The organism is Priestia sp. JV24 (assembly GCF_025910025.1).
Lineage (GTDB): Bacteria > Bacillota > Bacilli > Bacillales > Bacillaceae_H > Priestia > Priestia megaterium.
Window position 1 is genome coordinate 56458 of record NZ_JAPCIN010000024.1, and the last position, 57671, is coordinate 114128.

The 57671-nt window shown below is 39.0% G+C and carries 61 protein-coding genes, 1 other RNA gene, 1 pseudogene and 1 riboswitch (1 of these 64 running past the window's edge); of the genes and pseudogenes, 15 read left to right on the plus strand and 48 right to left on the minus strand.

Annotated elements, in window-relative coordinates:
- The 21 genes from OK414_RS25930 to OK414_RS26030 form a co-directional block, all read right to left on the minus strand.
- Nucleotides 1-304: the 5' portion of a sodium-dependent transporter gene (locus OK414_RS25930; protein ID WP_034648496.1), read on the minus strand. Its footprint begins 1211 nt before the window's first position; only the first 304 of its 1515 coding nucleotides appear in the window; the start codon lies at nucleotides 302-304; its stop codon lies beyond the left edge, outside the window.
- Between the two features lie 248 nt (nucleotides 305-552).
- Nucleotides 553-1305, minus strand: a complete 753-nt coding sequence (gene yunB / locus OK414_RS25935; protein WP_263045907.1) for a sporulation protein YunB — start codon at nucleotides 1303-1305, stop codon at nucleotides 553-555.
- Between the two features lie 89 nt (nucleotides 1306-1394).
- Nucleotides 1395-1697: a YunC family protein gene (locus tag OK414_RS25940; protein ID WP_013059641.1), complete on the minus strand. Its 303-nt coding sequence runs from the start codon at nucleotides 1695-1697 to the stop codon at nucleotides 1395-1397.
- Nucleotides 1698-1828: 131 nt separating this feature from the next.
- Complete coding sequence (locus tag OK414_RS25945) at nucleotides 1829-2683, minus strand: DUF72 domain-containing protein (RefSeq protein WP_013059642.1); 855 nt, start codon at nucleotides 2681-2683, stop codon at nucleotides 1829-1831.
- A 102-nt stretch (nucleotides 2684-2785) separates the two neighbouring features.
- Complete coding sequence (gene sufB / locus OK414_RS25950; protein ID WP_016765826.1) at nucleotides 2786-4183, minus strand: Fe-S cluster assembly protein SufB; 1398 nt, start codon at nucleotides 4181-4183, stop codon at nucleotides 2786-2788.
- Nucleotides 4184-4228: 45 nt separating this feature from the next.
- A complete protein-coding gene (gene sufU, locus OK414_RS25955) occupies nucleotides 4229-4663 on the minus strand; it encodes a Fe-S cluster assembly sulfur transfer protein SufU (protein WP_013085338.1) in 435 nt (144 codons plus the stop codon).
- Complete coding sequence (locus OK414_RS25960) at nucleotides 4653-5873, minus strand: cysteine desulfurase (RefSeq protein ID WP_034648491.1); 1221 nt, start codon at nucleotides 5871-5873, stop codon at nucleotides 4653-4655. Before OK414_RS25960 ends, sufU begins: the two co-directional genes overlap by 11 nt.
- On the minus strand, nucleotides 5873-7180 hold the full coding sequence (sufD, locus tag OK414_RS25965) for a Fe-S cluster assembly protein SufD (protein WP_034648489.1): 1308 nt from the start codon (nucleotides 7178-7180) through the stop codon (nucleotides 5873-5875). The genes OK414_RS25960 and sufD overlap by 1 nt, the downstream gene beginning before the upstream one ends.
- Nucleotides 7181-7197: 17 nt before the next feature.
- Nucleotides 7198-7983, minus strand: a complete 786-nt coding sequence (sufC, locus tag OK414_RS25970; protein WP_013059647.1) for a Fe-S cluster assembly ATPase SufC — start codon at nucleotides 7981-7983, stop codon at nucleotides 7198-7200.
- A gap of 241 nt (nucleotides 7984-8224) precedes the next feature.
- The gene (locus tag OK414_RS25975) at nucleotides 8225-8590 is read right to left on the minus strand and encodes a carboxymuconolactone decarboxylase family protein (RefSeq protein ID WP_013059648.1); all 366 of its coding nucleotides are present in this window, start codon (nucleotides 8588-8590) and stop codon (nucleotides 8225-8227) included.
- A 122-nt stretch (nucleotides 8591-8712) separates the two neighbouring features.
- Nucleotides 8713-9549 (minus strand): MetQ/NlpA family ABC transporter substrate-binding protein, encoded by an 837-nt coding sequence (locus OK414_RS25980; RefSeq protein ID WP_013059649.1) that lies wholly within the window; start codon nucleotides 9547-9549, stop codon nucleotides 8713-8715.
- 17 nt (nucleotides 9550-9566) lie between these two features.
- Nucleotides 9567-10235, minus strand: a complete 669-nt coding sequence (locus OK414_RS25985; protein WP_016765829.1) for a methionine ABC transporter permease — start codon at nucleotides 10233-10235, stop codon at nucleotides 9567-9569.
- The gene (locus OK414_RS25990; RefSeq protein WP_034648485.1) at nucleotides 10228-11253 is read right to left on the minus strand and encodes a methionine ABC transporter ATP-binding protein; all 1026 of its coding nucleotides are present in this window, start codon (nucleotides 11251-11253) and stop codon (nucleotides 10228-10230) included. The genes OK414_RS25985 and OK414_RS25990 overlap by 8 nt, the downstream gene beginning before the upstream one ends.
- 131 nt (nucleotides 11254-11384) lie before the next feature.
- Nucleotides 11385-11492, minus strand: a riboswitch (SAM riboswitch).
- A 180-nt stretch (nucleotides 11493-11672) separates the two neighbouring features.
- Nucleotides 11673-11972, minus strand: coding sequence for a thioredoxin family protein (locus OK414_RS25995; RefSeq protein WP_013059652.1), 300 nt, complete (start codon nucleotides 11970-11972; stop codon nucleotides 11673-11675).
- A gap of 14 nt (nucleotides 11973-11986) precedes the next feature.
- Nucleotides 11987-12337 carry a toprim domain-containing protein gene (locus OK414_RS26000; protein ID WP_034648482.1) on the minus strand — a complete coding sequence of 117 codons (351 nt, stop codon included), beginning with the start codon at nucleotides 12335-12337 and terminating at the stop codon, nucleotides 11987-11989.
- A gap of 181 nt (nucleotides 12338-12518) precedes the next feature.
- Complete coding sequence (locus OK414_RS26005) at nucleotides 12519-12764, minus strand: YusG family protein (RefSeq protein ID WP_013059654.1); 246 nt, start codon at nucleotides 12762-12764, stop codon at nucleotides 12519-12521.
- Nucleotides 12765-12843: 79 nt separating this feature from the next.
- The gene (gene gcvH, locus OK414_RS26010; protein ID WP_034648479.1) at nucleotides 12844-13227 is read right to left on the minus strand and encodes a glycine cleavage system protein GcvH; all 384 of its coding nucleotides are present in this window, start codon (nucleotides 13225-13227) and stop codon (nucleotides 12844-12846) included.
- A 135-nt stretch (nucleotides 13228-13362) separates the two neighbouring features.
- Nucleotides 13363-13719, minus strand: a complete 357-nt coding sequence (locus OK414_RS26015; RefSeq protein ID WP_013059656.1) for an arsenate reductase family protein — start codon at nucleotides 13717-13719, stop codon at nucleotides 13363-13365.
- Nucleotides 13720-13834: 115 nt separating this feature from the next.
- A complete protein-coding gene (locus OK414_RS26020) occupies nucleotides 13835-15619 on the minus strand; it encodes an acyl-CoA dehydrogenase family protein (protein ID WP_034648476.1) in 1785 nt (594 codons plus the stop codon).
- 23 nt (nucleotides 15620-15642) lie between these two features.
- Nucleotides 15643-16821 (minus strand): acetyl-CoA C-acetyltransferase, encoded by a 1179-nt coding sequence (locus OK414_RS26025; protein WP_013085348.1) that lies wholly within the window; start codon nucleotides 16819-16821, stop codon nucleotides 15643-15645.
- Nucleotides 16822-16833: 12 nt separating this feature from the next.
- On the minus strand, nucleotides 16834-19215 hold the full coding sequence (locus OK414_RS26030; protein WP_171777804.1) for a 3-hydroxyacyl-CoA dehydrogenase/enoyl-CoA hydratase family protein: 2382 nt from the start codon (nucleotides 19213-19215) through the stop codon (nucleotides 16834-16836).
- A 184-nt stretch (nucleotides 19216-19399) separates the two neighbouring features.
- Between OK414_RS26030 and OK414_RS26035 the strand changes: the two genes are divergently transcribed.
- Entirely contained in the window at nucleotides 19400-19549 is a 150-nt protein-coding gene (locus tag OK414_RS26035; RefSeq protein ID WP_013059660.1) for a YuzL family protein, read from the plus strand.
- A 79-nt stretch (nucleotides 19550-19628) separates the two neighbouring features.
- Here OK414_RS26035 and OK414_RS26040 read toward each other — a convergent pair whose 3' ends face one another.
- The 6 genes from OK414_RS26040 to OK414_RS26065 all read right to left on the minus strand — a co-directional run bounded on the left by OK414_RS26040 (nucleotide 19629) and on the right by OK414_RS26065 (nucleotide 24635).
- On the minus strand, nucleotides 19629-20546 hold the full coding sequence (locus tag OK414_RS26040; RefSeq protein ID WP_016765834.1) for a proline dehydrogenase family protein: 918 nt from the start codon (nucleotides 20544-20546) through the stop codon (nucleotides 19629-19631).
- A 177-nt stretch (nucleotides 20547-20723) separates the two neighbouring features.
- Entirely contained in the window at nucleotides 20724-20981 is a 258-nt protein-coding gene (locus OK414_RS26045) for a YusU family protein (protein WP_013059662.1), read from the minus strand.
- Nucleotides 20974-21741: an IucA/IucC family C-terminal-domain containing protein gene (locus OK414_RS26050; protein WP_047931113.1), complete on the minus strand. Its 768-nt coding sequence runs from the start codon at nucleotides 21739-21741 to the stop codon at nucleotides 20974-20976. Before OK414_RS26050 ends, OK414_RS26045 begins: the two co-directional genes overlap by 8 nt.
- Nucleotides 21731-22558: an ABC transporter ATP-binding protein gene (locus OK414_RS26055; protein WP_013059664.1), complete on the minus strand. Its 828-nt coding sequence runs from the start codon at nucleotides 22556-22558 to the stop codon at nucleotides 21731-21733. Before OK414_RS26055 ends, OK414_RS26050 begins: the two co-directional genes overlap by 11 nt.
- Before the next feature lie 26 nt (nucleotides 22559-22584).
- Nucleotides 22585-23634: a FecCD family ABC transporter permease gene (locus tag OK414_RS26060; protein WP_029319259.1), complete on the minus strand. Its 1050-nt coding sequence runs from the start codon at nucleotides 23632-23634 to the stop codon at nucleotides 22585-22587.
- On the minus strand, nucleotides 23631-24635 hold the full coding sequence (locus OK414_RS26065) for a FecCD family ABC transporter permease (protein ID WP_013085355.1): 1005 nt from the start codon (nucleotides 24633-24635) through the stop codon (nucleotides 23631-23633). Before OK414_RS26065 ends, OK414_RS26060 begins: the two co-directional genes overlap by 4 nt.
- Nucleotides 24636-24814: 179 nt before the next feature.
- On the opposite strand from OK414_RS26065, the gene OK414_RS26070 reads away from it, so the two are divergent.
- The gene (locus tag OK414_RS26070; RefSeq protein ID WP_034648466.1) at nucleotides 24815-25801 is read left to right on the plus strand and encodes an ABC transporter substrate-binding protein; all 987 of its coding nucleotides are present in this window, start codon (nucleotides 24815-24817) and stop codon (nucleotides 25799-25801) included.
- A 111-nt stretch (nucleotides 25802-25912) separates the two neighbouring features.
- Entirely contained in the window at nucleotides 25913-26086 is a 174-nt protein-coding gene (locus OK414_RS26075; RefSeq protein ID WP_013085357.1) for a YozQ family protein, read from the plus strand.
- A gap of 32 nt (nucleotides 26087-26118) precedes the next feature.
- Here OK414_RS26075 and OK414_RS26080 read toward each other — a convergent pair whose 3' ends face one another.
- Both OK414_RS26080 and OK414_RS26085 read right to left on the minus strand, forming a co-directional pair.
- A complete protein-coding gene (locus OK414_RS26080; protein WP_014457868.1) occupies nucleotides 26119-26256 on the minus strand; it encodes a hypothetical protein in 138 nt (45 codons plus the stop codon).
- A gap of 36 nt (nucleotides 26257-26292) precedes the next feature.
- Complete coding sequence (locus OK414_RS26085) at nucleotides 26293-29403, minus strand: efflux RND transporter permease subunit (RefSeq protein WP_263045908.1); 3111 nt, start codon at nucleotides 29401-29403, stop codon at nucleotides 26293-26295.
- A 269-nt stretch (nucleotides 29404-29672) separates the two neighbouring features.
- Here OK414_RS26085 and OK414_RS26090 point away from each other — a divergent pair, with 269 nt between their 5' ends.
- Nucleotides 29673-30545 (plus strand): TetR/AcrR family transcriptional regulator, encoded by an 873-nt coding sequence (locus tag OK414_RS26090; protein ID WP_095380223.1) that lies wholly within the window; start codon nucleotides 29673-29675, stop codon nucleotides 30543-30545.
- Between the two features lie 24 nt (nucleotides 30546-30569).
- Here OK414_RS26090 and OK414_RS26095 read toward each other — a convergent pair whose 3' ends face one another.
- On the minus strand, nucleotides 30570-31154 hold the full coding sequence (locus OK414_RS26095; protein ID WP_013085360.1) for a DUF502 domain-containing protein: 585 nt from the start codon (nucleotides 31152-31154) through the stop codon (nucleotides 30570-30572).
- 268 nt (nucleotides 31155-31422) lie between these two features.
- On the opposite strand from OK414_RS26095, the pseudogene OK414_RS26100 reads away from it, so the two are divergent.
- Together OK414_RS26100 and OK414_RS26105 are read left to right on the plus strand one after the other, a co-directional pair.
- Nucleotides 31423-31536, plus strand: a pseudogene (locus tag OK414_RS26100) (short-chain dehydrogenase); the annotation flags it as partial.
- Nucleotides 31537-31662: 126 nt separating this feature from the next.
- Nucleotides 31663-32865 (plus strand): MFS transporter, encoded by a 1203-nt coding sequence (locus tag OK414_RS26105; RefSeq protein ID WP_025752638.1) that lies wholly within the window; start codon nucleotides 31663-31665, stop codon nucleotides 32863-32865.
- A 37-nt stretch (nucleotides 32866-32902) separates the two neighbouring features.
- On the opposite strand, the gene OK414_RS26110 is transcribed toward OK414_RS26105, so the two are convergent.
- From OK414_RS26110 to OK414_RS26135, 6 genes are all read right to left on the minus strand, one after another.
- Entirely contained in the window at nucleotides 32903-33334 is a 432-nt protein-coding gene (locus OK414_RS26110; protein ID WP_016765843.1) for a carboxymuconolactone decarboxylase family protein, read from the minus strand.
- A 136-nt stretch (nucleotides 33335-33470) separates the two neighbouring features.
- Nucleotides 33471-34364: a LysR family transcriptional regulator gene (locus tag OK414_RS26115; RefSeq protein ID WP_216875693.1), complete on the minus strand. Its 894-nt coding sequence runs from the start codon at nucleotides 34362-34364 to the stop codon at nucleotides 33471-33473.
- A 407-nt stretch (nucleotides 34365-34771) separates the two neighbouring features.
- Complete coding sequence (locus OK414_RS26120) at nucleotides 34772-35398, minus strand: FMN-dependent NADH-azoreductase (RefSeq protein WP_034648450.1); 627 nt, start codon at nucleotides 35396-35398, stop codon at nucleotides 34772-34774.
- Between the two features lie 170 nt (nucleotides 35399-35568).
- On the minus strand, nucleotides 35569-36918 hold the full coding sequence (locus tag OK414_RS26125) for an ATP-binding protein (protein ID WP_034648448.1): 1350 nt from the start codon (nucleotides 36916-36918) through the stop codon (nucleotides 35569-35571).
- Nucleotides 36896-37621 (minus strand): response regulator transcription factor, encoded by a 726-nt coding sequence (locus tag OK414_RS26130; RefSeq protein ID WP_013059676.1) that lies wholly within the window; start codon nucleotides 37619-37621, stop codon nucleotides 36896-36898. Before OK414_RS26130 ends, OK414_RS26125 begins: the two co-directional genes overlap by 23 nt.
- Nucleotides 37622-37779: 158 nt before the next feature.
- A complete protein-coding gene (locus OK414_RS26135) occupies nucleotides 37780-38907 on the minus strand; it encodes an MGDG synthase family glycosyltransferase (protein ID WP_034648446.1) in 1128 nt (375 codons plus the stop codon).
- A 162-nt stretch (nucleotides 38908-39069) separates the two neighbouring features.
- Here OK414_RS26135 and OK414_RS26140 point away from each other — a divergent pair, with 162 nt between their 5' ends.
- From OK414_RS26140 to OK414_RS26155, 4 genes are all read left to right on the plus strand, one after another.
- Nucleotides 39070-39696, plus strand: a complete 627-nt coding sequence (locus OK414_RS26140; protein ID WP_013085369.1) for an undecaprenyl-diphosphatase — start codon at nucleotides 39070-39072, stop codon at nucleotides 39694-39696.
- Between the two features lie 125 nt (nucleotides 39697-39821).
- Nucleotides 39822-40055 carry a hypothetical protein gene (locus OK414_RS26145; protein ID WP_047931118.1) on the plus strand — a complete coding sequence of 78 codons (234 nt, stop codon included), beginning with the start codon at nucleotides 39822-39824 and terminating at the stop codon, nucleotides 40053-40055.
- A 67-nt stretch (nucleotides 40056-40122) separates the two neighbouring features.
- Nucleotides 40123-40560 (plus strand): MarR family winged helix-turn-helix transcriptional regulator, encoded by a 438-nt coding sequence (locus OK414_RS26150; RefSeq protein ID WP_013085370.1) that lies wholly within the window; start codon nucleotides 40123-40125, stop codon nucleotides 40558-40560.
- 27 nt (nucleotides 40561-40587) lie between these two features.
- Nucleotides 40588-41229 (plus strand): nitroreductase family protein, encoded by a 642-nt coding sequence (locus OK414_RS26155; RefSeq protein WP_216875697.1) that lies wholly within the window; start codon nucleotides 40588-40590, stop codon nucleotides 41227-41229.
- Between the two features lie 33 nt (nucleotides 41230-41262).
- Here the strand turns inward: OK414_RS26155 and moaD are convergent, their stop codons facing one another.
- Genes moaD through OK414_RS26180 form a run of 5 tightly spaced genes read right to left on the minus strand, consistent with a single transcriptional unit; the run spans nucleotide 41263 to nucleotide 44774 of the window.
- Nucleotides 41263-41496 carry a molybdopterin converting factor subunit 1 gene (gene moaD, locus OK414_RS26160; protein ID WP_013085372.1) on the minus strand — a complete coding sequence of 78 codons (234 nt, stop codon included), beginning with the start codon at nucleotides 41494-41496 and terminating at the stop codon, nucleotides 41263-41265.
- A 2-nt stretch (nucleotides 41497-41498) separates the two neighbouring features.
- A complete protein-coding gene (locus tag OK414_RS26165) occupies nucleotides 41499-41963 on the minus strand; it encodes a molybdenum cofactor biosynthesis protein MoaE (RefSeq protein WP_013059682.1) in 465 nt (154 codons plus the stop codon).
- Nucleotides 41960-42487: a molybdopterin-guanine dinucleotide biosynthesis protein B gene (mobB, locus tag OK414_RS26170; RefSeq protein ID WP_216875699.1), complete on the minus strand. Its 528-nt coding sequence runs from the start codon at nucleotides 42485-42487 to the stop codon at nucleotides 41960-41962. Before mobB ends, OK414_RS26165 begins: the two co-directional genes overlap by 4 nt.
- Nucleotides 42475-43740 carry a gephyrin-like molybdotransferase Glp gene (gene glp / locus OK414_RS26175; RefSeq protein ID WP_047931121.1) on the minus strand — a complete coding sequence of 422 codons (1266 nt, stop codon included), beginning with the start codon at nucleotides 43738-43740 and terminating at the stop codon, nucleotides 42475-42477. The genes mobB and glp overlap by 13 nt, the downstream gene beginning before the upstream one ends.
- A 17-nt stretch (nucleotides 43741-43757) precedes the next feature.
- Nucleotides 43758-44774: a molybdopterin-synthase adenylyltransferase MoeB gene (locus tag OK414_RS26180; protein ID WP_013059685.1), complete on the minus strand. Its 1017-nt coding sequence runs from the start codon at nucleotides 44772-44774 to the stop codon at nucleotides 43758-43760.
- Nucleotides 44775-44935: 161 nt separating this feature from the next.
- Between OK414_RS26180 and OK414_RS26185 the strand changes: the two genes are divergently transcribed.
- Nucleotides 44936-45505 (plus strand): molybdenum cofactor guanylyltransferase, encoded by a 570-nt coding sequence (locus OK414_RS26185; protein ID WP_263045909.1) that lies wholly within the window; start codon nucleotides 44936-44938, stop codon nucleotides 45503-45505.
- A gap of 12 nt (nucleotides 45506-45517) precedes the next feature.
- Here the strand turns inward: OK414_RS26185 and moaA are convergent, their stop codons facing one another.
- The 3 genes from moaA to OK414_RS26200 form a co-directional block, all read right to left on the minus strand.
- A complete protein-coding gene (gene moaA, locus OK414_RS26190) occupies nucleotides 45518-46534 on the minus strand; it encodes a GTP 3',8-cyclase MoaA (protein ID WP_095380218.1) in 1017 nt (338 codons plus the stop codon).
- A gap of 46 nt (nucleotides 46535-46580) precedes the next feature.
- Complete coding sequence (gene fdhD / locus OK414_RS26195) at nucleotides 46581-47327, minus strand: formate dehydrogenase accessory sulfurtransferase FdhD (RefSeq protein WP_370506938.1); 747 nt, start codon at nucleotides 47325-47327, stop codon at nucleotides 46581-46583.
- A gap of 66 nt (nucleotides 47328-47393) precedes the next feature.
- A complete protein-coding gene (locus OK414_RS26200; protein ID WP_013085380.1) occupies nucleotides 47394-47738 on the minus strand; it encodes a DUF2294 domain-containing protein in 345 nt (114 codons plus the stop codon).
- Between the two features lie 364 nt (nucleotides 47739-48102).
- Between OK414_RS26200 and fdhF the strand changes: the two genes are divergently transcribed.
- The 4 genes from fdhF (at nucleotide 48103) to modB (ending at nucleotide 53120) form a co-directional block, all read left to right on the plus strand.
- The gene (gene fdhF / locus OK414_RS26205) at nucleotides 48103-51042 is read left to right on the plus strand and encodes a formate dehydrogenase subunit alpha (RefSeq protein ID WP_263045910.1); all 2940 of its coding nucleotides are present in this window, start codon (nucleotides 48103-48105) and stop codon (nucleotides 51040-51042) included.
- Nucleotides 51043-51053: 11 nt separating this feature from the next.
- Complete coding sequence (locus tag OK414_RS26210) at nucleotides 51054-51533, plus strand: DUF1641 domain-containing protein (RefSeq protein WP_034648426.1); 480 nt, start codon at nucleotides 51054-51056, stop codon at nucleotides 51531-51533.
- A gap of 125 nt (nucleotides 51534-51658) precedes the next feature.
- Entirely contained in the window at nucleotides 51659-52456 is a 798-nt protein-coding gene (gene modA, locus OK414_RS26215; protein WP_095380215.1) for a molybdate ABC transporter substrate-binding protein, read from the plus strand.
- A gap of 7 nt (nucleotides 52457-52463) precedes the next feature.
- Nucleotides 52464-53120 (plus strand): molybdate ABC transporter permease subunit, encoded by a 657-nt coding sequence (gene modB / locus OK414_RS26220; RefSeq protein WP_013059693.1) that lies wholly within the window; start codon nucleotides 52464-52466, stop codon nucleotides 53118-53120.
- 155 nt (nucleotides 53121-53275) lie between these two features.
- Here the strand turns inward: modB and ssrA are convergent.
- From ssrA to OK414_RS26240, 4 genes are all read right to left on the minus strand, one after another.
- Nucleotides 53276-53637, minus strand: a transfer-messenger RNA (tmRNA) gene (gene ssrA, locus OK414_RS26225).
- Nucleotides 53638-53774: 137 nt separating this feature from the next.
- Complete coding sequence (gene smpB / locus OK414_RS26230; RefSeq protein WP_034648422.1) at nucleotides 53775-54242, minus strand: SsrA-binding protein SmpB; 468 nt, start codon at nucleotides 54240-54242, stop codon at nucleotides 53775-53777.
- 151 nt (nucleotides 54243-54393) lie between these two features.
- Nucleotides 54394-56736, minus strand: coding sequence for a ribonuclease R (rnr, locus tag OK414_RS26235; protein WP_034648419.1), 2343 nt, complete (start codon nucleotides 56734-56736; stop codon nucleotides 54394-54396).
- Between the two features lie 38 nt (nucleotides 56737-56774).
- Nucleotides 56775-57515 (minus strand): alpha/beta hydrolase, encoded by a 741-nt coding sequence (locus OK414_RS26240; RefSeq protein WP_013059696.1) that lies wholly within the window; start codon nucleotides 57513-57515, stop codon nucleotides 56775-56777.
- Between the last annotated feature and the right edge of the window lie 156 nt (nucleotides 57516-57671).

Sequence of the window (57671 nt, forward strand, 5' to 3'; positions counted from 1 at the left end):
AATAGTAAATTGAAATAAAAAAGGAAATAGCTACTTGCCACCAGCCTAGCCACTCAGCCTTTGGACTTAGTCTCGCTAAGGATAAAGGAGAAGAACCTTTATATTTATGACCTATAGCAAACTCCATGATTAAAATAGGAATTCCCGCCGTCAACAAAGCAAATAAATAGGGAAGAAAAAATGCTCCTCCTCCGTTTTCATACGCAGTAGCTGGAAACCTCCATATATTCCCTAGTCCAATTGCTGAACCTGCTGCTGCTAAAATAAACCCTGCTCTTGATCCCCACTGCGGCCTATTTTCCACTGTAATTCCCCCTTCTGTTCTCTCCCTACTCTCTTTTTATCGTAGATCAGCGAGAATTTTTATAATTTTTAGATTATTATTTCTATAACTTCCTATCTCAAATTATAGAAGGGAGAAGATAGTATGTCAAAATATTTTTTATAGAAAATTCAGACAAATTATCCAAGGAATAAAAGCAAGTATGAAAGTCTTTTTGAACTTCCGCACCTGCTTTTTTAGTAATACTTTATCACGTTAATATAATATTGTTAATTTTTCTTCGGAAGTTCAATCGCCGGAGAAGACGAGTTTCCACCGTTAAAATAGTCAGGAACGTTTCCAGGAATAACGGTGCCTCCGACCGGGATTGTAGCCGTAACGGTTGTTTTTTTAGTTGCAAATGGGATAATAATTTGCATGTTTACTTTTACTTTGATAGATACTTCAAGAAACGCATTATTTATTCCATACTCCTCGATTTTTCGCACTACGTCTGTTTGAACGTCACCAATAGCATGAAATTTAACCGGAATCAGCGGACCTAGATTTCCAAGCAGCGCATTATTAGTCGCTTGCCCAAGCGGAACTTGGTATACAATTCCTTGATTCCGCAACTTTTCATCTTTTTCAATACGAATATCTGTTGGAAGTTCAAGTGCATCTAAATTCCCTTTCTCTGCTTCTTTTAAGTTAGCCTGGACAAATGACGTAGTTTGAGCTCTAACCCGATTTACAAGCGCTGTGTCAATTTTAGCTACTTGACCGTTAGGTGTAGATTCCACTTTAATAACATCTACGTCCAATTGATCAAGTACCTGTTTATTCACCGCTTTATTAATAACTAAAGTTGCAATCTCTTTTGTTTGTGCTTCAGCATATTTCATTAACGTCGGTTCAATCCCTCTATTAATTAGCCATAATCCTACCCCTGTAGAAAGCATAAAAAAAAGAAAGGTGAGCAACAGAACGTAACGAAAAGGAAGCGGGCCTTTTCTTGTTAATTTCCGACGAAGTTTAACCAAAAAAAATCCCTCCTTACAAGCTATATGTATGCATGTATAAGGAGGTTCACGCTTCTTTTAAAAAGTTTTATCTTAAATTCTCGACTATATTAAAGCATTTTCAATAAAGCATCTTTGCCAATTGTTCCTTTAAAAATCCCTCTTTTTTCAGCTTCAAGCGTTACAGATTCAAGAGGCGCTTCAAGAAGCTGCTCAATTGTACGTACACCTACAGCTCTTCCAGCTATTATTTGACGATCAGCTAATTTATCATTTAATAGACCTACGTCTAGTGCTCCGCACATAATGTAACCTTTATCTGATGAGATTGTTAACAAAGTTGTTTTTGGCAGTAATACGGTAACTGCATTAAACGTATGACCTTCAATTACGATAGGCGCTAAGGTAATCATAGTAACTCACTCCTTTCTTAATCAATTTATGATTTTGAAAGAAAAAAGTGAGGTTTTACATATACTTTTCTACCTATTTGACGTTTATATTCCTTCTTCCTTATTTATATAAACTTTTATAGGACTCAGTGCTAAAATTCATTAAAAAAATCTAATTGTTTAGGAGCTAAATTCTCATATTCAATATTTAATAAACTCATAAGCTGTTTGGCATTATGTACAGCATCTCCGCCCGAGTTATTATTAAATAACAGGTAAATGTCCTTCGTTTGTTTTTGCAGCTTTTCAAGCCGTTCTTTCCACTCTAGGAGCTCTTTTTCATTGTAACGATACAAAAACCTTACTGCTCGCCAATTGCCTTCTGCGGGCTTATTCCAACCGTGTACGTTTCGTCCGTGAAAACGGATAAGTGTTTTCTGTTTATCTGTAGCATGAATCACAATAGGAATAGAGCCTTCTCCTGCCTGCGGTTCATCACAAATACCGTGAATCCACTTCTCTTGTTCCATAAACGTCAGCGTTTTATCGTAGAAAAATGGCTTAAACCAAGATTGATTTCGAAACTCAAGCGCTACTGGCAAATCGCCAAACTTCTCGCGGCTATATCTCAAATAGGCTACATTTTCTTTTGTACAGTCAAACCAGGGCGGCATTTGAAATAAAATCATACCAAGTTTATTCGATGTTACGTAAGGCTTCACTGATTCTAAAAACGCATGAAACATTTCTTCTTTGCTATCAAACGGATTTCCTTCTCTCATATGCCCTGTCATACCTTGATAGGCTTTTACTACAAAACGAAAAGATTCCGGTGTATCGTTCACCCATTTTTCTACATTTGATGTTGGTTGAATTGCATAAAAAGATGAATCGACTTCAACAATTGGAAAATGGCCTGCATATACGGCAAGCTTGTCTCTTGATGAAACCCCCGCTTCATATAATGAATCATGATCTCCCCAGCCTGTAACTCCAATATAAATCATGCCACTCCTCCTCTATGTTCTTAGCTTCGCTTTTCTTTATTTTAATACAAACGATACAAAAAAACTCGTTTGCATAAAGAGCAAACGAGTTTTGATCTATTATTAACCGATTGAACCTTCCATTTCAAATTTGATTAGACGGTTCATTTCTACTGCATATTCCATTGGAAGCTCTTTTGTAAATGGCTCAATAAAGCCCATTACAATCATTTCTGTTGCTTCTTCTTCAGAAATACCGCGGCTCATTAGATAGAATAATTGTTCTTCAGATACTTTCGATACCTTCGCTTCATGCTCAAGTGAGATGTTGTCATTTAAAATCTCATTGTACGGAATTGTATCAGAAGTTGATTGATTATCCATAATCAGCGTATCACACTCAATGTTCGCACGTGCACCTTCTGCTTTACGGCCGAAGTGTACGATACCGCGGTATGTTACTTTACCGCCTTGTTTTGAAATTGATTTTGATACGATCGTTGAAGATGTGTTCGGTGCTAAGTGAATCATTTTTGCACCAGCATCTTGGTGCTGTCCTTTACCAGCAAGGGCAATAGATAATGTCATACCACGTGCACCTTCACCTTTTAAGATAACAGCTGGATATTTCATTGTTAACTTAGAACCGATGTTTCCATCAATCCATTCCATTGTTGCGTTTGCTTCACAAACCGCGCGTTTTGTTACAAGGTTGTATACGTTGTTCGCCCAGTTTTGAATTGTTGTATAGCGGCAATACGCATCTTTTTTGATGATGATCTCTACAACGGCACTGTGAAGAGAGTTTGTTGTATAAACAGGTGCTGTACAGCCCTCTACATAGTGAACGTGTGAGCCTTCATCAGCAATAATTAACGTACGCTCAAACTGTCCCATATTTTCAGAGTTAATACGGAAATAAGCTTGTAATGGTGTGTCTACTTTTATGCCTTTCGGTACGTAAATGAATGATCCACCAGACCAAACCGCTGAGTTAAGAGCAGAGAATTTGTTATCCGTTGGCGGGATAACTTTTCCAAAATGCTCACGGAAAATATCTTCGTTTTCTTTTAGCGCCGTATCCGTATCTTTAAATACGATACCTTGCGCTTCAAGATCTTCTTTCATATTGTGATAAACAACTTCAGATTCGTACTGAGCTGATACACCCGCAAGATACTTTTGCTCTGCTTCAGGAATACCAAGTTTATCAAACGTTTGTTTAATTTCTTCAGGAACTTCATCCCAAGAGCGTTCAGACTTCTCAGATGGTTTTACGTAGTACGTAATTTCATCAAAGTCTAAGCTTGCCATGTCTCCGCCCCACTGTGGCATTGGCATGTTGTAGAAGTGCTCTAGAGATTTCAAACGGAAGTCAAGCATCCATTGTGGTTCCTCTTTCATACGAGAAATTTCTTCTACGATTTCTTTTGTTAAACCGCGTTTAGAGCGGAAAATTGATACGTCTTTATCGGAAAATCCATATTTATAATCGCCGATTTCTGGCATTTTTTTAGCCATCTTTTATTACCCCCTACTTGATAGGATTGGGAATGAATGAAGGTCTTATTTTTGTTCGTTAAGACCTTTTTCCATCGCTTTCCACGCTAGTGTTGCACATTTAATACGCGCAGGAAATTTTGCTACACCTTGAAGTGCTTCAATATCTCCTAAATCTATACTATCATCATACTCTTTACCTTGCATCATGTCAGAGAAGATATGGGCCATTTTAAACGCTTTGTCTACTTCTTGACCTTTAATTGCTTGTGTCATCATTGAAGCTGATGACATTGAAATTGAACATCCTTCACCTTCGAACTTTGCATCCACCACTTTGCCGTCCTCTACTTTTAAGGAAAGTTCAATGCGGTCTCCGCACGTCGGGTTATTCATATGAATGTTCACAGTATCTTCATTCAACGTTCCACGATTACGCGGGTTTTTATAATGGTCCATAATTACTTGACGATAGAGAGTATCTAAATTATTAAAAGCCATTTGTAAAATACTCCTTCGTTTTTATTAATGATGACACCAATTTATCTACTTCTTCTTCCGTGTTATACAGATAGAAGCTTGCACGTGCAGTAGAAGATACGTTTAAATATTTCATCAGCGGCTGCGCACAGTGATGACCTGCACGAATCGCAATTCCATCAGCGTCTACTACTGTCGCAACGTCGTGCGGATGCACATCTTCAATATTAAACGTCACAACACCTGCTCGCTCTTTCGGTCCGTAAATCGTAATTCCATCTACTTGCGATAAGCGATCCAGTGCATATTGCGCTAACTTGTGCTCATGTGCTTGAATATTATCTAAACCAACTTCTTCTAAGAAATCAATCGCTGCACCTAAACCAATGGCACCTGCAATGATTGGCGTACCTCCTTCAAATTTCCAAGGAAGCTCTTTCCACGTTGATTCGTATAGGTTTACGAAGTCAATCATTTCGCCGCCAAACTCGATTGGTTCCATTTTTTCAAGAATCTCTTTCTTTCCATAAAGAGCGCCGATTCCAGTCGGTCCGCCCATTTTATGTCCAGAGAAAGCAAAGAAATCACAGTCTAAATCTTGTACATCCACCTTCATGTGAGGTGTACTTTGTGCACCATCCACAACCATTACTGCACCGTTAGCATGTGCAATTTCTGCAATCTCTTTTACTGGGTTAATCGTGCCCAATACGTTAGATACTTGCATAATCGATACAATTTTGGTGTTGGATGTAATCGTGCTTTTTACCTCTTCTAGTGAAAGTGCATGATCTTCTGTTAATGAAATATATTTTAACGTTGCACCTGTTTCCTTGGCAACTTGCTGCCAAGGAATGATGTTGCTGTGATGTTCCATATAAGTAATCACAATTTCATCACCAGGTTTAAGATTCGCACGGCCATAGCTTGCAGCTACTGTATTAAGAGCTGTCGTTGTACCGCGCGTAAAGATAATCTCTTCCGTTGATTTTGCATTAATAAACTTACGAACCTTTTCACGAGCGCCTTCGTATCCGTCTGTTGCTCTTGTACCAAGCGTGTGAACACCTCGGTGTACGTTTGAGTTATATTCTTTGTAATACTTCTCAATCGCTTCAATTACAGCAAGCGGCTTTTGTGAAGTTGCTGCACTGTCTAAATAAACGAGTGGGCTGCCATTTACCTCTTGGTCTAAAATAGGAAATTCTTTACGAATATCAGAGATATTCATTATCGAACTTTCCTTTCAATTAAATCCGTTAATTGTTTTTTAACCGTTTCGATTGGCAACTCGTTTACAACTGGTGCTAAGAACCCGTGAATAACTAGACGTTCTGCTTCTGTTTGTGGAATACCGCGGCTCATTAAGTAGTAAAGCTGAATTGGATCTACGCGTCCAACAGATGCAGCGTGTCCTGCTGTTACATCGTCTTCATCAATTAGAAGAATTGGGTTTGCGTCTCCACGCGCTTTTTCACTTAACATTAACACACGAGATTCCTGCTCAGCGTTTGATTTAGATGCACCGTGTTCAATTTTACCGATACCGTTAAAGATTGAAGACGCGCTTTCTTTCATAACGCCGTGTTTTAAAATGTAGCCTTCAGAATGTTTTCCAAAATGTACGATACTTGTTGTTAAGTTTTGAGACTGCTCTCCACGTCCAACTGTTACCGTTTTTGTATCTCCATATGAACCGTCGCCCATTAGATACGTTGTATTTTCTGAAACTGTATTTCCTTCACTCATTAAGCCTAAAGCCCACTCAATGCGACCATCTTTGCCCGCTACGCCGCGGCGGTTCACATAAGTAGTTGTGCCTTTAGCTAAGTAGTCAACAGCTCCAAACGTTACTTTTGCATTGCTGTTAGCGAATACTTCCGTCACGATATTGACAACACCGTTTGACTCTTCAGCAGTCGCAATGTAGTTTTCTACATATGTTACTGAGCTGTTGTCTTCAGCTACAACAATCACATGGTTGAATAAAGCTGCTTCTTCATCTTCACGGACAAATACAGCTTGAAGCGGCTCTTGTATTTCTACATTTTTAGGAACATATACAAATACACCGCCGTTTAATAACGCTGCGTTTAATGCAGTTAAACGGTGCTCATCTACTTTAACTCCGTCTTTCATGAAGTACTTCTCAACAAGGTCGCTATGCTCTTTAGCGGCTGTTTGAATATCTGTGAAGATAACACCCTGAGACTTTAGCTCTTCTGTTAACGTTGAGTATGCAGCTGTTTGGTCACGCTGAACATATAGATTTTTAACAGCTTCTGTATCAATCAATGCTTTAACCACTTCTGGAAGCTCGTCTACAGATGAGATTGTGCTTGCCTGTGAAGTGTGCTTGTCAAAAGCAGTAAAATTCCATTTCGAAATGTTTGTTTTATCTGGCTTTGGAAGTGCAAGATCTTCTGCTTTCGCAAGAGCTTGTAAGCGAAGATCTAACAGCCAACTTGGTTCATTAGCTTCTTTTGAAAAGCTGCTGATGTACTCTTGATCAAATGGTAATTTCGTATCAATAGTCATAGAGATCCTCCTAACTCTTAAGCTTCTTGCTCTACAGTTTCGTCTTCAATACCTAATTCTTGTTTGATCCAGTCATAACCTTCTGCCTCTAGACGCTGTGCTAATTCTGGTCCGCCTGATTTTACAACGCGACCTTGCATCATAACGTGAACTTTATCTGGTGTAATGTAGTTTAATAAACGTTGGTAGTGAGTAATCATTAAGCAACCGAACTCGCTGCCGCGCAGTTCATTAATACCTTTTGATACAACTTTTAACGCATCGATATCTAAACCAGAGTCGATTTCATCTAAAATTGCAATTCCTGGTTGAAGCATCATTAATTGAAGAATTTCGTTACGCTTCTTCTCACCGCCAGAGAAACCTTCATTTAGGTAACGCTGTGCCATGTCTTGATCCATTTCTAAGAAATCCATGTTTTTATCTAATTGACGGATAAATTTCATTAGTGAAATTTCTTCGCCTTCTTCACGACGAGCATTAATTGCTGAACGTAGGAAGTCTGCATTTGTTACACCGCTGATTTCACTTGGATATTGCATCGCTAGGAATAGACCTGCACGAGCGCGCTCATCTACTTCCATCTCAAGTACATCTTCGCCGTCTAGCGTGATGCTTCCTTGTGTAACCTCGTATTTAGGATGTCCCATGATTGCTGAAGATAATGTTGATTTACCAGTACCGTTTGGTCCCATGATTGCATGGATTTCGCCGCCCTTAACTTCTAAATTAACACCTTTTAAAATTTCTTTACCTTCAATTGCAACATGAAGATCTTTAATTGTTAAAGTTGACCCTGCCATATTAAAACCTCCAGTTATAGACGTATATAGTAAAAAACGATATACCTATATCTTTTTAATTATTCTCATTTTATTCTCATTACAATCTTATAACAAATGAAAACTTATAGCAACCTTTTGACCCAAAAGGTTTTAAACCATTATGTACATTTTTCAAGACTAAATCCACTCATAAAAAAGTTGCCTTAAAAGACTCCATAGAGCCTTCTAAGACAAGCTTTTTTACCCTCTTTATTTACTCTTAGTGCGTGTGGCTAGTCAGTTCTGAAATACACTCTTGGACAAGCGTAACGGACTGACTCATCGCTGCGCCTCCGCCAAATGCTGCTGACACTCCGCATGCCTCTAGAATTTCTTGTTCAGTTGCACCTTGATCAATGCAGCCTTTTGTATGATAAATCATACAGTACTCGTCTTGAGCTACTACGCTGATTCCTAACGCGATTAACTGCTTTTCTTTTTTAGAAAGAGAACCTTCTCCAAAACATGCTTCAGTAAACGCATTAAACGTTTTTGTTACTTCCGGCAATTTTTCGCTAAATTTCCCAACACCCATTTTATAATCATGAAGTGCTTGCTCAGTTGAATGACGTGCTTCTTGCTGCATAACGTCAGCTCCCATCATCAGTAAAGTTTTCACGGTTAGTATGCGTGAGAAAAATAAGAGTTATTCGTTTTCCCGCATACAAAAAAAGCACTTGCCCAGAGTGGGCAAGCGCTTTTCTTCTATTATTTATTTACCGGCAGTACTCCGCCTTTGTATTTTTCTTTAATGTAGTCTTGAATTTCTTTAGAGTGAAGAACTTTTACTAAAGCTTTCACCGTATCTTTATTTTCGTCGCCTTTGTGAACCGTAATAATGTTTGCATAAGGGTTATTTTCCTTGCTTTCAACTGCGATTGGATCTTTTACTGGATCTAAACCAGCATCGATAGCATAGTTAGCATTGATAACAACAGCGTCACCTTCATTGTTTTTGTACATTTGAGGTAACAATCCGCCTTCAACATCGGCTTTAAATTTTAAATTTTTAGGGTTTTCTACAATATCTTTAATTTGTGCATCTATTTTCTTTACGCCTGGCTTTAATTTGATCACGCCAGCTTTTTCAAAAATCGATAATATACGTCCTTGCTCTGCTACCGCATCACGCATAATAACTGTACCGTTTTTCGGAAGATCTTTTAAGCTTTTGTATTTTTTAGAGTAGATACCAATTGGTTCAATATGAATGGCACCGGCACTTACGAAATCATACCCTTTTTCACCCTTGTGATCTTTTAATACTGAATTCATATAAGGAACATGCTGGAAGTAGTTTGCATCAATTTCATTGTTTGCAAGAGCTGTGTTCGGTAAGATGTAATCTTGGAATTTTTTAATTTCTAAGTCAATTCCTTGTTTTTCTAAAATCGGTTTTGCTTGTTCTAAAATTTCAGCATGAGGCGTATTAGATGCACCCACGACAATTTTCTTTTCATCTTTTGATCCATTGTTAGATCCACACGCAGCTAATCCTACTACTAGTGCAGATGTTAATGCTAAAGCCGAAAGCCATTTTTTCATAATAAATAATCCTCCCTTTATCTTTTATCAATTTTTGCAGTAATCGCATCTCCAATAAGTTGGATAATAAATACAATAATCAAAATTAAGATTGTAGCGGCTAGCGTTACGTCATTATGACTGCGCTGGAACCCTTCTAAATATGCAAGGTTTCCAAGACCTCCGGCTCCAATCACACCCGCCATTGCCGTATAGCCGACTAATGCAATCGTTGTTACCGTCAAACCGGAAATTAAAGCTGGCAGCGATTCAGGTAAAAGCACTTTAAAAATAATGGTGCTTGTTGTTGCTCCCATTGATTTAGCAGCTTCAATCACGCCTTTATCAATTTCGCGCAAACCAATTTCTACAAGACGCGCATAAAATGGTGCTGCTCCAACAATTAAAGCAGGTAACGCTGCATTAGCACCTAAAATACTTCCTACCAATGCTTTGGTAAATGGAATCAGTAAAACAATTAAAATAATGAATGGAATGGAACGAAAGATATTTACAACCGCTGACACAATGGCATATAAAGGTTTGTTTTGCCAAAGCTGTCCTTTGGACGTTAAAAATAAAAGCAAGCCCAATAAAATACCTAGAACAAATGTGGCTACAACTGAAATAGCCGTCATATATAGTGTTTCATTTGTCGCTTGAATAAAATCATCTAAAATAACGTTTGGAAATAGTTTCTCAAGCATTTGTCATTACCTCCACTTCTACCTGCTGCTCATGAATGTATGCAATGACTTTTTCAACTTCTGTTAATTCTCCGTCTAAATGAACGAACAACGTTCCGTATGAACCTGTTTGCGTATGAGAAATCTTTCCTTGTAAAATATTAATCGTTACATCAAACTGTTTTAAAATCGTTGTAATGAGCGGTTGCTCTGCTTTTCCGCCAACAAACGTCAGCTGAATAATTTGCCCGCTTGGATACAGCTCTTTTACTTGTTCAATCGTTTCAAACGTTTCCTCTGGTTCAGAAATCTGTTGAACAAATCGTTTTGTAATCGGCTGCTTAGGTTTTCTGAATACTTCTAGCACTTGTCCTTCTTCTACTACTGCCCCATTTTCCATAACGGCTACTCGATGACAAATTTTACGAATGACGTGCATTTCATGAGTAATTAATACAATGGTTAACCCTAGCTTCTCATTAATATCTACTAACAGATCTAAAATAGAATCTGTCGTTTGAGGATCAAGCGCTGATGTTGCTTCATCACAAAGCAATACTTTTGGATTATTCGCTAGCGCTCGAGCAATACCAACACGCTGCTTTTGTCCACCGCTAAGCTGCGATGGATAAGCATTTTCACGACCTTCAAGTCCAACTAGCTTAATGAGTTCGTCTACTCGTTTCATTCTTTTTTCTTTTGAAATCCCTGCTATTTCTAACGGAAAAGCAATATTTTCTCTCACCGTACGCGACCATAAGATATTAAAGTGTTGAAATATCATACTAATTTCTTGTCTCGCTTTTCTGAGTTTTCCGCCTTTAATTTTTCCAATATCATTACCTGCTACCTCGACCGTTCCTGTCGTTGGTGTTTCTAATCCGTTTAGCAAGCGAATCAAAGAACTTTTCCCCGCTCCGCTATAACCAATAATTCCGTAAATTTCACCTTGGTTAACGGTTAGATTCACATTATCAACAGCTGTTACTTGACCGCTTTTAGCCTGATAAATTTTTGTAACGTCTGTTAATGTAATCATATTTCTTCACCTTCTTTAATAAAAACTTAATTATGTTAGGTTGTCCTATAGGATAAAAAAGCCGTAAAACAATTTTCCCCATTAAAAAAGCCTCTCTGCGCATGACAGAAAGGCTCGATATTTAATCCTTTCTCTCATCTTTCAAAGCGCATAGCTTTGCAGGAATTGGCACCATTTCAGTTAGTCTGACGGTTGCCGGGTTTCACAGGGCTCAGTCCCTCCACCTCTCTTGATAAGAGTTCGCAACAATTATTTTGTTTTTGGGAAATATTCATTCATTTATGAACATTCATGAGTGTGATTTTAGCATGTGTCAGATAGGCTGTCAACAGATTTTGTTCTTGGGATAATATCCCAAGATTTCAACAATCCCAATGGTTTGCTCTCTTTCAATTTCTTCATTTTAAACAAACGTTTGATTATCGAAGCTCTTCAAGTACGTGCTCGATGGAATGAAACGCATAGAGTTTTTTTACCATTTCGCCATTTTTCACTTCAATCAAACAAGGTACACTTTCAATTGAAAATACTTCTGCTTTTGAGGGCATATAATTTAAATTGCTCATTCCGATGGTCACACCGGGCAGCATCGCTTCTGCTACGGTTAACATTTTTTTTGCCAGCTGACATGTCCCGCAAAAAGGTGTATGGAAAAAGATAAACGCTCTTTGTCCTTCTTTTAACTGATCGTCAAGCTGTTTTTCGCTCCATTCTTGCATGTTGCTCATTCCTTTTATGTTAAAAATTCTGCATTAACATCGATATTGGCACTCAGTAATACTGTTGCTATGTGATTTCTAGGGGCGGCAGCAACCTCTCGGTACATTTTATCAATATATAGATGCTCTGCTTCCGGAAGCTCTCGTTTAAATTGTTTTCTTAGCTTATTCCCTGAATCATCAGAGTCAACGAGTATGTATACCTCTTTGTTAAACGTAAAGTCAATAATTTCATCCAGCTTTGATAAACTAATCGTACCGTTTGTACAAATAATTTCAATTGGTTCTCGAATGATATCTTGGATACGTTTTTTATCTGATTTTCCTTCAACAATAATTACTTTTTCAATTTCAATTAGCCCCATTTTCATCACCCATAATCGTCAGTTGTATAGTAACATCATTTCTTTATGCTATACAATATTCGTTAATGTATCACAGTTCACCTGTTTTTTAAAAGAAATTTGCAAGAAAGAACTGTTTTAAAAGGCAGCTTAAGCCATATTGTTTCCATAAAACAAGAAAAACAGCGGCAGTTGCCACTGTTTAGCACCATCCTGCTTCTTCATCGCAGTCTGTATATTTTTGCGTTTCACCTTGTTTTTGTACGTCCGTATATTGGTAGAACTTATTATTTTCTTGCGAATATCCTTCTTCAAAGCGGTATTCATTGCCGCTTGTTCCGTAACTAACTTCACCAATTGGCTGCTTATCAACATATAATTTCATACCGCCGTCATGAAATTTAGCTGTAACGCGATCTGTAACGTCCATTTTTTGTTTTTCAAACATAAAAAGACACTCCTTTAGCTTGTTTACTAATAGAGTGTCCAGTCAAAAATTTTTCATAAAGACAATTTATGGAGGAATATTATCCTTCGTTTGTCATTTCTTCGTATTGCTCTGCTGTCATTAGCTTGTCTACTTGAGAAGAATCAGATGGTTTGATTGTAATCATCCATGCTTCTTCGTATGGAGAATCATTAACAAGTTCAGGGCTATCGCTTAAGTTGTCGTTTACTGCTACAACTTCACCGCTAATTGGTGCATAGAGCTCAGAAACTGTTTTTACTGATTCAACGCTGCCAAACGGCTCGTCAGCTTCTACTGTTGCTCCTACTTCTGGCAGTTCAACGAATACGATGTCTCCAAGCTCAGCTTGAGCGAAATGTGTAATACCTACGCGGACAACGTCTCCTTCTGTTTTTACCCATTCATGCTCTTCAGAATAACGCAAATCTTTTGGTGTACTCATCTTAATCCCTCCAAAATATGTATCGTAATTTGTTTATATAAAAAGCGCCTTCAACGTGAAGAACACTTTCTACAACCTAAAATAACTTCCTATTAACAGTGTAACGTAAAAGGTAAAAATTTTCTATTTGAAAACTCACTTCCACACGTCTTCAAACTGCTCTTCTTTGAAACCAAGCGTTACTTTTTGTCCATCTGTTAGCAGCGGACGCTTAATTAACATGCCATCTGACGCAAGAATAGACAGAAGTTCATCTTCACTCGCACTGCTTACTTTATCTTTAAGCCCTAATTCGCGATATTTTTTACCGCTTGTATTAAAGAATTTTTTTAATTCTAAGCCGCTGTTCTGATAATAAGACTGCAGCTGCTCTTTTGTTGGCGGGTTTTCTACAATATGAATTTCTTCATACGCTACTCCGTTATCATCCAGCCACTTCTTTGCTTTTCGGCACGTCCCACACTTTGGATATGAATAAAAAAATAATGACATTTCGTCAACCACCCTTTATTTTAAGCTTTTTTCGTATTTTAACACATCCTTTATCATTTACCTAGATAGAGGCTTCTTAAACAAAAAGGAGCTCGCAAAACGAGCTCCTTTTTCCTTAAACCGTGAACTTCTCTACTTCTAGAAGCGTTTTCGCAATCTCACGCTTTACGCTAATCACATTGATTGGTGTATAGCGCGTTAACTTGCGAAGAGACGAAAGCATGACTCTAAGCGTATCACCTTGTTCAACGCCAATTAACGTTTCTTTTGCATCTGCTTCGATCCGATTAAATGCTTCTTGGCAAAATACTTGGGTATACTTTAATTTTAAGCTATTCTGACCTGCTCCTGTTTTGGAAATGGCTTTTTCAGTACGCAAAACAGTAGATTCCATTGCATATACGTTACTGATCATATCGGAAATATTAACGAGAATTTCTTGTTCTTTCTCTAATTCTTTGCCATACTTTTGTGCAGCTAATCCCAAAAGCAAGAGCGCAATTTTCTTCCCGTTTTGCACAAGCATTTTTTCTTGATCTAACGGCTCATTTCCTACTTCCTGCGGCATAAGCATCATCAATTCTTCTTGAAGCGTTTGTGCTTTTTGAAGCAGCGGAAGCTCTCCTTTTAGCGCTTTGCGTAAATATGTGCCTGGTACTAAAAGACGGTTAATCTCATTTGTTCCTTCAAAAATACGGTTAATGCGGGAATCGCGATACAAGCGCTCGATTTCATACTCACTCATAAAACCATAGCCTCCGTGAAGCTGCACCCCTTCATCTACGATGTAGTCAAGAGATTCCGTGGCAAACACTTTGTTTAATGAGCATTCAATAGCATATTCAGCAATGGAAGCGGCAATTTGTTTTCCGTCTTTTTGCTGTTCTTCTGAAAGCTGGCCCATATGGTCTTCGAAAAGTCCTACCGTACGATATACGGAGCTTTCAGTTGCATACAATTTAGAAGCCATTGTGGCTAACTTTTCTTGTGTTAATGAGAATTTAGCAATTGGCGTTTTAAACTGCTGACGCTGGTTAACATATTGAGACGTAATTTCTAATGCACGTTTTCCTGCTCCAACTGCTCCAACTCCAAGCTTATAGCGCCCAATATTTAAAATGTTAAACGCAATCACATGTCCTTTTCCAATTTCACCCAACACGTTTTCTTTTGGAACAAGCGCATCTTCAAGAATTAATGTTCTTGTTGATGAACTTTTGATTCCCATTTTCTTCTCTTCCGGTCCAACCGAAACGCCTGGGAATTCGCGCTCCACGATAAAAGCAGAAAATTTATCGCCGTCGATTTTCGCATACACCACGAACACATCAGCAAATCCGGCATTCGTAATCCACTGCTTTTCTCCATTTAACACATAGTGTGTACCTTCTGCGTTAAGGCGAGCTGTTGTTCGAGCACCCAGGGCATCGGAACCAGAACCAGGTTCTGTTAACGCATATGCTGCTATTTTTTCCCCAACTGCTAAAGCAGGTAAATATGCTTGCTTTTGCTCTTCTGTTCCAAATAAGACGATTGGCAATGACCCAATTCCTACGTGAGCACCATGAGTGATGGAAAATCCGCCTGCTCGAGACATTTTTTCAGCAATTAAAGCCGAGGTAATCTTATCTAAACCGAGGCCACCGTATTCTTCCGGTACATCTGCACCAAGTAAACCTAATTCACCAGCTTGTTTTAATAACTTTACAGAGCGTTCAAACTCATGCTTTTCTAAATATTCCACTTGTGGAAGGACTTCATTTTCTACAAATTCATCTGTCGTCTTGGCAATCATCTTTTGTTCAGATGTATAATCCTCCGGCGTGTAGACGCGGCTTGCATCGCCCTCTTCAATTAAAAAGCTTCCACCTTTAATCATTTGTTTTGTTTTATTTGACATGTTTATATCCCCCTTTGAAATGATTATGCTAACAACTCAAATACACCAGCAGCTCCCATTCCTCCGCCAATACACATGGTGACAATTCCAAACTGCTCATTCCGACGCTGCATTTCGTGCATTAAGCTAAGAGTAAGCTTAGCTCCAGTACAGCCTAATGGATGACCTAAGGCAATAGCGCCTCCGTTTACATTTACTTTATCTTCATTAATATTTAATTCACGAATAACGCCGAGTGCTTGAGAAGCAAATGCTTCATTCAATTCAAACAACCCGATATCAGAAAGTTCCAGCCCTGCTAGTTTAAGAGCTTTAGGGATGGCAGCTACCGGGCCAATCCCCATTACTTCAGGCGGAACTCCTCCAACTGCAAATGAGCGAAACTTAAGCAAAGGCTTTAACCCTTCTGCTTCAGCTTGTTCTTTATCCATTAGAAAAACGGATGCAGCTCCGTCACTTGTCTGCGAAGAGTTTCCAGCTGTTACCGATCCTTTAACCGAAAAAGCTGGACGAAGTTTCCCTAATACATCCGCAGTTGTGCCAGGACGAACTCCTTCATCTTGAGAGAACATCAGCTTTTGTTCACGGAGCTTATTGTTTTCATCCACTTTTCGAAGCGTCACTTCCACCGGAACAATTTCGTCGTTAAACTTCCCTTCTTGAAGTGCTTTTGCTGCTTTTTGATGGCTGCGTACAGCAAACGCATCCTGGTCTTCACGTGAAATTCCATATTTCATCGCCACTTGTTCTGCTGTATGTCCCATGCCCATATAATACTCCGGCGCATTTTCAACCAGCTGAACATTCGGACGCGCTACATTTCCAAACATCGGAACAAAACTCATTGATTCTGCTCCTCCAGCTAACACTGCTTTGGCTTGCCCTAGCATAATTCGCTCTGCACCGTAGGCAATACTTTGCAAACCTGATGAACAATAACGATTAATCGTTATTGCTGGCACCGTATAAGGCAAACCTGCAAGAGCGCCAATATTTCGAGCCATATTCAAACCTTGTTCTGCTTCAGGCATCGCACAACCAATAATTAAATCATCAATTGGTCCTTCGTATCCGCCTGCTCGGCGAAGAGTTTCTTTAACCGCAATGGCACCCAAATCATCAGGTCTAACACTTGCCAATGAACCTTTTTTTGCTTTTCCGACCGGTGTCCTAGCACCTGCTACAATAACTGCTTCTCTCATTTTTTCTCCCCCTTAATTGCGCAGTGGTTTTCCTTTAACTAACATGTGCTGCATACGTTCTTGAGACTTCGCTTCTCCAACAAGGCTTAAAAATGCTTCTCTCTCTAAGTCCAGCAAATACTCTTCATCAACTTCCGAACCAAACGCTACACGTCCTCCGGCTAACACAAATGCTAACTTACTAGCAATTTTATAATCATGTTCTGATATATATCCTGAATACTTCATGGATTGAGCTCCTAGCAGCAACGTTGCATACCCTGTTTCTCCAACGACAGGGATCTTAGTTCTTACAGGCGGTTTATAGCCCGTGTCATGTAAAGCAAGGACTGAGTTCTTCGCGTCATTCAGCAGGTGATCTCCGTTTACGCTGATGCCATCATGGCGATTTAAGAAATTTAGCTGTTTAGCTTCTGCAGCAGAAGTGGATACTTTTGCAGTAGCAATTGTTTCAAATGTTTTATTCGCAATCTGCTGAAGATCGAGCGTTACACCGTTAGGTAAACCACTTAACTGTTTGATATAAAGCTCCTTGTTACCTCCTCCACCAGGAATGAGTCCGACTCCTACTTCTACAAGGCCCATGTAAGTTTCAGCAGAAGCTTGAATTTTAGCTGACGGCAAGCAAATTTCTGCTCCGCCTCCAAGAGCCATTGCAAACGGAGCTGCAACAACCGGCTTCTCATTGTATTTCACCTTCATCATTGCCTGTTGAAATTGTTTAATAACGAATTCAATTTCAAAATAATTGTCATCTTGTGCTTCCATTAAAATCATAGCTAAGTTAGCGCCAACACAGAAATTTTTTCCTTGATTTCCTATGACCAGCCCTTTATAGTTCTTATTCACTTCTTCAAGAGACTGATTTAATAAGCTGATAATATCTAGCCCAATTGCATTGTTAGGAGAAGTGAACTGCAGGCACGCCACATCATCTCCTAAATCAATTAAACTCGCTCCGCTGTTTTCTAAAATGACATTATTTTGAGAGCGTAAAGACGACAGGTGAATCACCTTTTTATTTTCTTTTACCGCTTTATACTCCTCATCTTCGTAATAAAGCGTTTGACCTTCCATTTCTTTATAAAAGCTTGTAAATCCGTTTTCCTGCATTTGTTTTACCCACTGCGGAATTGCTAAGCCCTCCTGCTCCATCTTCTCCATTGATTTTTCTAAACCAATTGCATCCCACGTCTCAAACGGACCCAGTTTCCAGCCAAACCCCCACTTCATAGCCTGATCAATGGCCACGATATCGTCGGCAATTTCATCTTTTAACTGAGCTGCATACACAAGAACGGGACTGATGATGTTCCAAAGAAGCTGGCCGGCACGATCACCGGAGTATATAAGCGCTTTCATTTTGTTTTGCAGCCCTTTTGCCTGCTTGCTTAATTCCGTAGAAGCTGTTTTTAACTTCTTTCTCTCGACGTATTGAAGTGTACTAGGATCAAGTTCTAGAATTTCCTTTCCTTTCTTTAAAAAGAAGCCTTGCCCTGACTTGCTTCCTAACCAGCCATTTTCCTGCATTTGTTTCATAAATAAAGGCACATCGAATACTTCTTTTTCTTTGCCTTCCACTTTGTCAAACACATTGTTGGCCACATGAATAAATGTGTCTAGTCCCACTACGTCTAACGTTCGAAACGTTGCACTTTTTGGTCTTCCAATTAAGGGACCCGTCACAGAGTCAACTTCTCCCACGCTGTAATTGCCTTTTAACATTTCTTGAACAGTCACAAGTAAACCGTACGTACCGATACGGTTGGCGATAAAGTTAGGCGTATCTTTTGCAATAACTACTCCTTTACCTAATACATCTTCACCAAACGTTTTCATATATTCAACAATTTCTGATTTTGTGTCATGAGTTGGAATGATTTCTAATAACTTTAAATAACGTGGTGGATTAAAAAAGTGCGTTCCTAAAAAATGCGCTTTAAAATCTTCTGAGCGTCCTTTAGCCATTTCGTGGATCGATATTCCTGAAGTATTTGAACTTACGATACTGCCTTTTTTTCGTACACTGTCAATTCTTTCAAACAGCTGCTGTTTAATATCAAGACGTTCCACTACTACTTCAATAATCCAATCACACTCGCTTAACTGCTGTAAATGATCTTCAAGATTTCCTGGCGTAATTAACGATAGTGATGACTTCGACGTTAAAGGTGCCGGTTTTTGCTTCGTTAATTTAGCTAGAGCAGTTGTACTCAACCGATTTCTCACTTGCCTATCTTCAAGCGTTAGCTGTTTTTTTTCCTCGTCTGCTGTTAATGAAGTTGGAACCACGTCTAGCAAAAGCGTTGGAATTCCTACATTTGCTAAATGAGCTGCAATTCCAGAGCCCATAACTCCTGAACCTAAAACCGCGGCTTTTTTTATGTTCATAATTATCCCCACATCCCCTTTAATATATTGAATGAATGATCATTCATTTTATGCGTAAAAAAAGAGAGTCACTGTTAATCTCTGTTTTTACTATAAAACATTTTTTAAATTTTCGCAATATATTCACAATATTATCTCTAACTATTTTTGAGGTGTTTGGTTATCTTAATACACAGGAGGTGATTTTGTGAGCAAATTAAAGAAGGATCCATCGTCAGCAGGCGTAAGCGCAGCAAGCGTTAAAGGAAATGCTGGACCGGTCAATGAACCGCACGGACGCGGCAAAAAGACATCTCAAAACCAACAGTACACAAAGCATAACACTCAAGGACATTAACCTCAAAATCGAACATGAGTAATCGAATCATGTTCGATTTTTGATTATTTCTTACTTTGTCATCACGACCATTTCATTATTATTTTTTTACAATTCCTTTTAAGACAAATGCGACATTTGCAGGTCTTTCTGCAAGGCGCCTCATAAAGTACCCATACCAGTCCGTTCCATAAGGAACGTACACTCTCATTTTATATTGTTCTGCTACGAGCTGAACTTGCCTTTCTGACCGAATGCCGTATAGCATCTGAAATTCAAACTGATTCATTGAAATTCCATGCTTTTTAACAAACTCTTTTGCATACTGAATGATTCGTTCATCGTGAGTAGCAACTGCTGTGTAGTGACCGTTTAATAAGTGGAGCCCAATTATGTTTTTGAAGTTTTCGTCTACGTCTTCTTTATCAGGAAACGCCACGTCTGCTGCTTCTTTGTACGCCCCTTTCACTAACCTTAATTTAGGAGCATAAGCATCTAATTCACGGATGTCACTTTCTGTTCGATATAAGTATGCTTGAAGCACCGTCCCTACGTGTTCATACTCATTTTTTAATTGTTTAAATAGCTTAATCGTCTTGCTGCATCGCTTATAATCCTCCATATCAATCGTCACAAATACGCTATATTTTTCCGCTTCTTCAAGAATACGCCGCATATGATGAAGTGCCAAATCCTCTGAAATATCCAGTCCCATAGACGTTAATTTCAAAGAAATTTCTGAATCTAACCTTTCTTTGTGTATAAGGTGAATGGCCTTTATGCATTGAGCTGCGGCATGATCAACTTCAGCTTCACTTTCCACAAACTCGCCAAGATAATCAATCGTTACTTTTAATCCCTGTTCATTTAGCTTTTTTATCACACTAACAGCTTCATCGATGGTTTCCCCTGCAACAAAACGTGCTGCTCCAAAACGTAAGCCATAGCGTTTAGCCAGCTTTGTTAACTTTTTGCTTTTTGATAACAATAAAAAAAAGTTTCTTATCGTTTGTTCCAAAGCAACCCCCCGCCTTCACTTGTCATACGCCTCACAAAATTTATTTAATTATCATTAATTTTACCATTTTCCAAACTAGATAGATAGGCACCCTTTATTAACCTATGCATACAAAATCAAAAAGCGACCGAGAGCTTTTGGATAAAAAAACATCCATCAGCTTCGTGATGAATGTTTTTATTCTGGTTTTCGCTGTGACGCTCGATGCGCTTCATTCAGCTCTTTGATTTCCTTTACAATCTCCACCATTTCCGCTTTTGCTTCCGGATATAATTGATTCCAATGCTTTGTTAAAGGAGGCATGGATTTTGAGATATGGTTGTAAAGTGCCCACATTTTTACTTTTTCCTGCAGCTGTTCGTCACTTTGACCAACCATTAGTTCCGTATACTTTTCAATTAAACCGTCAAATTGCTCTTGAAAGGTTTTACTCATGCACAATCACTCCTTTCTTTGGTTTACAAATAACTGGACAAGTTTGACAATAAGTCTTTTTAGCTCCTGTTTGGTAAGATAAACAGCACGTTTGCCGAACCCTTATCTCCTGCATTTGCTTCTCTACTTGAAGAGGTGAACTGTACCTAGCAAACGGATTATGATGGTATGAACCAAAGTGATGACCCTCAGCTTCTTCCAACACATATCGTAAATTCTTTTGTACTTGTACATTTTCTATTTCTTCATTTGCTAAAAGCAAATCATAAAGCCAGTGGATATAAACAGCTACGTTTTCCCACAGCGTCAGCTTTGAAATTTTTGTCACTTTACGCAGTGATGACCATATCCGCTCAATGTGATGAGCAAACAATTCATCAAGAAGTTCATCAAGAAGAATTTTCCGATTGTCCTCTGTTACTTCTTTCGTCTCAATTTCTGAGATGAACACTTTTGGGAGCCAGATCGTTTCAGCGTCTTCTGTATGCAACGAAACATTTTTAGTCGATGCGTTTATCTTTTTTTGAAACACAATAAATGAATACAAAGCCGCCACCACAACAAAGCTATACCGCTTCGCTAACATAGAGGCAGCTGCTCTCAAGTTATCAGCCTCCATCGTCTGTTGAATCCATAGCAGCTGAATCCTCAGCGTGCTTTCGTCCATGCAGCTGGAGGGAGACAACCTATACAGCGAGTTATCTTTAAACGTACAGCGGAATTTTTCTGCTAACTCGCTTTGCTCTTTCTTATTGAGCATGCTGCGTTTCAACGCGCAGCTTATTCACAATACATCGTCCGCGCCCATGAGGAATACAAAGAGGCGTTCCAAATAACGGATCCACCGTCACTTCACAGTTCATATTAAAGACTCGCTGTACTAAATCGCAGTTAATGACTTCTTCTGGTCTTCCCTGTGCATAGATTTTTTTATCTTGAAGCGCCACAATATGATGAGCATAGCGGCAGGCTAAGTTTAAATCATGCAGCACCATTACGATGGTACGATTTTCTTTTTCATTCAGTTCAAACAACAAGTCCAAGATCTCAATTTGATGCGTCATATCTAAATACGTTGTCGGTTCATCAAGTAAAATAATATCCGTATCTTGTGCTAATGTCATAGCAATCCATGCGCGCTGACGCTGTCCTCCAGAAAGCGAATCAACTTGACGATCAGCCAAGTCTGCTAACCCTGTTGCTTCGAGTGCATTTTGTACTTTTTCTTCATCTTCTTGAGACCACTGACGAAACCAATTTTGATACGGATAGCGCCCTTGTTTAACAAGCTGAAGCACTGTCAGCCCTTCAGGTGCAACAGGACCTTGCGGAAGAATTGCTAGCTGCTTTGCAATTTCCTTGGTAGGAAGAGAGGAAATTTTAGAGCCTTCTAGCAAAATAGAGCCGGCATGTGGCTTTAATAATCTTGCTAGTGAACGCAGCAGCGTAGATTTTCCGCATCCATTACTGCCGATAAAAACCGTAATCTCACCCTTTGGGATGGTAACGTCAAGCTCATCTATAATCATCGCTTCTCCATATGATAATGTTAGCGATTTTGTTTCTAACGAATGCATGCGAATCGCTCCTTCTACAAAGAATGCTATACGTTTCTTTGTTTGTATAGTAAATAAATGAAGTACGGTGCGCCAATTGCAGCTGTAAATACACCTGCTGGCACTTCGATTGGCAAGAAAAATGTTCGGCCAATTAAATCTGCTGCTGTGATTAAAATCGCTCCGATTAGTGCCGATAGCGGTATTAAAGCTCCGAATGAAGAACCTACCAGCTTTCGGGCAATATGTGGAGCAAGCAATCCTACAAAGCTAATTCCGCCGGCAAATGCAACGGCGCTTCCTGTTAAAGCTGTACTCATCAGTAATAGTGCCAATCGATTTTTTTGAACGCGACTTCCAACGTTAGTCGCAATTTCTTCACCTAATTCTTGAACATTTAAATTTCGAATCATTAAAATCGTGATTATAACCAGCCCTATTGTAACAGGAACTAGTACGGAAACACTGGCCCAGTTTGAGCCATACACCGTTCCTGTAATCCAAATATTTGCCTGGCTGGCGCGATAGATAGGACCCATAATCATAAACAGCGTGGTCATAGCTTTCGTTAACGCTGTTAATCCAATTCCTATTAATACTAGTGTAATAGGAGAGACGCCATTTTTCCAGGCAAACACATAAAGTAAAAGCGCCACTGCCAATGCACCTAAAAATGCGCTAACAGGCATCCAATTAATACTTACGGTTAACGAGTTGCTTTTATCACTAAATAGTGTCAAAAATAACACTACACCGACTGACGCTCCCCCTGTTAATCCAATCAAGTCTGGTGAAGCAAGCGGATTTCGCACAAGCCCCTGCAAGATAGCACCTGCAATGGCTAAACAAATACCGGCACAAATGGCAACGATAATGCGCGGAAGTCTAAAGGAGGTAACAACTAACCGTTCAAACTCCAGTCCATGACCCGCTAAAATGTTAATCACACGAAAGGGATTGATAAATAAGTCGCCCGTACCTGCACTTAATAAAAAAAGAGCAATAAGTGCAGCTGAAAAACCAGTGATAATCAAAGCTGCTTTTATGTTAACTAAAAATGAAATCCGCTTTAAGCGAAGAGATAAGTATGTTTTCATGACGCCTTGGCCCCTTTCCTTGCCATATAGATAAAGAAAGGTGTACCAATAACAGCAGTCATGACTCCAACAGGGATTTCTTGAGGCATAATGACATACCTGGCCGCAACATCAGCTAATAAAATTAAAATCCCGCCGGCAACCGCACTATAGGGAAATACCCAGCGATAATCTTGTCCTACAATTGCTCTTACAACATGAGGAACAATGATTCCAACAAAGCTAATCGGACCGGCTACTGCAACGGCTCCACCAGCTAAAATGGCAATAATGATCCCGCTTATAATTTTCACAAGAGCCGTTCTTTGACCTAATCCTTTAGCTACATCTTCACCAATCGTTAAAATATTAATTTTTGAAGCAATAAAAAACGTGACAATAATTGCTAGCACTACATAAGGCAGTATGCCATACAGCATTTCCACCTTGCGCCCTTGAACAGACCCAGCCAGCCAAAAGAGAACTTGATCAAGTGAAGATTCATCGACAGCCAGCAGCCCTTGTGTTAAAGAAGAGAAAAAGGCTGCAATAGCCGCTCCTGCGAGCGTCAATTTAATAGGCGTTAATCCTTCTTTTCCGATGGACCCAAGAAAATAGACAACCACTACGGTTAATGCCGCTCCTACAAATGCAATCCATGTAAAAGCTTGAAGTGAATTGACCGAAAAAATCATCACTGCAACAACAATAAAAAAGCTGGCCCCAGCGTTCACACCAATAATATCTGGTGAAGCAAGTGGGTTTTTCGTTAACGCCTGCATCATTGCTCCTGCAATTCCTAAACAAATACCTACCACAGCACCAATTATAGCGCGCGGCAATCGAATATTTTGAATAACTATGTGCTCATTCGAACCGTTAAACGCTTGAAAAGCTTCAAATGCTGTCTTGATACTTGTATCTGTGTATCCGAGTACGATACTTAATCCAATACAGATTAAAAGCAGCATGATTCCAATGATGAGCCCCATTACTTTCATTTGAACACTGCGTAGCATCATTTTCATTGCTCTCCTCTAAGATGATTCCTATATATATCTAACCTTTAGTTTAGGAAACATTGAAAAAAGTGTCAATGATTTTGAGAATCATTTTCAATTTTTAATTGACACCGCTTAAAAGTTAGAATATTATCTTAATTGTTAATGAAAATCATTATCACTTAAGAGGAGGAAGAGATGTGAATACATATTCTAAAGGCAAGTTGTCATATTTGTTATCCATTCTTACCATTATGACACTGCTTGTGCTGGCAGCCTGCGGTAATTCAAACAGCGCTGACGATAATAAAAAAGAAAAAACTGAGGGTTCTGGCGAAACTTATACAGTAAAACACGCAATGGATAAAACAGAGATTAAAGGAACACCTAAACGAGTAGTCGTTTTAACAAACGAAGGTACTGAAGCTCTTCTTGCAATGGGTGTAAAGCCTGTGGGTGCTGTTCAATCATGGTTAGGAAATCCGTGGTATGACCATATTAAAGGTCAGATGAAAGGCGTTAAAAGTGTAGGTACAGAAAGCGAGCCAAGCTTAGAAGCAATCGCAGCTTTAAAACCTGACTTGATTATCGGAAATAAGATGCGCCAAGAAAAAGTATACGATCAGCTGAGTCAAATTGCTCCGACTGTATTTTCTGAAGAGCTGCGCGGAGACTGGAAATCAAACTTTAAGCTATATGCAAAAGCTGTGAATAAAGAGGAAAAAGGTAAAGAAGTATTAGCTGACTATGACAATCGCGTAGCAGATTTAAAGAAACGTCTTGGTGATCAGTTAAAACAAAAAATCTCAGTTGTACGCTTTACAGCTGGAGACGTTCGTATCTATCATAAAGATTCGTTCTCAGGCGTTATTTTAGATCAGCTTGGCTTTGCTCGCCCTGAATCTCAAGACAAAAATGATTTTGCTGAAATGAATGCAACAAAAGAACGCATTCCGGCAATGGACGGCGATCAGCTATTCTACTTCTCTTATGAAACGGGAGACGGCGAAGCAACAAAGCTTGAAAAAGAATGGATAAACGATCCGCTTTTCAAAAAGTTAAAAGTAGCTCAAGAAGACCATGTTCATAAAGTAGATGATGCTACTTGGAATACAGCAGGCGGTGTGTTAGCAGCTAATATCGTACTTGATGATATTGAAAAAATCTTCTTAGATAAAAAACAATAATACTATGAAAGAAAGAGCTTCGACGAATCGAAGCTCTTTTTGCATGTATAATGTATTTCCTTTCATCGCACACTAACCGTGGTCTCACTTTATTAAATAGGAGTGGTGAAAATGAATTCAAAAAAACAGCCTAAAAAGCAGCCTGATACAAATGAAATGGCTGACCGTCAGTTCGAAACAGAAGATTATAACCGACAAGATGCACTCTCACAAGGCCTAGCAGAAACACATGAGCAAGTAAGCGACGCCTATCAAGAAGGATCATTTGAAGATACAGATCGTTAATAAAAAAGAGCTGACTCTAAGTCAGCTCTTTTTTATTTTGAATGCTGCCATGCCGTTTTAGGCAATGACATGGACATCCACTGCTGGCGCTTTGATTTATCAATCGTTACTTTCTTTGCTTTAATTCCTTGTTGAATCAGCTGTTTCATTAGTTTATCAATTGACTTCATCGCTATTCACCTCAAAAGCGGAAATTTGTTTTGCTTCTACTTTTTTACTTTTTTGCGCTTAAACTTCATAAAAAACTCATAGACAATTGGAACGATAATGAGCGTAAGCAGCGTAGAACTTGTTAGTCCTCCGATTACCGTAACCCCTAGCCCTTTTGAAATAAGGCCTCCACCTTCAAATCCAAACGCTAATGGAAGCAGTGCACCAATCGTTGCAATAGCTGTCATTAAGATCGGGCGAAGACGTGTCATTCCAGCCTCTAGTAACGCTTCACGCGTCGACAGACCCTCTTGCTCTTTATGAATCACGCGGTCAATCAGCACAATTGCATTTGTTACCACAATTCCAATCAGCATAAGAGCTCCAATCATCGAAGAAATGCTGATTGTTTCTCCAGAGATTAACAGCGCCACTAGTGCACCAATAAGTGTAAATGGAAGTGAGAATAAGATAGCAAACGGTGCTAGCCCTCCCCCAAATGTCAGTACTAGTACGAAGTACACGATACCGATGGCTGCGAGCATAGCAATTCCTAATTGACTAAATGAGTCATTAATTTGCTCTGATGCTCCGCCAAAGTTAATATCCATATCACTTGGCAAATCAATTTTCTTCACTTCTTTTTGGACGTTAGAAGAAACGCCGCCTACATCGTCACTCTTAATATCGGCACTTACCTCTGCATAAATTTTATTATCACGGCGAGTTACCGTATTCGATGTTTTACCTTTTTTAATATCGACAACTTCATTTAATGTAACTTCCTGTCCAGTTTGAGAGGTCACTTTTGTGCTTGAAAGTTCGGCAAAAGTAGAGAAATCCTCTTTTTCTTTTGGAAGGTATACGTTAATTTCGTTTCCATCTTTTTGGATAGTCGTTAATACTTCACGCTGTCCAAGGTTCGAAATTTGCATGCTGATTTGACTAGCAGACAAGCCGAGTTCAGCGGCTTTCTTTTGGTTCGGTACTAGCGTATATTCATCAAACGTATCTGAAAGCGTAGAATCGACATTTTTCAGTTCTTTATGCTTTTCTAGAACATGCTGAACTTTATCAGCATAAGGTTTGATTTCATCTAAGCTATCTCCGTAAATAAGGACGTTTAATGAATTATTGCTGCCGCTAGACGCTGTATTCATTGAGCCCCATTCACCTTGATTCGCTTGTTTATTAAGAGCTTTTAATACTTTATCCTGCTCTTTATCAAAGTTTTGTGTATCCTCGTCATATTGCACAAATGTTAAAACGTTATTTTTGCTTCCCGGATTAAACGAGTTGCCTTCACCGAACGAATACTGAACCGTTTTGACACCATCTCGCTTCATCAAGTACGCTTCTGCACGATTTGCTGCTTTTTCTACGTCGCTTTGAGACTGTCCTGCTTTCGGTGTATACGTAAGCGTCAGCGTTTTTTCTTGATCGGATGACAAGAAGCTCACGCCAATAGAAGGAACTAAGAATAAACTTCCTACTAACAGTAGGACGGCTAATCCAAAGGAAATAAGCTTATGGTTTAGCGTCCAGTTCAAAATTCGCTTATATCCATGCGCTAGTTTGCTTGGCTTTTCTTCTTTTACTTTTACATTTGTTTTAAATAACGAATGAGCAAGCATTGGCACGAGTGTTACCGCTACTAGCAGTGATGCTAACAGTGCAAAAACAACCGTTAACGCAAACGGTAAGAATAGCTCTCCTACCGGTCCTTCTACGAGACCTAACGGTAAGAATACGGCCACGGTTACGACTGTAGAAGAGAAAATTGGAACAAACATTTCTTTCGTCGCCGCAACAATTAAATCTTTTCCTTTAAGCTTTTCTTCCTGATAAGCCATGCGGCGGTAAATATTTTCAATAACGACAATGGAATCATCTACAACCCTTCCGATGGCTACAGTCATCGCTCCAAGCGTCATAATATTTAAAGAGATATCCATTGATTTGAGCGCCAAAATGGCGATTAATAGCGAAAGCGGAATTGAAATAACGGCAATAATCGTTGAACGAATATCACGTAAAAATAAAAGAATAATAATAACCGCAAAGACCGCACCGATAATAGCTTTATTTAGCATCGTATGAACAGAATCTTCAATCGGTTTACCTTGATCAAAAATATTGTCAACGTGAAGGTCTTTATTTTTCTTTTCTAGGCTATTCATTTTTTCTTTAATATCATTTACAACATTTACTGTGTTCGCATCCTTCGCTTTGACAACTTGTACAGCAATTGAAGGTTTTCCGTTCGTGCGAGAAATGGATTCTGCTTTCCCCATCACTTTAACATCCGCAATTTCTTTTAATTTCACAGTTGGAATCGAAGCTGCGGACGGCACCTGCTGTACGGCTCCTTGTGTCTGCTGCTGGCTCATTTCTTGTTGCTGACCTTGAGCAGCTCCTTGACTAGGCACAGCTGGGATCTCTAAGTTTTCCAAATCTTTTTCTGTTGTCATCTTTCCGTCTACCACAACAGATTTTTGAGATCCATCCATCGTATACGTACCAGCCGGCACTTTTGCATCGGATGCTTGGATCAGCTTTTTCACCGTATCTTCATCGAGTCCCAGCTGCTTGAGCTTGTCTTGTTTGAATACAAGTTCTGCTTCTTCAACTTGTTCTCCTGACACGCTGACCGAAGAAATTCCCTGCACTTTTTCAACTTGGGGAACAACGGTATTTTTTACATACTTCGTTAAGCCTTCTAATGATTTTTTATCATCTGAAACACTTAATGAAATAATCGGAAAATCACTGATGCTTTGCCTTGAAACATTTGGTTCCTCTACATCATCTGGCAGATCTACGTTTGAAAGAGCTCGCCTAACTTCGTCTTCTGCCTTCTCCATATTTTTACTAAAGCTATATTCAACTTGAATAGTAGCCATATTTTCATAAGAAGACGAGCTAACTGTGTCAACACCGCTCAGTCCCTGAAGCTTTTGTTCAATCGGCTTACTCACCTTATCTGCCACTTGTTCCGGAGTGGCTCCCGGATAAGTTGCACTGACTGTTACAACAGGCGTTGAAATATCAGGAATGGTCTCTAGTTTCATATTAAACCCTGAATACAGCCCTGCAATAATGACAAAGAGCGTTAACAGCCATACTGCAAATTTATTTTTCAATGAAAATTTAATAAACTTCCCCAATGCATATCCTCCTTCAAATATATGTATACTAATAAAATTGACTGATCGGTCACAACAACTTAAAATATAAATGACTAACTGGTCAGTGTCAACCCTAAGCAGGCTCTCTCCTAACATGTTCATAATAAAGACATATTTACGATAAATCGTTTTTTAAAGGAACTGACTCCCGGTTTTAACTTTGATATATACCTTTATCTTTTTTAGTGTATGATACTATTATCTAACGAAATGAATGGCTAAATTGTTCAATAAAGGAGGTAGAATACATGAAAGAAAAAGAAAAGAGAATAATTGAAGCTTCGATTAAGCTTTTTGCCAAAAAAGGATTTAATGCTACCTCTGTGCAAGAAATTGTAGATGAATGCAACATTTCAAAAGGTGCATTTTACCTGCACTTCAAATCTAAGGATGCACTTTTATTATCAATTCTAAACTTTTACTATGAAAAGCTCTTTAGCTCTGTTTATGCTCTCGACGAGGAAGTAAACGATGCCCGCAGCCGCTATATGAATCAGCTTATCTATTTCTATGAATTTATTACGGAGCATAGAGATTTTATTATCATGCAAATTCGTGAAAAATCTATTCCATTTAACAAAGAAGTGGAGACCTTTGTTCATAAAATGCAGCGAGAAACGTTTTACTTTCATCGCAAAAGCCTCGTTAGCGTATACGGAGAAGACGTAACTCCTTATATCTCGGATTTAACGAAAATGATTGAAGGTATTCATCATTCCTTTTTAGAAATTATTATCTTCAATCAATACGAGCTTACCTTTAAAGAAGTAGCACATTACATAATGGACCGAGTTGATGTATTAGTAGAAGATTTATTGGCTAGAAAACCTCGTCCCCTTATTCCCGCTTCTTTTGGTGAAGATATATACGGAAAGGAACGAACGACTTTTCTAAGTAAAAATGAGCAGGTAAAACAAGTTCTTGAGGAAATTAAACATCTGCTAGACACCAGCGATCATATTTCTGATGAGCACGCAGACAGCTTTCACATTTTACAAACGGAGCTAAAAAAAGATAAGCCTACCGCTGCTATTGTAAAAGGCATGGTTGGAAATTTAACGGAACTTAAACCGTTGGAAGAACCGCTTAATCTTTTAACAGCCTTACTCCAACAAAAATAACAGAAGGCTTCAACAAGCCTTCTGTTATTTTTCTGTTTTTGAACTAGATACTCCCCCAGATAACACGAACTTCATGGCTTCTTCCGGCTTAATATCTAACCATTCAATTTCTTCTTTTGGAATCAAAAAAGTAAAACCAGCTACTTGAAAAGTTTGTGGAACATAGACGGCTACGTGGTCTTTTAACGAGTGAATCACCTCTTCTACTTCTTCAGAGGTCACAAACCCTATAACTTTCATTGACGTGCCGGGCATCGTCACTAAAGCGACTTTTGAAAAGGACTTTTTCTCTCCAAGAAAAGATTGAAACGTATCTTTAATAACGGTATATAGCGTTTTAACAAGCGGTATTCTTTCTAACAACCGGTCAATTAAGTTAATGATTTTCCCTGCAAAAAAACGAGTGGATAACCATCCTAAGAACGTAATTAAAAGAAGAGTCGCTAAGATCCCAACCCCCGGTATATAATCCTGCTTCATATAGGGCTTCAATACGTTTCCTAAAATGCTGTCTAAAAAATTAAACACTCTTACCAAAATATAAATAACAAGGATAATAGGGACAATCGTTAAGAGTCCATTAATAAAGCTTTTTATGATTGCTTTCATGTAAACACCTCATTTTTTCTGACATACTGCTGTTCATTATACAATGGATTTGCCTTATCTGCGTCTCTTTATTTTTATTCACATATGTATAACCTGGCAACGTTTTATCAAAATAATAGAGGAGGACATGAACATACATACCTATTACACTTATTTTTGCGGAGGGATACAATTGGAACGTCTAAAATCAAAAGTTTCTGTTATTACAGGGTCAAGCTCTGGCATAGGAAAAGCAACCGCTGAACGCTCCGCGAAAGAAGGTGCGGTATTATTTTTAGCATCTGATGACAGCTCATATGTAGCAGGTCATTGCATTGCGATAGACGGCGGTCATAGGACTTATACATGGTCTAAAAAAATGCTTTACAGTAAAATGTGGTAATAAAACCAGCTCTATACCACTAGGTATAGAGCTTTTCCGTTTGAATTTTTTCTTTAAAATAGACGTGACATTATGTCAAGACAGGTGTAAACTTAAAGCAAAATTCTTTGCTTCTAGGAGGAAGACATGAAAACAAAACAATTATCAGAACGTCAGCTGCTTGGCATCGCAGGGCTCGGGTGGCTCTTCGATGCAATGGATGTTGGCATTTTGTCTTTTATCATTGCAGCTCTTCACGCTGAATGGGGACTTTCCCCTACTGAAATGAGTTGGATAGGCAGCGTTAACTCGATCGGAATGGCGGTTGGAGCTTTGGTGTTTGGGTTACTGGCTGATCGAATTGGGCGAAAAACCGTTTTTATTGTAACTCTTGTTCTTTTTTCAGTGGCAAGCGGCCTTTCAGCTCTTACTACTACCCTTGCTGCTTTTTTAGTATTTCGATTTTTAATTGGAATGGGTTTAGGAGGAGAGCTTCCGGTTGCTTCTACACTTGTTTCTGAGACGGTGGCGCCGGAAAAACGCGGTAAAGTGGTCGTATTATTAGAAAGTTTTTGGGCCTTCGGCTGGCTGCTGGCAGCGCTTATTTCTTATTTTGTAATCCCAGCTTACGGGTGGCAGCTAGCGCTTATCCTAACGGCTATTCCAGCGTTTTATGCCATTTATTTGCGCATTAAACTGCCCGATTCTCCTCAGTTTGTAGAGGCGACAAAGGAAAAGAAACCGTCGATTGCGGACAATGTAAGAAGCGTGTGGTCTAAGCCTTATCGTCAATCTACCATTATGCTCTGGGTTCTGTGGTTTTGCGTTGTATTTTCATATTACGGCATGTTTTTATGGCTACCTAGCGTCATGGTCATTAAAGGATTTAGCTTGATCAAAAGCTTTGAATACGTATTGATTATGACATTAGCTCAACTGCCTGGCTATTATACGGCTGCTTGGTTTATTGAACGCATGGGCCGAAAATTCGTATTGGTCACATATTTGTTAGGTACGGCTGCTAGCGCATATATCTTTGGAAATGCCGAGTCACTTTGGCTGCTGCTAACAGCAGGTATGCTGTTGTCTTTCTTCAACTTAGGTGCTTGGGGTGCTTTATACGCGTATACACCTGAGCAATATCCGACATCTATCCGAGGCACAGGAGCTGGAATGGCTGCTTCTTTTGGACGAATTGGAGGAATTTTAGGGCCTCTGTTAGTTGGATATATGTCAACGCAAGGTACGTCTTTAACCGTTACGTTCTCAATCTTTTGTGGAGCTATTTTAATCGGTGTTGGTTCGGTTGTTTTTCTAGGAAAAGAAACCAAACAAAAGCAGCTCGCATAAACAAAGACGCTCTTTTAGAGCGTCTTTGTTGTGCTTATTATTTATTTTCTACCAGCTCTTTTTCATCTGCCTCTACTTCCACGTCACGCTGAGCGAATACTTTCTTGGCTACGCTTAAAGCATTTAACACGCGAGGGAAGCCTGTGTATGGGATTAACTGAATAATGCTCTCCACAATCTCCTTCGGCTCTAGTCCAGCTGTTAAACCTGTATTTAAATGCAGCTCAAGCTGAGGCTCTGTACCCTGAGTGACCAATGATGAAATGGTAACTAATGCTCGTTGCTTATTGGTTAGACCCGGTCGTGAATAAATGTCTCCATAGGCAAATTCAATAATATATTTCCCAACGTCAGGAGCTAGGTCTTTTAAGTCTTCTGTAATTTTTAAATGAGTTGAAATATCATCGTTACTCGTTAATGTATATTCCATTAATTTATCTAAACCTTTTTGATAACTATCTTGTGCCATGTAAAATCAACCTCCGTATTTTTTACTGACACCGCGCGGAATCAATGTTTGTTTTCTTGTATGTTTTCTACACTATCTACTTTAACGCACATTCTCTCTTTCGTAAAATACATATCTTCAATACAACATATGCATTTTATCTATATAAAGCAGAATGCTGTTCATTCATATAGTGAAGAAATTGCTTAGAGGCATATGAAATATATTTATCTTTTTTTAAAATCAATCCTAAATCCCATGAAATTGAAGGGTTAGTAATAGGAACTGCTTTTACAATAGAGGAATCTACTTTTGCCGCAATGGACTGTGGAAAGATAGATACTCCTAAGTTTTCGGCAATCATTTCACCAATAAAATCCCATTGAGAGCTCTCGTAAGCTACGTTAGGTTCAAATCCTGCTTGTTGACATGCATGAATAAGCCGGTCGTGAAGCGTAAAATCTTCATTAAATAAAATAAATTTCTCTTGGGCCAATTCATTAATTTCCACATGAGTTTTAGAGGCTAAAGGATGGGAATTGTGAACATATAAAAGCATTTTTTCAGAGATAAAAGGATTACTATCAAAAAGATGTTCATTTACCGGAAGCACCGCTACACCTAAGTCTAACTCTCCTTTTTCTACTGCTTTTTGAACACGATTGGCTCCGTATTCAATAAGTTTAATCGTAATATCTGGATAGAGCTGCTGAAACCCTTTGATAATCTTTGGAAAGAACAGAACTCCAATCAATGGAGGAATTCCAATTTTAATCATCCCTTTCTTCAGATTCATCACATCATATAAATAAGTCGATAGCTCATCAATGGATGTCATGACTTTTTGTCCTTGCGTATACACCACTTCCCCGGCGTCCGTTAAATCAATCTGTCTTGCGGACCGATCAATTAATTCTACTTCCAATTCTTCTTCTAAGTTTTTCACCATTTTGCTCAAGGTCGGCTGTGAAATATGGAGACTTTGAGATGCTTTAGTAAAGCTCCTTAATTTAGCAACTTCTAAAAAATAATTAAGCTGACGAATATCCATCTCTGCTCCTCCTATAGATAAAGCGAATATCTTTTATATTATTTATTCATTTTACCTATTAAGTTTTAAGATATACAGCAAAAATATAAAGAAGAGATGGAGACATAATAAATCAATTCAATCTAAAGAAGGACAAATGGGATAAAGGCGCTAGTATGACCGCTTGTGACACCACTGTTGCTTTCCGTGGGCGGTCGCCGAGCCTCCTCTTCACTTGCGCTCCTACGGGGTCTCACCTGTTCCGATTTTCCCGCAGGAGTCTACGCCTTGCCCTCCAATCAACACCTAGAAGCTACTACATGCATGAAACCTACGCTTACTATAACAACAAAAAATCCGAACGATTCATCGTTCGGATATACCTTCACCTAAAATACTGTTGTCCCGTCCTCTTTTACGAATATGATTTAAAATGTTTTGGCTGATTGTGCTGCTTGTTCTAGGCCACTTTCAATAATTTCTTGCCCACGATCTGGAAACTGATTATGTCCCTCAATAATAACAGAGTTCACATCTGTGATTCCAAAGAATTGAAGTACGCTGCCTACATATTTAACGGCCATTTCGACCTCAGCTGCTGGACCTTCTGAATACACTCCGCCTCGTGCATTTAATAACATCACTTTTTTATCGCCTAGTAATCCCACCGGACCTTCTGGCGTATACTTAAACGTTTTGCCTGCTTGATTTAAATAATCAAAGTACGTATGAAGCACGGCCGGCACAGTAAAATTCCAAAGCGGAAAGGCAATAACAATTTTATCTGCTCTCACAAATTGTTCTAAGTAATAATTAGCAGTTTCTGCTGCTTTGTTTTCCGCTGCCGTCACTTCTAGCCCTCTTGCTAATTTAAACCGACCGTTTATCATGTCGGCACCTAAATAAGGAAGTTCTTCTTGAAACAAATTTAGCTCTATTATTTCTTCATCTTGATGCGATTGTTGATAGCTTTCTAAAAATGCATCATATAATTTCACGCTAACCGCTTCACTTGCCGATCTGTCATTTGCTTTTATAAAAAGAGTATAACTCATACTAAAACCTCCACTGATTGTTGATACTCTTATTTTATTCGCTTTTTTCATGCGTTTCGAACGACTTTATAATGAAATACCTTCATACTTTAGTCTGAGAAAAATAAAAAGATCCGAACGATTTATCGTTCAGATCTTCCTTCCACTAAACCACTTTTCCCCCAATCTCCTCATTTTTCAACGGGAAGGTGAATCACAACTTCAGTTCCTTTTTCTTCTTCACTTTTAATAAAAATCTCGCCTTTATGCTGACGGACAATAGTTTGTGCAATCGACAGTCCAAGCCCCGTTCCTCCCGTAGCTCTGCTTCTGGCTTTATCGACTCGATAGAAACGTTCAAAAATATGTGCAAGATCTTCTTTTGGAATGCCAATTCCATAGTCTTTTACTTTGATAATGACATCTTCCTGCTTTTTTTCAACGGTCACTTCAATTTTATCCGTACTGTATTTAATTGCATTATCAAGCAAAATAATCAATACTTGCTTCATTTTTAGTTCATCCACTTCAATCATAATGGGCGTTTGATCATAATGAAGAACTAATTCTCTTTTATATACCTGCTGCAGCTGCTTAACGATTTGTTCAAAAATAAGAACAAGATCTGTTTGCTTCAGATCAAGCGTTTGTTCTTTTTCCACACTTGCCAGATCAAGCAGCGTTTCAATCATTTTTTGCATTTTGGTTGCTTCTGCATAGATAGTGTCGATCGCATCGAGCGTAATTTCTTCATTTTTAATCCCTCTTCTTCTTAATAAATTAGAATAACTGCGAATAACGGTTAGAGGGGTTTTTAATTCATGAGAAGCATCGGAAACAAACTGATTTTGCTTTTCAATATTTTCTCGCAAGCGGTCAATCATATGATTAAAGGTAACGGTCATCCCCTGCAGTTCATCTCTCGTTTCGGTTTGAATAAGGACTTTTTTAGGAACACCGCTCTCTTCGATCTCTTTCATCGTTGTGACCATATTTTTAATAGGATGCATAATGACGCGTGATAACCATCTTCCTCCTAAAAGAGACAGTAAAATGGACACAAGCGAACAAAAAATCAAAATTGATAGCAAAATATCTTTACGGGTTTCAAAACCAGTCAGGAGCTCACCAATCTCAAGCGTTTCAACGACTTGATTATTGACTTTGACAGGCATGCGAATAACCAATACTTGCTTTTCTCTGATTTTGCGAAGTTTCACCTTTTTTTTCTTTGAAAATTCGGGCTTAATTTTCACCAGATGAGGGTCATTTGATACCTGGTTAATGACCGTAGAATTTTCTGAGACTGTTCGGATAAATGAATGGTTGGTCAAATAAAATTTTAGTAACTCGGGCGAGAGCTCCACGGAATGATCTTGCTGACCTTTTTGAATAATCTCGCGTGCTTTTTCGAATAAAATGTCCTGTTCCATATTCACGGTAGATTTAGTAAAGGAGAAAAAAACAACGATGTTCATGATTAATAAAATAACCACTAGCCATGCTGTTGTCAGTAAATTAATCTTCGTCGTGATCTTCATGTTTCTCCTCTTTCATCATATATCCTACGCCCCGCACCGTATGAATGAGAGAAGTAGAAAAACCTTCATCTACTTTTTTTCTTAAGTGGCGAATATACACATCAATTACGTTCGTTTCTCCTTCATATTCATAGCCCCAAACGTTTGTGAGAATTCCTTCTCTCGTGACAATTTTATTTTTATTCGTAAGCAAATACACGACTAAATCATACTCTTTCGGTGTCAACGTAATGGATTCATTGTTTCTTAGGACTTCCCTTGTTTCAAGATTAATGGTCAAATCACTGATCGTTAAGAGCTCCGCTTCAGCTTCTTTCGTTCCTGATGCTTCTACGAGCGAACGATAGCGAATACAAGAGCGAACCCGTGCTAACAGTTCTTCAATTTCAAACGGTTTTGTAACATAATCATTAGCCCCTTGGTCTAAGCCCATTACCTTATCCAGCGTCGTATTTCTGGCAGTTAATAAAATAACTGGCGTAAATACTTCCGCTTTCCGAAGTCTTCTTAACACCTCAATACCACTCAGACTTGGAAGCATCACGTCTAGCAAAATGAGGTCATATTGAGCGGATGTTGCCGTCTCTAACCCCGCTTTCCCGTCGTACTCAACATCTACTTCATAATCTTCAAATTCCAATTCAATCTTTAACACTTTCGCAATTTGCGCTTCATCTTCCACAATTAAAATTTTCTCTTTCATGTTATACACCTCTCACCACATGTCTTAAGTGAAAGAATAGCTTCTTTAGATAAAAAAACAACATCTTTTTCAAAAGATGTTTGTTTTTTTATCTAAACCCTACTTTTTCAACATGCTTGTCTTTTAGCTTATCCTTATTGTTTGTAAACATGAATGTTTTACGCATGAAGACCAATCGTTTGCTTTTCGCCTAAAATCCAATTGACTACTGCTAAAAGTTCTTCAGGCGTTTGTGCTTCGATTTCTTTATGGTAAGCAGCAATCGCGTTATATAATGTGCTCATTTTATCAGCATCCTGCAGCACTGCCTGCAGCTGACTTTCTAACGATTGATCCGCCTTTAGTTCTTGAACTAAGTTTCGTTCTGTTAAATAGCGTAAATTCACTTCTTCTTGACCTGGTAAAGCAGAATGAACAAAAATCGGTAAATTCTTGCGAAGAGCTTCACTGACCGTGATACCACCTGGCTTTGTTACAATAGCATCCACTTGTTCATACAGTTCATTCATTTCTGTGCGTGATGAAATGTACGGAATCGGTGTAACGTGCTGTAATTCCCATCCCTTGATTTCTTCATATAGCTTTTGATTTTTGCCGCATAAGACAAAGTAATGAAAATGGCTCGCATCTTTTAAATCATTGTAGAAATCCATAATATTGCCTAAACCGCTGCTGCCTCCAGCAATTAAAATATTTCGGTTACCAGGATGCTTAAATGTTCTTGTTTTTGTTATTTCTTCATGTACCGGTATTCCTGTGACCATCATATTTTGAAGTGGAATTTCACTTTGAGCACGAAGTCCTTTTTTTACTTCTTCACTAGGGAGAAAGTGAAAATCAATCTCTTCTTTTCCCCATAAATTATTAATAAAGAAATCTGTGTAGACATTTATAATAGGTACATCGCACTTGCCTTTTGCTTTTAATTGACTGAGCAAATAAGAAGGAAACCCATGTGTGCATATAATTAAATCCGGATTTTCTTCTTTAACTAAGTGCTCCATTTTTTTTGCGAATACGTGATGATACCATTTGAATGAATGAACAGGCGGTTCATAAAAGAGATGTTTGTATGCCATATTGTACGTTTCTGGAGCATAACGAATCCATTTCAAATATGTGCCTGTGACCACTTTTTCTAATAGTTCGTTTGTATAGCTTAATAAATCTATTTTTTTATAACAAATATTTGTTGTTCTTCTTTCCAATATATCCATTAACGCCTCTGCCACTTGATGATGGCCAGAAGGCATTTTTAGAAGAGGTAAAAATAAAACCTTTTTCAACTGTTTCATCTCCTATTCTAAAAGCAGTTTCTTCCTCTCCTTTTTATATCATTAAATGCCCTTAAATTTCAGATTTTAATTGATTTTTAATGTGAAATTCATCGTTTTTTTAGAGTATCAATCTAAACTAAGAGTGAAAAGTACTGCATAAGGAGAAAACAAATGAACCTCAATTACGAAGTATTTCAATGGATTAACTCGTTTGCTGGTAAATCCAGCGCAATGGATTCTGTAATGATTATCATCACGAATAGCGTTCCTTATTTTATAATGGCTTGTTTGCTTTTGCTGTGGTTTAGCGGAAAAACAGAAAGAACAATTTATCACCGTTATACAGCTTTATACATGTTGTTTACAATTGTACTTTCTCTATGTATCAACGAAGTCATTCACCTGGTGTATTACCACCCGCGTCCGTTTGTGACTCATCACGTTCATAAGCTGATTCCGCACCCGGCTAATTCATCTTTTGTGAGTGATCATTCGATTTTAGTCTTTTCTGCTGCTTGGATTATGTGGTTACGAAAAAACAAATGGAGAAGCATCATTTTTATATGGGCTGTCATTTCGGGCCTTTCACGTATTTACGTAGGCGTTCACTATCCAGCAGATGTACTTGGAGGGATGGTGATTGCGGGAGCTATCGGATGCTTTATTATATACGTTTCAGCTAAAACAACTCCTCTTATTCAGCGATTATTCTGGATTCACGATTTGATTATCAAGCGTATTCCGTTTCTATCTCCCTATACGCATGAACAAATTAGCAAAAAAAATCATTCAGCTTAAAGAGGCTGAGGCAAAAATAGTTTAGCTGAAATGAAAAACGAACCACTAATCAAACAGTTTGATTAGCGGTTCGTTTTTTTTGTTATGGTGAACGTAGATTTTATCCGTTTCGTTCCTTCCAGCAGTTGATTGGAGGGCAAGGCGAAGACTCCTGCGGGAACAGTGGAACAGATGAAACCCCGCAGGAGCGCAAGCGACGAGGAGGCTCAGCGGCCGAGCAAGCAGTCCAGATTATATATCCAGATTGTTCGCCTTTGGATGAGATTCATTTCGTTACGTCTCAGCCTCTTTCTTTATTATTTTTAAAAAACAACGTTCACTTTCTTGACTTTCACTTTTATTTATTTTATATTATTTGATGTATCAAACATTGATGTATCAAATATTAATTCATCAATAAATATCATAGAAAAAGGAGCGACTTTCTTGTCACATTCATGTTCTGAAAAAGCAAATGTTCTGTATGCTCTGCAAGAAGTTAATAAACAAATTAATCAAAAGTTTGAGCATTGTACCGGTGTTAGCCAATCACGTCTTGATATTTTACATCAGCTTTATGAAACAGGTGAAATGAGTCAAAAGGCGCTTCAACAGCAAGTAAACATTGACAATGCTGCAATTACAAGGCATTTAAAGCAACTCGAAGAAAGAGATGTTGTATCACGCCGTAAAAACCCTGATGACAACCGCGTAACATTTGTAAAGCTTACGAAAAGCGGACATGAAAAAATCGGTGCATTTCGAAACGAAAAAGCTCGCTTTATTGATGAAGCATTTAAAGATTTCAGCGAAGAAGAACAGCTGCTGCTTTCCAAAATGCTTGAGCGTTTAAAAGTAAACATTTCGGCCATTGAACGGTCATAACATTTTTAACATAAAGGAGAGTTCATCATGACGCAAACAAAACCACTAAACAATGATTTCCAAGATATTATTACAGGGCGCAGATCTATTCGTTATTACGACCCATCTGTCAAAATCAGCCGTGAAGAAATGAAAGAAATTTTAACCGAAGCGACGCTAGCTCCATCTTCTGTTAATGCACAGCCTTGGCGCTTTCTAGTAATTGATAGCCCTGAAGGAAAGGCAACATTAGCTCCGCTTGCTAAATTTAATCAATCACAAGTAGAAACATCAGCAGCTGTTATTGCGATTTTCGGCGATTTAAAAAGTGAAGAAAATTTAGATGAAATTTACGATAAAGCTGTTGAACTAGGCTATATGCCACAAGAAATTAGAGATATGCAAATTCCTAAAATCAAAGCGCACTACGCAGCTGCTTCTGAAGAATTAAATAAAGAAACAGTATTAATTGACAGCGGTTTAGTATCTATGCAGTTAATGCTTGCTGCACGTGCTCACGGTTATGATACAAACGCTATTGGCGGTTATGAAAAAGATCAAATTGCCGAAGCATTCGGTTTAGACAAAGAGCGCTATGCGCCGGTTATGTTACTTTCAATCGGCAAAGCAGCAAATAGCGGTTACCCGTCTGTACGTTTACCAATCGAAAAAGTAGCTCAATTTAGATAATAAAAAAAGGTGCTGTATATTCAGCACCTTTTTTTATCCTCCACTAACGGGCGGAATAAATGCGACGGTATCTCCCGTTCCAATGGTTTCTTCATCTGTTACAAACTCTTCGTTGACTGCGGTCATCGTTTGCTTCAGAGAGGACAGCTTATACGTTTTTTGCACATATTCCTTTAATTCCTTCACTGTTATATCTTGCTTATCAACTGTTACTTGTTCCACTCCAGCCTCTTCACGTATAGCAGCGAAAAATAAGACGTTAATCATTTTTACATCTCCTTCATTGGCTTTCCTTCAGGATATTCTTTTGTTTCTAACTGATCTCCAATCCATTTTGTTCCGTCTTCCCAAAATTCCTTTTTCCAAATTGGCACAATTTGCTTAATACGTTCAATAGCATACTCGTTTGCTTCATAAGCTGTTTTGCGATGCGGAGAAGAAACGGCAATAACTACTGCGACTTCTGTTATATCAAGCTTCCCGATTCGATGAGTAATAGCTGTCAAAGCATCGGGCCACTTTTCCTGAATTTCGTCACCAATTTGGCTAAGCATTTTCACGGCCATTGGCACATAGGCTTGATATTCAAGAGAGAGCGTCTTCTTGCCTTTTGTAAATTCTCTTACCGTTCCAATAAATGTCGTAATAGCTCCCGCGTCTCTTCTAGAAACTTTTTTAATTATTTCATCTACGGCAATTGGCTGATTTACTACTTCAAATAAGTGCTGGTTCATCTTCTTTCCCCCACTTCTTTCAATAAAAAATTAAGATAAAGCTCGTCTTCTTGTAAGTGAAATATTGGATATGCTCGCAGCAATTCTTTTTTAAGCGGAACGTGACTGATCACGCATATAATATTAGTTAGAGAGGAAAGCAGAACAAGATCTTCTTCACTTCGAATCAAGACTGCTTTTGGATAGGATTCTTTTTTATATCCTTCAACAAAAATGACATCTGGCGAGAAAAATTGATAAAAATCAATCAGCTTTTTTAGGGTCCAGTCTTTACTATCTGCCGTAAGCTGAAGGATTCCACCTCCCTCTACACCTGCCACATCGGCACCTGCTTGCTGGTGGCGATGACTGTCTTTTAGCTCACTGCTGCTATCTGGAGGTCCGCCGTGTCCATGGTGCTTAATAGAACCTACACATAGATTGAATTGTTTCGCTCTTTTAATGAGCTTTTCCACTAAAGTAGTTTTTCCGCTGTTTTGAAATCCAACTACTTGTAAAACGGTACAACAAGCTACCAAGGCCATTCACTTCCCCGCACATCATCTAGCAATAAGACGTCAACCAGCATTCCTTCTTTGTATCCTCTCGTCCCTCCAGGAAATATAATTAATGTATCCGCATGAGCTAAAGAAGAAACAGCACTAGATTTTGTAAAGCTTAATGGAGAAGCAATCAGCTGTCCTTCCCTGTATGAAAGCCTGCCAGATACAAATCGCATAAAAGGATTTGGCTTTAAGAAGTCCTTTCCTAACAAAGCTTTTTCTTTCCGAAGATGAGGGGTTCTTTTACCCGCATATGTACTGATTACCGGACGAGCCAGAAGTTCAAAACCGACATAGCACGCTGTAGGATTTCCCGAGAGGCCAAATAAAAGCTTTTCTTCCATACGAGCAACCGTTGTTACACTGCCTGGTCTCATTGCTATTTTATTAAAAAGAACTTCGGCTTGTAATTGTTTATACACATCTGGTAGATAATCATAGTCTCCTACTGAAACGCCGCCCGTTGTAATCAGCATGTCCACTTCTGATAGTGCAGCTTTTACCGCATTGTAGCACTGACTTAAATCATCAGGCATAATACCAAAATAGTTCACTTCGCCTCCAGCTTTTTCAATTTGCGCACGCAGCATATGAGCATTGCTATTACGAATTTTGCCCCGTTCAACAGGATCATTCACTTCCACTAGTTCACTTCCAGTTGCAAGTAATCCAACTACAGGTTTTTTGAAGACAGCTACATTACTATAGCCAAATGTGGCTAAAAGAGCTGCTACTCCGGGAGTAATATACGTTCCTTTTGAAGCTAACACAGTGTCTTTTGTTGTTTCTTCTCCTTGAAAAGAAATGTTATCTCCGCTGTTAAACGAACGCTTGATTTGAACGATCGGCTGATTGTCTTTCGTATATTCTTTTGTTACTTCAAGCATTGCAACCGCATCGCAGCCTTTAGGAATAGGAGCTCCTGTCATAATACGCACAGCCTGCATCGCGTTGACTGTATGTTCAAAAACAGAACCCGCTCCTATTTCTCCTCGAACAGCCAGTTCTACTGGATGAAGTGATGATGCTTCTTTCGTATCTTGCGACCGAACGGCAAAACCATCATATGGAGAACGATCAAAAGCAGGAATATCATGATCTGCTATTAAATCTTCAGCTAAAAATCTGCCGTGAGCTTCTTCAAGCGCAATGATTTCTTGCTTTCTGTTTTTTGCATACTGCATCACTCGTCCAACGCATTCTCCGACAGGGATAGGAGTTCGCTTTTCTCTCATTCTTTTCACTCCTTTACTCATCCTAGTAAACGATAATATAAGCTTCTCGCAAATTGAATATCATTCGTTCCATGAATAAATACACGGCCATCTTGAAAAATTACAAAGCGCTGCTCTGGAAGCTGACATGACAGAAGATATGGATTGCGGTCTACTTTCCCCTGTTTTTTTAACCGTTTTTCCAATTCATCGAAGTTGTACAAATGGCGCTGCGAGGGTCTGATTTGAACCGTCTCTCTGCCGCACAGAACTTCTGTTTTAAGCTGATTTTCATACGCTAAGTACGGATATGTTTGGGTTGATCCGCAAGAAGAACATTTATCACTTTTCATTTTGCCCGTCTTAAATTCAGCATGCTGATTATTCCAGACGTCAAAGGTTAGAAATGTGTGGCGCAAAGCTTCAACATCTTCGACTAAAATTTTTAATGCTTCGGTTATTTGATAGGCTGCCACAATTTGAACAGCGGGACTAATAATTCCTGCTGTCTCACAGGTTGCTCCTCCGACAGGCACTTTTTTCAATATGCAGTGCAGACAAGGGGTTACATTTGGGATAACGGTATAAGTGGCGCCATAACTCCCTACACATGAGCCGTATATCCAAGGAACTTCATACTTATGTGACAAATCATTTAAAATAAAACGGATGTCGAAGTTGTCTGTCGCATCGATGATCACATCGGCTGTTTGGACGATACTTTCTAAATTAGCAGGCTGAGCATCCATCACCAGCGCTTCAATCTTCACTTCCGTGTTTATTTGACGCAAACGATTTTTTGCTGCTACAGCTTTAGGTAGTTTGTTTTGCGCATCTTGTTCTGTATAAAGCTGCTGACGCTGTAGATTACTCCATTCTACATAATCACGATCTACAAGAGTCAATTTTCCAATTCCAGCACGCACGAGGGCTTCTGCGCTAGCGCTGCCTAGAGCCCCTGCACCTACAACTAAAACATGCTTACTTCTAATTTGCTGCTGCCCTTTGTTTCCAACAGGCTGGAAAAGCTGCTGACGTGAATAACGTTCTGTCACTCTTTTCTCTCCCTTTCTCATTCAATCTCTGACTTCACTGTCTATTCCTTTGTCAAAGATATTTCTTTAAAAACATGCTATTATACACATAAAGCTACGCTGCTTTACGGAGGCTTTTTTGCATAAATATACAAATATATTTTGATGGAGGTATTTAATAAATGTCCATTGCAGGCATTGTATTAGCAGGAGGAAAATCTTCTCGCTACGGTCAACCCAAAATGTTTGAAACCTATAAGAAGAAATCATTTTACGAATATAGTATAGATGCATTAAAAGAAAATCACGTCACACCTATACTTGTGTCTACCAACCAAGATTTACTCCCTTATTTTCAAAGAAAGGATGTTGCATTTGCAGTTGAAAAATGCCCGTATCAAGGTCCTTTGTATGCAATTCATCACGCTTTAACTGCGATCGATTGCTGCGCTGAATGGTTCTTTATTCTTTCTTGCGATATTCCTTTTATTAATGCTGAGTTTGTTCATCACATGATCACACTGACCCAAACGGACTCACCTGACATTGTTCTTCCTGTTCAGCCTGATCACATTCACCCGCTTCTAGCACTCTATCACCGTAGAACGCTTCCTCTTATTGAACAACTCGTTACACAGGGTGAAAGAAGGCTTACGCAATTGTTGAATCAGACAAACGTCCTTCGCGTGCCTTTTTCAGCAGAAGATCCCACTTTTATAAATGTGAATCACCGCAGTGATTGGCATTTATAAAGCTTCTTTGAATTATCCACCAATATGAGACATTTCCACTTTTTCAGCGCCTTGGACCTGTCTTCCATTAGCTCGTTCGTCTGAGTAACGATCTTTCCGATGACTCCAGATATCAGAAATGGTGTCACAAACAGTATGATCAGAGGCTTCTGACCGTATCAGTGTGCGGAGGTCATATCCTTTTGACGCGAACAAACAGGTATAGAGCTTTCCTTCAGCCGATACTCTTGCGCGTGAACAAGTGGAACAGAATGAATCTGTGACAGATGAAATGATACCAATTTCCTCTTCTGTCCCGACGTATCGATACCTGGTGGCTACTTCTCCCGTATAATGAGGTGTAATTTCTTCAAGAGGCATTTCTTGTCCAACTATATCAAGAATTTGTTTCTTTGTTATAACCTCATCCATTTTCCAGCCGTTTGAATTTCCAACATCCATATATTCAATAAAACGCAGCGTATGTTTTTTGTCTTTAAAATAGTGGGCCATCGGAAGAATATCCTGCTCATTCTTGCCTTTTTGGACAACCATGTTTATTTTGACTGAAATCCCCGCAAGAGCTGCTGCTTCTATTCCTTCTAATACTCGTTTTACGCTTCCTCGGTTTCCATTCAACTCTTGAAATCTCACTTCATCAAGCGAGTCTAGGCTAACGGTTACTCTTGATAATCCCGCTTTTGATAAGGCTTCTGCATGCTTCTTTAACAGTGAGCCGTTTGTTGTTATGGCAATATCATCTATACCCCCAATTTGCTTCAGACGATTGATTAGATCTGGCAAGCCTTTTCTTAGCAGCGGCTCTCCTCCCGTTATACGCACTTTTTTTACTCCTAGCGATGCGAATAATCTAGTGAGTCTCTCTAATTCATCAAACGAAAGAATGTTTTCGGCAGGTAAAAATGGATAGTCTGCCCCAAAAATTTCTTCAGGCATACAATATCGACAGCGAAAGTTACAGCGATCTGTTACTGACAAACGCAAGTCTCGTAAAGGACGCTTTAAAGTATCAACTATAGCGTATGACATCTGCCTCATCTCTCCTCTCTCTAGCTGTCAGCTTCTCCACAGCAGATTAACTCTCTCTTAAAATTCTTTCCGGGCATGTATAAATATTCAACGAATCATTTCGAATAAACCCTACCGTTGTAATTCCCAATTCTTCTGCTAGATTTAAAGCAAGTTCAGTCGGGGCGGATTTTGAAAGAACCACTTCACACCCGATCTTCGCTACTTTCAACAAAATTTCTGAAGAAATACGGCCGCTGAAAACGACTACTTTATCTCTAATTGAAATATGGTGTTTTAAGCAATACCCGTATAGTTTATCTAGAGCATTATGCCTACCAATGTCCATTCTGCTAAGCATAAAGCCATTTTTATCACAAATAGCAGCGTTATGAACGCCACCCGTTTCTTGAAACGTAGCAGCAGATTGCTGCAGCTTATTCATCAATTGAAAACAATCCTTAATTGAAAGTTCTACCGATATATCGTTCATTTTTTTAGCAGTCAGTGCATCATTTATAAAGACAAACCCTTGTCTGCTCGCCCCGCAGCAAGACGTGATATATCGTTTATTTTGAAGGTTTTGAAAATACGGGTTTAATTTATCTATTGTAACATGAACATACCCTTCTTTTTCTTGAACCCATATGTTTTTAATGTCTGTGTATGCTCGGATAACCCCTTCAGATGCTAAATAGCCAATTACCATATCTTCAATGTATTGTGGGCTACATACCATCGTGACAAACTCTTCTTCATTAATTTTCACAGTCACAGGAAACTCCGTTACAATTTTATCTTCCACGCTTTCCATTTGACCATTTTTAAATCTAAGAACTGTACGCTTCTTAACGGTCGAGTTCATGTGATGTCTCCTTTTTTAAATAATGTTTTTATCAAAAACGAATACGGAAACCGCTATATTTTCTTTTATTTTCATATCTGAAAATAAATTAACCAACTTTGCTCCTACCAATTCTTCTAACCCTTCCGGCGGATTCGATGCATATACATCTTGGATCATTTTTGTTCGAGCTAGATGAACCATGTCACATCCTTCAGCAGTGCTTGCAATAAATGTTTCTGTCGGAGTTAAATTTCCATACAGTGTTGAGACAGCCATATTTTCAACAAAAACCGTATGTATTCTTTCCGGTCCTTTTCCAAATAAATCTTTTCGAAGCTTCCGAATAATATCATTAAATTCATGAATAGTTTTTGACATAATCAACGCTCTCCCACCGATTAAAATTAAATTGTGCATTTTATTCCTACAGTTTTTTTATCATAAATCAACACTTCAAAAAATAAAAGCCTAAAATCTTTGCAGCAAAACTTTTGAAGAGAGTTGGGTATTTAAAAAAGTTGTGCATTTAAAAACGTAGCGATATAATTATAAATAACCGAGATGGAATAATAATAATGAATTGTTATTACTCTATCACTTTTTCTTAACGATATAAATGGGCCGGATTGGCATATTAGTAAGACCTGCTAGTAAACTATTCCACCATGATTGCACTTCCCTTATTTAATTAGGCGTGTGTATTCATGGTGGTTTTTTGTTTTTATATAAAGGAGGAAAACAAATGAGTCGTGAAATTATCACTGTTCATATAAATGGCAACGAATACAAAGCAGCTTCAGGCTCTACCATACTTGAAATTATTAATCAGCAAAGCATTGAGCACCCTCAGATTTGTTATGTTCCTGAAGTGGATCCTATTCAAACTTGTGACACATGTATCGTTGAAATGAATGGCGAGTTAGTTCGTTCTTGTTCTACAAAAGCTGAAAACGGCATGAAGATAGAATTACAATCAGCACCCGCAAAAGCGGCACAGACGGAAGCAATGGATCGTTTATTAGAGAATCATTTGCTATACTGCACCGTTTGCGACAATAACAACGGAAATTGTAAATTACATAACACAGCCGAAATGATGGAGATTGAACATCAAAAATACCCCTATACGCCAAAGGCCTCAGAGAATGAAGTCGATATGTCTCATCCGTTCTACCGTTATGACCCTAATCAATGCATCGCTTGTGGCCAATGCGTAGAGGTTTGTCAAAATCTTCAAGTTAATGAAACACTCTCTATCGACTGGGAAGCAAAACGTCCCCGCGTTCTCTGGGATGACGGTGTAGCAATCAATGAATCTTCTTGTGTGAGCTGCGGTCAATGTGTAACCGTATGCCCTTGTAATGCCTTGATGGAAAAATCCATGCTTGGAGAAGCTGGATTTATGACTGGGCTTCCAAAAGACGTTTTAAATCCAATGATTGATTTAGTTAAAGAAGTAGAACCTGGATACAGCGGAATTTTTGCTGTTTCAGAAGTGGAAGCCGCTATGCGCGAAACACGCACGAAAAAAACAAAAACTGTCTGTACATTTTGCGGAGTTGGATGTTCATTTGAAGTATGGACAAAAGGCCGTGAAATCCTTAAAGTTCAGCCTAGCTCTGATGCTCCCGCAAATGCCATTTCAACCTGTGTGAAAGGAAAATTCGGCTGGGATTTTGTCAACTCTGAAAAACGTATTACTAAGCCTTTAATCCGAAAAAATGGTGCATTTGTAGAGTCGTCATGGGAAGAAGCCCTCGACTTAGTAGCAAGCAGGTTAAGCTCTATTAATCAGCAGTATGGACATGGATCAGTTGGTTTTATTTCTTCTTCTAAGATTACAAACGAAGAAAACTATGTTATTCAAAAGCTGGCTCGCCAAATGTTTGAAACAAATGACGTAGACAACTGCTCTCGCTACTGTCAGTCTCCTGCAACTGATGGATTATTTCGAACAGTGGGAATGGGAGGCGATGCCGGCACGATAAAAGACATCGCAAAAGCTGGACTGGTTATCATCGTTGGAGCTAACCCTGCTGAAGGTCATCCTGTATTAGCAACTCGCATCAAACGCGCGCACAAGCTTCATGACCAAAAACTAATCGTCGCAGATTTGCGCAAAAACGAAATGGCTGAACGCTCTGACATTTTCATCAGTCCAAAACAAGGTACGGACCAAGTATGGCTAATGGCTGTAACAAAATACATGATTGACCAAGGATGGCACAATGAAAAATTCATCCAAGAAAACGTCAACTATTTTGAAGACTTTCACTCTTTGCTTGAAAAGTACACGCTTGAATATGCTGAACAAATTACGGGTATTCCAGCAGCAACGCTCATTCAAATAGCTGAAATGATTCGAGACGCCGATGGAACCTGTGTGCTGTGGGGCATGGGCGTAACGCAAAATACGGGAGGCTCTGATACATCAGCGGCTATCTCAAACCTGTTGCTTGCTACTGGAAACTATCGACGCCCTGGAGCAGGCGCTTATCCGCTCCGAGGCCACAATAACGTCCAAGGAGCATGTGATATGGGAACTCTTCCTGCTTGGCTTCCAGGCTATCAGCACGTCACAGACTCAGTCGCCCGAGCGAAATTTGAAAAAGCATACGGTGTAAAAATTAAAGATAAGCCAGGGCTTGATAATATTCAAATGCTGCATTCAATTGGTGAAGGAAAAATGAAGGCCATGTACCTTGTCGGTGAAGATATGGCTCTTGTTGATTCAAATGCTAACCATGTACACGAAATATTATCAAATTTAGATTTTTTTGTCGTCCAAGACATTTTCCTTTCGAGAACGGCTCAATATGCTGATGTTGTACTTCCTGCTGTTCCTTCTCTTGAAAAAGACGGAACATTTACCAATACGGAGCGACGTGTCCAAAGATTGTATCAAGCATTACCAACGCTCGGTGATTCAAAGCCGGATTGGTGGATTGTTCAAGAGATTGCCAACCGCTTAGGTGCGAACTGGACGTATACACATCCTGGTGATATCTTTGCAGAAATGGCTAGTCTATCACCTCTATTCAGCCAAGCCAGTTACGAAAAACTTGAAGGCTGGAATAGCTTCTTATGGGGGAGCTTAGAGGGAAAAAGCACGCCGTTACTTTACGTCGATGGGTTTAATTTCCCAGATAAAAAAGCGCGCTTTGCTTTATCACATTGGGTACTTCCTGCCGAATTCCCAGAAGAATATGATCTACACATTAATAATGGAAGAATGTTAGAACATTTTCATGAAGGGAATATGACCAATAAATCGAGCGGCATCCAATCAAAAGTACCGGAAGTATTTGTAGAAATTTCACCTCAGCTTGCCAAGGAGCGTGAAATTGAAGAAGGTTCGCTTGTCAGATTAATCTCACCGTTTGGAGCAGTAAAAGTACAGGCATTAATTACAGAGCGAGTAAAAGCAAATGAGCTGTATCTTCCAATGCACTCTGTTCATAAAGATTCGGCTATTAACTTCTTGACCGGACCTGCAGTCGACCAACGAACAAATACGCCGGCTTACAAACAAACAAAAGTACGGATGGAAGTATTAAGTAAAGGTGGAGCAACGCCTTTACCGTCTACAAATCCGCGTAACAAAAAACGTCATCCTCAAAATGGGGTCGAGGTTCAGCGTAAATGGAACCGTCCTGGCTACGTCCATTTAACAAGTAAATAGGAGGAGAAAAGATGGCACAACCTATTACAGAAATTAAGAAACCTCTTCTAAGCGAGGAAGAAGAAAAACAACAAAAATTAGAAGATTTAACTTCTCTGCTGGCAGATAATGAAGAAGCGTTGAACCGTATTATCGGTATTGTGGGCGAACTTAATGACATGGGTGTTCTTGAAGCTGCTGATTCAATGATTCAAGCGAAAGAAAAAATCTCAAAAATTGCGCTTCATCAAATTTCCAGAGAACCGGTAACCAATTTAATTAATACTCTTATGGGTGCAAGCAGCGGTTTGATGAAGGCAGATCCAGAGGTAACTGCTAAACTTGTAAATAGCGCAACAGCTGGTATGAACGAAGCGAATGAATATGTAAAAACCGGAAAAAAAGTAAGTGCATTAGCTCTTATAAAAGCGCTAAACGATCCAGACGTCAATCGTGCAATTGGATTTGGGCTTCACTTTTTAAAAGGAATGGGCAAAGCGTTGGAAGAATAAATGAAGCAGCGACTTGAAAGTTTTCCCCCTTTCAAGTCGCTGTTTTCTTTTTAGGAAGTCAAATTTAAAATGAACGTGATATAGTTATACTAAATTGCTTTACTACAACTAACTGAGGTGACACGATGCAACAATACTTTAAACCCTTATTCGCACTATTATTTTTAATTATGTTTACTGCTGCTTGTTCGAACGAAACAAATACCGATCAATCCGCAGCTCAGCATAAAAACATCAGCTTAACGATATCCGCTGCGGCCAGCTTAAAAGATGCGCTCACTGATATTCAAAAGCAATATGAAAAAAAGCATCCAAATATAGACTTGAAATTTAATTTTGGAGCTTCAGGCTCGCTGCAACAGCAAGTTACAAACGGCGCACCTGTTGATTTATTTTTTTCAGCAGCGGAAGACAAGTTTGATGCACTAGTAAAAGCAGGAGCTATCTCCAAAGAGAATGGTGCTGACTTGGTTGGCAATGACCTTGTGCTTATCGTGCCAAAGAATAATACGTCTGCTATCACAAATTTTGAAGATCTATCAAAGCCGACTGTTCAAAAAATTGCACTTGGAATACCAGAATCCGTTCCTGCCGGACAGTATGCGAAGGAGACTTTTGAACACATGAACCTCTGGAAAAACATTGAGCCAAAAACCGTCTATACGAAAGACGTACGCCAGGTGCTTTCCTATGTAGAGACAGGAAACGTTGAAGCTGGGGTGGTTTATAAAACCGATGCCTTGATTTCAAAAAAGGTGAAGATTGTCGCTACTGCAGATAATAGCACTCACAAACCAATTGTATATCCTGTAGGCGTTATTAAGGATTCGAAACATCCACAAGAAGCAAAAGCTTTTTATCAATTTTTACAAAGTAAGACGGCTCTTGACACTTTAAAGAAATACGGTTTCACTGCAAATTGAGGCCGCTATGATTCAAGAATTTTTATCTCCTCTTCAGCTATCGCTTAAAATTGCATTAGTAGCAGGATTTGTCGTTATTATTTTAGGCACTGTTATAGGAAAACTGTTATCTAGGAAACACTTTAAGGGAAAAGTGATGATTGAAACGGCGTTAATGCTCCCGTTGGTGCTCCCTCCGTCCGTTGTTGGATTTTTATTGATTGTCATATTCGGGAAACACAGCCTGCTCGGCCGGGCAATTGAATGGGTCTTTCAACAACCCGTTATTTTCACATGGTGGGCAGCTGTTATTGCCTCCGTTGTCGTTGCGTTTCCGCTTATGTATCAATCTGCCAAAACAGGCTTTCAAGGCGTTGATTACGAAATTGAAGACGCAGCTCGAGTAGATGGTGCAAGCGAATGGAAAGTCTTTTTCTTTATTTCTATCCCTTTAGCTTCTAAAGCCATCGTAACAGGAGGAGTGCTAAGTCTGGCAAGAGCACTCGGAGAGTTTGGAGCCACTTTGATGTTTGCCGGCAATATTCCAGGTGAAACTCAAACTGTGCCTACTGCTATCTACGTAGCGATTGACTCTGGAAACATGAATCTCGCTTGGCTATGGGTTATTTCAATCGTCTTTCTTTCCTTTCTTATGCTGCTTTTTGTTCAGCTTAAACAAAAATAAAAGGATGCCTCTTTGTGTAACAGGCATCCTTTTATTTCTTTCCTGCTTTTTTCAATTTTACATAAATTATAAATTAAAAAGGAGCTAATCAAATGAAGAGCATACATTTGATTAACTCCTGTTATAAGTAAGGTAAGCCACCATACAATATGTATTGGTGGAGACGGTGGGAGTCGAACCCACGTCCAGAAATATCGCCACTTAAGCGTCTACGAGTGTAGTTGGCATATTGATCATTCGCGAGCTGTTCTGCCTACCAACAGGCGTCCCAGTCGCTAGTCTGATTATTCTCTTCCTTCGTCCTCAGACGGCGAACTCCGGCGTAGCCCACTTAAAGTGAGTCCCTTACCCTACCACATGGGCGATGGAGGGAGGAACCGCTAAGCTACTATTATGCAGCTAAAGCGAAGTTATTGTTAGATTTGCCAGTTATTATTGGCGTTGATGTTTTAACGAGGCCATCTCCTCGACTCGCAACCTAAGCTCGAACTACCCCTGTCGAATCCGTAACGTCCCCATATAAAAGGGAGTCGGAATGTGTAAGAAAAAATCTTACATCAGATAGCGACTTCAGTGTGCAAAATGAAATCTAACTGATAACAATACTTATTATATCACAAAATGAGCATTTTGCAATTGTAAGATTTTGTAATGTTACATCTTTTGACGATCACGAAATGCTCGTTCGATATCGCGCTTCGCTTCTTTTTGTTTTAAGTCTTCACGCTTGTCATATTTCTTTTTACCCTTACCAAGCCCTAGTAAAACCTTTGCGTATCCATTTTTTAAATACACTTTTAAAGGAACTAATGAATAACCCGTTTCTTTTGAATAGCCAATTAGCTTGCTGATTTCACGCTTATGCAGCAATAGCTTTCGTGTACGCAACGGCTCATGATTGTATCGATTTCCTTGTTCGTAAGGACTAACGTGCATATTGTGTAGAAATACTTCTCCGTTTTGCACACGAGCAAAAGAGTCCTTTAAATTTACACGCCCATTACGAATTGATTTAATTTCCGTTCCTTGTAGAACAATACCCGTCTCATATGTTTCTTCAATAAAAAAGTCGTGGCGGGCTTTTTTGTTTTGTGCAATTAATTTCCCTTCACCTTTTGGCATAAAACGTTCCTTCCCTTCAGCCGTACTTACGTATATGTATGATATTATGTATCATTTTACTGTATGGAAATCTAAACAACAACTAAAACGTTTAATGGAGCTGTTTTGAAGCAGAAGGAATACCCTTCTGCTTCACTGCTGTCGATTTCGATTATTTACGCTTTTTCTTTTTGCGCTTAACATTTGGGGCACCCTCGAAGAATCTCTTTTTCTTTTTCTTCTTTGGCTTTTGAGTAGACCACTCTTCATTTTTGCTTCGGCTGCCCTCGCGAACTTTTCCTTTATCATCTTTGCGTGACTTTTGTTTTGCTTTAATCACTTTAGGACGGTCTTTAGATAAGCGTTTGCGACTTTCTTTCATTCCTACAATAATAAAGTCAACCGAACGCTCGTCTTTATTCACATCGGCGACTTTCACTTCAATTTCGTCTCCAATTCGGAAGACATTGCCCGTTTTTTCTCCAATCATCGCATAGTGACGTTCGTCGTAACGATAATAGTCATCTGTTAAGTCACTGACGTGAACTAAACCTTCAATCGTATTTTCTAGCTCCACGAACATTCCAAAGTTAGTAACAGAGCTAATAATACCATTAAATACTTCCCCAACTTTATCAGCCATAAACTCAGCTTTTTTCATATCGTCCGTTTCCCGCTCAGCGTCAACTGAACGACGTTCCATATTAGAAGAATGCTCAGCAACATCAGGCAGAAGCTCGCGCCATTTTTCTTGCGTTTGCTGATCTGTTTTTCCTTCAATTAAATACGTGCGAATGAGACGATGAACGATTAAATCCGGATAACGACGGATTGGAGACGTAAAATGCGTATAGAACTCAGCTGATAAACCAAAGTGGCCTAAACTTTCTGCTTCATATTTCGCTTGTTTCATCGAACGAAGCATAACAGTTGAAATAACCATCTCTTCAGGCGTGCCTTTTACTTCTTCTAAAATATCCTGTAGCGCACGCGGATGAATATCGTTTCCTGTTCCTTTCACCGTGTAACCAAAGTTTGTAATGAACTCTAAGAAACGAGTAAGCTTCTCTGCATCTGGATCTTCATGAATACGATAAATGAACGGTACGTTCATCCAGTGAAAATGTTCTGCTACTGTTTCATTCGCCGCTAGCATAAATTCTTCGATTAGCTTTTCAGCAACCGAACGTTCACGCAAAATAACATCGTGAGGATGGCCATCATCGTCTACTAATACTTTTGCTTCTTTGAAATCAAAATCAATGGCCCCGCGATCCATTCTCTTTTTACGAAGAATAGCTGCCAGCTTTTCCATACGCTCAAACATCGGAACAATTGGCTCGTAGCGTTCTAACACTTCTTCATCTTTATCCACTAAGATTTTGTTAACGTCTGAATACGTCATTCGTTCTGTCGTTTTGATGACACTTTCAAAAATTTCATGTTTCACTACTTCACCCTGTGGATCGATTTCCATCTCACACGAAAGCGTAAAACGGTTAACTTTTGGATTTAATGAGCAAATTCCATTAGATAAACGGTGAGGAATCATCGGAATAACTCGGTCTACTAAATAGACGCTTGTTCCGCGCTCTGCTGCTTCTACATCAATCGGAGAACCTTCTTTAACGTAGTGACTTACATCTGCAATATGGACGCCTAATTTGTAGTTTCCATTTTCAAGCTCTGTAACCGTTACGGCGTCATCCAAATCTTTTGCATCTGCTCCGTCAATGGTTACAATAACTTGATCACGAAGATCGCGGCGGTTGCCGATATCTTTTTCGTCAATCGTTTCAGGTGTATCAATTGCTTGTGTTAAAGCATCAGCAGGAAATTCTTGAGGAAGACCGTGCTTATGGATAACAGAAATGATATCGATCCCCGGATCGTTTTTATGTCCAAGAATTTGAACAACTTTTCCTTCTGCGTTCATGCGGCCTTCCGGATAGGTTGTCAGTTCTACTACTACTTTATGGCCTTCAACCGCACCGTTTCTTGCTGCTTTGGGAATAAAAATATCACCTGCAATTTTTTTGTCATCCGCAATCACAAAGCCAAAATTTTTGCTTTGCGTATACGTACCTACAATTTGCTGGGTACCTCGTTCTAAGATTTTTACAATGGTTCCTTCACGACGAGCACCTGATGATTCTGATGACACTCTTGCAAGCACAATATCTCCGTGCATAGCATTGTTTGTTTCAGTAGGGGGAATAAATACATCACCCGCATCTTTTTCTTCAGGAACTACGAACGCAAACCCTTTTGCATGTCCGCTTACTTTCCCTTTGACAAAATTCATTTGTTCCGGCAGCCCGTAGCGATCGTTTCTTGCTCGGATAATTAAACCCTTCTCTTCCATAATAACAAGTGCCTTCACAAACTCTTTGAATGACTCTGCATCCTCAGTATTAAATTCTTTTGCAAGCTCTTGGACAGTCAAAGGTTTGTAATTATCCCTTTTCATAAAATCCAATATTTCATTTATATAGGGCTGATTTTCTTCTTTCACATCATGTCCCTCCTTTTTCTTTATTCTTATTATCTCTATCACCAATCAAGTGATTCCAAAAATGCATATACATCCTCGTGAAGCTGATCACGCTCTTTATCAAAGGTAATGGTATGACCAGATTCTTCGTACCATTTTATATCTTTTGTAGGAGACTCGACGCTATTATAAATAATATTGGCGCTGTCTGTATTAATCATATGATCATGACGACCTTGTACAACAAATGTCGGTGCATAAATCATATCAACTGAATTTCGCACTTCAGCGATTAATTCCTGTAAAGACTTTAATGTGTTCATTGGTGTTTGCTTGAACTCTTCCATTTCTTGTTCAATCTGTTCAGACGATTTACCTTCACGCTTTTTATATTCGCGTGCATACGCTAAAACACCTTCATACATGACTTCTTCACTCTTTATATACATAGGGGCGCACATAGGCACAATACCCTTTATAGGTACAGTGTAACCTAATTTCAGTGAAAATACGCCACCTAGTGAAAGACCTACAGCGGCAATACTTTCATGACCTTTGCTTTTCAAAAACTCATAGCCGTCCATGACATCTTTCCACCAATCTTTTGGACCAGTATGAACAAGTTCTTCAGGCGCTACGCCATGTCCTTTGTAATGAGGTGCGTGGCATGTGTATCCTTTTTTCTCTAAAAAACGACCTAACATACGAACATCAGCAGAATTTCCGGTAAAACCATGAAGTAATAAAACAGCTTTTTCGCCGCCTTCAAATGTAAATGGCTTTGGTTGTGCAATTTTCATATATCATTTAACTCCTTTTAGTTATAATATCTGCAGTCCTAATAGAAAAAAACATGTATTTATGTGACGGTCATCACATAAAAAGAGATGTAGCCATCAACTTTTACGCTTTTATACTATATTTAGTACTTTTTTCTAAAGCTATATTATATCATT

Coding starts and splice junctions, on each gene's coding strand:
- OK414_RS26050 (WP_047931113.1), bottom strand. CDS start 21,741: ATGCTCAATAAGAAAGAGCAAAGCGAGTTAGCAGAAAAATTCCGCTGT.
- OK414_RS26080 (WP_014457868.1), bottom strand. CDS start 26,256: ATGAAGTCAATTGATAAACTAATGAAACAGCTGATTCAACAAGGAATT.
- OK414_RS26055 (WP_013059664.1), bottom strand. CDS start 22,558: ATGCATTCGTTAGAAACAAAATCGCTAACATTATCATATGGAGAAGCG.
- OK414_RS26000 (WP_034648482.1), bottom strand. CDS start 12,337: ATGGGGCTAATTGAAATTGAAAAAGTAATTATTGTTGAAGGAAAATCA.
- OK414_RS26005 (WP_013059654.1), bottom strand. CDS start 12,764: ATGTTTGAAAAACAAAAAATGGACGTTACAGATCGCGTTACAGCTAAA.
- OK414_RS26075 (WP_013085357.1), top strand. CDS start 25,913: ATGAATTCAAAAAAACAGCCTAAAAAGCAGCCTGATACAAATGAAATG.
- OK414_RS26240 (WP_013059696.1), bottom strand. CDS start 57,515: ATGAAAATTGCACAACCAAAGCCATTTACATTTGAAGGCGGCGAAAAA.
- OK414_RS26200 (WP_013085380.1), bottom strand. CDS start 47,738: ATGTCAAAAACTATTCATGAATTTAATGATATTATTCGGAAGCTTCGA.
- glp (WP_047931121.1), bottom strand. CDS start 43,740: ATGAGAGAAAAGCGAACTCCTATCCCTGTCGGAGAATGCGTTGGACGA.
- fdhF (WP_263045910.1), top strand. CDS start 48,103: ATGAGTCGTGAAATTATCACTGTTCATATAAATGGCAACGAATACAAA.
- gcvH (WP_034648479.1), bottom strand. CDS start 13,227: ATGAGTACACCAAAAGATTTGCGTTATTCTGAAGAGCATGAATGGGTA.
- sufU (WP_013085338.1), bottom strand. CDS start 4,663: ATGGCTTTTAATAATTTAGATACTCTCTATCGTCAAGTAATTATGGAC.
- OK414_RS26125 (WP_034648448.1), bottom strand. CDS start 36,918: ATGAAGATCACGACGAAGATTAATTTACTGACAACAGCATGGCTAGTG.
- OK414_RS26110 (WP_016765843.1), bottom strand. CDS start 33,334: ATGGCACAAGATAGTTATCAAAAAGGTTTAGATAAATTAATGGAATAT.
- moaD (WP_013085372.1), bottom strand. CDS start 41,496: ATGATTAACGTCTTATTTTTCGCTGCTATACGTGAAGAGGCTGGAGTG.
- sufD (WP_034648489.1), bottom strand. CDS start 7,180: ATGACTATTGATACGAAATTACCATTTGATCAAGAGTACATCAGCAGC.
- OK414_RS25995 (WP_013059652.1), bottom strand. CDS start 11,972: ATGCAAGAATGGAGCGAAAAACAGCTTGACGATCAGTTAAAAGAAGGA.
- OK414_RS26155 (WP_216875697.1), top strand. CDS start 40,588: ATGACGCAAACAAAACCACTAAACAATGATTTCCAAGATATTATTACA.
- mobB (WP_216875699.1), bottom strand. CDS start 42,487: ATGGCCTTGGTAGCTTGTTGTACCGTTTTACAAGTAGTTGGATTTCAA.
- sufB (WP_016765826.1), bottom strand. CDS start 4,183: ATGGCTAAAAAAATGCCAGAAATCGGCGATTATAAATATGGATTTTCC.
- OK414_RS25940 (WP_013059641.1), bottom strand. CDS start 1,697: ATGATTACCTTAGCGCCTATCGTAATTGAAGGTCATACGTTTAATGCA.
- OK414_RS25975 (WP_013059648.1), bottom strand. CDS start 8,590: ATGCAGCAAGAAGCACGTCATTCAACTGAGCAAGCACTTCATGATTAT.
- OK414_RS25980 (WP_013059649.1), bottom strand. CDS start 9,549: ATGAAAAAATGGCTTTCGGCTTTAGCATTAACATCTGCACTAGTAGTA.
- moaA (WP_095380218.1), bottom strand. CDS start 46,534: ATGTCATACGCTATAGTTGATACTTTAAAGCGTCCTTTACGAGACTTG.
- OK414_RS26065 (WP_013085355.1), bottom strand. CDS start 24,635: ATGATGCTACGCAGTGTTCAAATGAAAGTAATGGGGCTCATCATTGGA.
- OK414_RS25990 (WP_034648485.1), bottom strand. CDS start 11,253: ATGATTACATTAACAGACGTTACAAAAATTTATCAGGCTAAAAGCGGT.
- OK414_RS25945 (WP_013059642.1), bottom strand. CDS start 2,683: ATGATTTATATTGGAGTTACAGGCTGGGGAGATCATGATTCATTATAT.
- OK414_RS26120 (WP_034648450.1), bottom strand. CDS start 35,398: ATGAGTTATACTCTTTTTATAAAAGCAAATGACAGATCGGCAAGTGAA.
- OK414_RS26090 (WP_095380223.1), top strand. CDS start 29,673: ATGAAAGAAAAAGAAAAGAGAATAATTGAAGCTTCGATTAAGCTTTTT.
- smpB (WP_034648422.1), bottom strand. CDS start 54,242: ATGCCAAAAGGTGAAGGGAAATTAATTGCACAAAACAAAAAAGCCCGC.
- modA (WP_095380215.1), top strand. CDS start 51,659: ATGCAACAATACTTTAAACCCTTATTCGCACTATTATTTTTAATTATG.
- sufC (WP_013059647.1), bottom strand. CDS start 7,983: ATGGCAGGGTCAACTTTAACAATTAAAGATCTTCATGTTGCAATTGAA.
- OK414_RS25985 (WP_016765829.1), bottom strand. CDS start 10,235: ATGCTTGAGAAACTATTTCCAAACGTTATTTTAGATGATTTTATTCAA.
- modB (WP_013059693.1), top strand. CDS start 52,464: ATGATTCAAGAATTTTTATCTCCTCTTCAGCTATCGCTTAAAATTGCA.
- OK414_RS26130 (WP_013059676.1), bottom strand. CDS start 37,621: ATGAAAGAGAAAATTTTAATTGTGGAAGATGAAGCGCAAATTGCGAAA.
- OK414_RS26105 (WP_025752638.1), top strand. CDS start 31,663: ATGAAAACAAAACAATTATCAGAACGTCAGCTGCTTGGCATCGCAGGG.
- OK414_RS26210 (WP_034648426.1), top strand. CDS start 51,054: ATGGCACAACCTATTACAGAAATTAAGAAACCTCTTCTAAGCGAGGAA.
- OK414_RS26115 (WP_216875693.1), bottom strand. CDS start 34,364: ATGGATATTCGTCAGCTTAATTATTTTTTAGAAGTTGCTAAATTAAGG.
- OK414_RS26140 (WP_013085369.1), top strand. CDS start 39,070: ATGAACCTCAATTACGAAGTATTTCAATGGATTAACTCGTTTGCTGGT.
- OK414_RS26015 (WP_013059656.1), bottom strand. CDS start 13,719: ATGTCATTATTTTTTTATTCATATCCAAAGTGTGGGACGTGCCGAAAA.
- OK414_RS26020 (WP_034648476.1), bottom strand. CDS start 15,619: ATGTCAAATAAAACAAAACAAATGATTAAAGGTGGAAGCTTTTTAATT.
- OK414_RS26045 (WP_013059662.1), bottom strand. CDS start 20,981: ATGAGTAAAACCTTTCAAGAGCAATTTGACGGTTTAATTGAAAAGTAT.
- OK414_RS25960 (WP_034648491.1), bottom strand. CDS start 5,873: ATGAATATCTCTGATATTCGTAAAGAATTTCCTATTTTAGACCAAGAG.
- OK414_RS26025 (WP_013085348.1), bottom strand. CDS start 16,821: ATGAGAGAAGCAGTTATTGTAGCAGGTGCTAGGACACCGGTCGGAAAA.
- OK414_RS26060 (WP_029319259.1), bottom strand. CDS start 23,634: ATGAAAACATACTTATCTCTTCGCTTAAAGCGGATTTCATTTTTAGTT.
- OK414_RS26185 (WP_263045909.1), top strand. CDS start 44,936: ATGTCCATTGCAGGCATTGTATTAGCAGGAGGAAAATCTTCTCGCTAC.
- fdhD (WP_370506938.1), bottom strand. CDS start 47,327: ATGGAAAGCGTGGAAGATAAAATTGTAACGGAGTTTCCTGTGACTGTG.
- OK414_RS26095 (WP_013085360.1), bottom strand. CDS start 31,154: ATGAAAGCAATCATAAAAAGCTTTATTAATGGACTCTTAACGATTGTC.
- OK414_RS26165 (WP_013059682.1), bottom strand. CDS start 41,963: ATGAACCAGCACTTATTTGAAGTAGTAAATCAGCCAATTGCCGTAGAT.